Source organism: Caulobacter sp. DWP3-1-3b2 (genome assembly GCF_049896325.1).
Lineage (GTDB): Bacteria > Pseudomonadota > Alphaproteobacteria > Caulobacterales > Caulobacteraceae > Caulobacter.
On the sequence record NZ_JAFCUB010000016.1, the window covers coordinates 30,877 to 77,586 of the forward strand.

Below are 46,710 nucleotides of genomic sequence, written 5' to 3' on the forward strand. Positions count from 1 at the left end.
GGGGGGGCGGGGGGGGCCCTGGGGGGGGGGCGTGGCCAAATCAACGCCCCGGGGGGTTGGGGCCCCCCCCCCCCGCCCATGTCCCCAGCCTAGAACGGCCCGCCGAGGCGGCAGCGCTTGACCCACCAGTCGGGCCGCATCTGTTCGATGCGCTCGGCAAGGCCCTCGGCTTCGATGTCGCCAGCGCACAGCGCGAAACAGGTGGCGCCAGAACCGGACATCCTGGCCAGCAGGGTCTCGGGCTCGTCGGCCAACAGGTCCAGCACCTGGCCGATGCGCGGCTCCAGAGCGACGGCGGGCGCCTGCAGGTCGTTGCGGGTATAGCCGGCCAGCCAGGCGCTGACCTCCTCGACGCTCTCCAGCCTGTCGAGCAGCGGCGGCATGGCCTCGCCCTGCGCCGCCACGGCGGCGTCATAGGCGCGATAGACCGCCCCGGTCGGCGACGGGATCAAGGGATTGACCAGCACGGCGTTGAGCGCCGGCAGGACCGGCGCGGGCGACAGGCGCTCTCCCCGTCCCTGGGCGATGACCGGCGCGCCCCACAGGCAGGCCGCGCCGTCCGCGCCGAGACTTCCGGCGACCGCTTCGAGGTCAGCGTCGGAGAGGCCCGGTGCCAGGGCGTCGCGCAGTAGCCGCAGCGCGGCGCCCGCGTCGCTGGAGCCGCCACCCAGACCGGCGGCGATCGGCAACGCCTTGTCGAGCAGCAGGCGGAACGGGGGTGTGGGCCCGCCGAGCTTGGCGCGCAGCGCGGTGGCGGCGCGGACCACCAGGTTGCCATCGTCCACGGGAATGTCGCCGCCAAACCGGCCGGTGGTCTCAAAGCGCAGAGCGTCGGCCGGCTGCAGGCTGACCGTGTCGCCGACATCGGCGAACACCATCAGGCTGGAGATCGGATGATAGCCCGCTGCGTCGGGGCCGCCGACATGCAGGAACAGGTTGACCTTGGCCGGGGCAAAGGCGTCGAGGCGCATGGCGGGACCTTGAAGAGACTTTATCGTCGGAACCCGATGTATCCGCGTGGCCGAAGCAGCGCTACCGCGTCGAGGCGATCTTGGCCGGTGGACCGTTCAAGCCGTTCTTCAGCTTGGCCTCGGCGTCCAGCTTCTGCTTCTCGTCCGGCTCCAGGCTGAGCACGCGCTGCCACTGGTAACGGGCCTCGACCGTGCGTCCGATGCGCCAATAGGCGTCGCCCAGGTGGCCGTTGACGTCCGGATCGCCCGGCTCTAGCTCAACAGCCTGTTCCAGCTTGGCCACGGCGGTCTTGAAGTCGCCCTGGCGGTAATAGCCCCAACCCAGGGAGTCGAGCATCGCGCCCGATTGCGGCCGGGCCTCGACGGCCTTCTGGACCATGGCGATGGCCTCGGGCAGGCGTTCGCCGCGGTCGATCCACGAATAGCCGAGATAGTTCAGCAGGTCGGGCTCGTTGGGGCTGAGCGCCAGGGCCGCGCGCAGGTCGCGTTCGGAGTCGCTCCAGCGGTTGGCGCGCTCCAGGGCGATGCCGCGCATGTAGAGAAGCCGCCAATCGGGCTTGGCGGCCTCGGCGACGATCAGCGGGTCCAGCACCGCCACGGTTTCTGCCCAGCGTTCGTTGGCGCGCAGCACGTCGGCATAGCCGACCTGGGCGTCGCGATCGGTCGGGGCGGCGGCGGCGGCCTGCTGGGCCACGGCGATCGCCTTGGTCTTGTCACCTGCGGTCTGGTAGCTCCAGGCCAGCTTGGTCTGGGCGGCGACATAGCGGGTCGAGCCCGCCGGCACCTTGGCATAGGCCTCGCGCGCGCCGGTTTCGTCATCATCCTGGGCGAGCATCTCGCCGACCAGCAGCCAGGCGTCGTCGCGCTTGGGGTCCAGCCGCAAGGCCAGGCGCAGATAGGCCAGGCTGAACTGGCTCTGGTGCTCGCTGGCGAAGGTGGCCGCGCAGGCCACCAGCACGTGGGCGGCGCCCTGACGCACCGTGTCCATCGCCGGCGGGCCGCCGCGCGCCACGGCCCGCGCCCGGGCCCGGATCAGGCCCTGGTCGGTCGCGTCAATGGCGAGGCCCGAGTCGTACAGCATCACGGCGTCGGCGGCGCGCTTGCGCCGTTCCAGGAACTCGCCGTAGTCGAGCGTGAACAAGGCCCGCACGGGCTCCACCGCCATCAGGGCCTTGTAGTCGGTCTCGGCCTCGTCATAGCGCTTGGCCCGCTCATAGAGCTTGGCCTGGCTCAGCTGGCCGAAGAACTGCACGAAGCGATCACCCTGCAGTTCGGGGCGGGTCACCGCGCCGTCGGTATCGCCCGTCGCGGCCGCCAGCCAGGGCGCCAGCAGGACCACGGCGGGACGATGCGGAAAGCCGATGGTCTGGGCCTGCAACAGCGCCTTGGCGTCGCGCCCCTTGCCCTGGGCCAGCAGGTCGATCGCCTGGGTCAGGGCGCCCAGGCGCCGGGCGTTCTCGTTGGTGTCGGGTTCGTGGGGCGCGATCGTCGCGGCCCGTTGAACGTCGCCGGCCAGGAGGGCCGCGGTAAAGGCGCGTTCGCCGATCACCCCAGGGTCCTCGCCCAGTTGCAGGGCCTCGTCGAAATAGCTGGCGGCCTGACCGCTGGCCCCGCTTTGCAAGGCGGCTTGGCCGGCCAGGAACTGACCATAGGCCGAGCGCGACTCGCCCCAGCCGGCGCTGCTGGAGACCTTTCCACGCAGCGTGGGCGCGGGTGTTGTCGTGGCGCAGGCAGTCAGGGCGGAGACCGAGACCAAGGCGAGAAGCAGCTTCATACGTATCATGTCCGCACCCTCATCGCTTTCCCGCTTCGCCGCAAGAATGGCGCTAAGAAAAAGGCGCGGTCCGGGCGATCGGACCGCGCCTTGCGCTTACATGTTCGGATAGTTGGGCCCGCCGCCGCCTTCGGGCGTGGTCCAGACGATGTTCTGCGACGGATCCTTGATGTCGCAGGTTTTGCAGTGGACGCAGTTCTGGGCGTTGATCTGGAAGCGTGGATCGGTCCCCTGCTCGTTGTAGAGCACCTCATAGACGCCCGCCGGGCAGTAGAGCCGGGCCGGTTCGCCGTACTTGGGCAGGTTCACGGCGATCGGGATCGACGGGTCCTTCAGCTTCAGGTGGGCCGGCTGGTCTTCCTCGTGATTGGTGGCCGAGATGAACACCGAGCTCAGCTTGTCGAAGCTGATCACGCCGTCCGGCTTGGGATAGACCAGCGGCTTGTAGTCCTTGGCCAGGCCCGTCGACTCCGCGTCGGTCTTCTCGTGCTTCATCGTGCCGAAGAACGAGAAGCCGCCGGTCAGGTGGGTCACCCACATGTCGAACATGCTGACCGCGCCGCCGAGGGTCGTGCCTAGCTTGCCGATCAACGGCTTGGCGTTGCGGACGACCTTCAGTTCCTTGGCGACCCACGAGTTCTCATAGGCGGTCTGGTATGCGACCAACTCGTCGCTGGCCCGGCCCGCGCCCAGCGCCGCGAACGCGGCCTCGGCTGCCAACATGCCGGTCTTGATGGCGTTGTGGCTGCCCTTGATGCGCGGCACATTGACGAAGCCGGCCGAGCAGCCGATCAGCGCTCCGCCGGGGAAGGTCAGCTTGGGCACCGACTGATAACCGCCCTCGGTGATGGCCCGCGCGCCGTAGGCGATGCGCTTGCCGCCTTCCAGGTGCGGCTTGACCGAGGGATGGTGCTTGAAGCGCTGGAATTCGTCGAACGGCGACAGCCAGGGGTTCTTGTAGTTCAGGTGCACCACATAGCCGATGGACACGTAGTTATCGCCGAAATGGTACATGAAGCTGCCGCCGCCGGTCGTCTGGTCCAGGGGCCAGCCCGTGGTGTGCTCGGCCAGGCCCGGCTGGTGCTTCTCGGGCGGCACCTGCCACAGCTCCTTGATGCCCAGGCCAAACTTCTGCGGCGACTTGCCGGCCGCCAGGTCGAACTTGTTGATCAGCTGCTTGGCGAGCGAGCCGCGCACACCCTCGGCGATGAACACATATTTGCCGTGCAGCTCCATGCCCGGCTGATAGTCGCCCTTGTGGCGGCCGTCCTTGGCGATGCCCACCACGCCGACGATCACGCCCTTCAGCGAGCCGTCATCATTCCAGACCGTGTCGGAGGCCGCGAACCCCGGATAGATCTCGACGCCCAGTTCCTCGGCCTGGGTCGCCAGCCAGCGCGACAGGTTACCCAGGGAGGCGATGTAGCAGCCGTCATTGTGCATGAACGGCGGCAGGGCGAACATCGGCAGGGCGATGTCGCCTGACGGACCCAGCACACGGAAGACGTCCTTGGTGACCGGCGTTTCCAGCGGTGCGCCCAAGGCCTTCCAGTCGGGGAACAGCTCGGCCAGGCCCCTGGGGTCGATGACCGCGCCCGACAGAATGTGGGCGCCGACCTCGGAGCCCTTCTCCAGCACCGCCACCGAGACCTCGGTTCCGGCCGCAGCCGCCATTTGCTTCAGCTTGATGGCCGCCGACAGGCCGGCCGGACCACCGCCGACGATGACCACGTCATATTCCATCGACTCGCGTTCGAGCTCTGGGCTCAGCTCTTCGCTCATGGGGTCTCCCGTGCGGGCGCACGCTGCCCGCGTTCTTGCTGTTTGAGTCGAAGCTTATCGGGACGTGACGCCGGGGTGGTCAAGAATAAACGCGCGTCTATTGCTGCGATGCAGCGCGGCGTGACCGTGGCGACGTCCGAAAGTTCGTACTAAGATGAAGGCATGGACCTCGCCGTCGATCCGCGCGCCGTGGAAAGCCTGCTCGCCTTCTGGGCCGATGCGGGTGTCGAGGCCTCGTACGCCGACGAACCGATCGACCGCCTGGCCGAGGGCGCGGCGATGCTGCGGGCCCGTCGCGAGCCCGCGCCCCCCGTCGCCGTCGCGCCCATCGCCGCGCCAGCCTTCGGACGCGGGCCGGACCTCGACACGGTCGTCACCCAGGCCAAGGCCCTGGCTGGCGCCTGCAACGACCTGCCCGCCCTGGCCGCTGCCATCGCCGCGTTTGACGGCTGCCCGCTGAAAACCCAAGGCGCGCGCCAGGCCGTGGTATCGCGCGGTCCCGTTGACGCCCCCCTGATGATCATTGGCGAAGCGCCTGGCGCCGACGAGGATGCCCAAGGCGCGCCGTTCGTCGGCAAGGCGGGCCAGCTATTGGACCGCATGCTGAAGGCTGCGGGCCTGTTGGACCGCGCCTTCGTCACCAACACCGTGTTCTGGCGGCCGCCGGGAAACCGCACGCCGACCCCCCAAGAACAGGCCGCCTGCGCGCCGTTCCTCGAAAGGGCCATCGAATTGGTGCAGCCGAAGATGCTGCTGCTGGTCGGCGGAGCCTCGGCCAAGAGCATCCTCAGTCGCGACGAGGGCATTTTGTCGCTGCGCGGTCGGTGGTTCGAATGGACCTCCAGCGACGGCCGAACCGAGCTTCCGGCCTTGCCCACCTTGCATCCGGCGTTCCTGTTGCGGCAGCCGGCCGCCAAGAAAAAGGCCTGGATCGACATGCTTATGCTCAGTGAGAGGCTTGATCGCCCGCACCGTCCCAACTAGAGACTCAGGGGGCCAGTTGGACACGGCCAGCTTTTGGAGACGCGTGGGGGGCCTCTTCGGAGGTCAGGCGCGGAAACGCTTTGCAGCTTCTAGCTCGCCCTCTGGCCGTTTTGTCGGCCTTCGTGATTGGTGTCGTGGCGGCGTTCGGCGCGCACGCGTCGTCGCTTGAGCCGCTGTCCGAAAGCGACGCCCGCCACTACCGCGCCGCCTTCGCCGCCTCCGACCACGGCGACTTCGACGCCGCCGAGGCCGCCCTGGCCAACACCCGCGACAAGAGCCTGACCGGCCGCCTCGAATTTTCCAAGGTCATGCACCCGCGCGCCTATGCCGCCAGCTACGATGAGTTGACCGGTTGGCTCGACGCCTATGGCGATCAGGCCGGGGCCGACCGGGTCTATGCCCTCGCGGTCAAGCGCAAGCCGGTCAAGGTCGCCGCGCCTCGGGCGCCCGCCCTGTTCGTGGCCAGCGCCAAGGGCCCCGCCCCGGCCGACAAGTCCCGTGCAGCGCGTGACGCCTACTATTCCGGCGACGTGAAGAGTGCCCTCAGCCTGGCCCAGGGCGCGGGCGAACCCTGGATCGCCGGCCTGGCCGCCTTCCGCCTGCAGGCCTATGCCCAGGCCCGCACCTATTTCGAGCGGGTCGCCAATGACGACAAGCAGGACGAGTGGCTGCGCTCGGCCGCCTCGTTCTGGGCGGCGCGCTCGGCGGCCTCCAACGGCCAGGCCAATGATGTCGAGGATCTGCTGAGCGCGGCGGCCCGCGCGCCTCAGACCTTCTACGGCATGATCGCCGCCCGCCAGCTGTCGATGGCCGGCCAGCAGTTGGCCCAGGACGACCCGATCGCCGCGCTGCTGACGAAAGTGTCCTACGACGGCCCGGACGTCGCCTCTCTGGGCCGATTGCTGACCGCCGATCCCCGCGCCCGCCGCGCCGCCGCCTTGGCCCAGATCGGCCGCTGGAGCGAAGCCGGCCAGGAACTGCGCGCCGGCCTTTCCCTGGCCAGCGACAAGGCGCGGGGCGATTGGACCGCCCTGACCCTGGCGCTCAACGAGAAAGCCCCGCTCAATGCGGGTCGCCCCGCCGGCCGGGTCGGCGGCGAGGACTATCCCCTGCCCCTGCTGGAGCCCAAGGGCGGCTTCACCATCGACAAGGCCATGGTCTACGCCCTGGTGCGCCAGGAGAGCCGCTTTGACCCCTATGCCGTGTCGGGCTCCGGCGCCGTGGGCCTGATGCAGCTGATGCCGATCGCCGCGGCCCGCGCGGCCGGCGACGACAAGCTGCTGGCCGACAACAGCCCGCTGCTCGACCCCGGCTTCAACCTGCGGGTCGGCCAGGACTATTTCACCTGGCTGATGGACCGGGGCCTGCAGAGCCCCGACCTGTTTCGCGCCGTGGCGGCCTATAATGGCGGTCCGGGCGCCCTGCTCAAGGCCCAAGGCCAGCTGGGCGGAGCCGACTGTGACCCGCTGATGTTGATCGAGAGCCTGCCGGCCCTGGAAACCCGCAACTATGTCGAGAAGGTCATGGCCTCGTACTGGACCTATCGCAAGCTGATGGGGGCCGAGACGAGGACCCTGGACGCGGCGGCCAGCGGGGCGCGGGTCATTGATTTCCGGCTGGATCAGTAGGGCTGCGTGGCGGCCCAAGAATCCCTCTCTCTTTGAGAGAGGGAGGGGCCCGCCGCGAAGCGGTGGGAGGGTGAGAGGTTTCACCGTTAGCCGGGAAATCCCGATTTCTACCGTTGAGTCTGCAATTGAGGGGTCGCTCCTTTATGGAGCGATCTGCAACACAGCGGGAGCCCTCCCAACGGTGCTCCGATCGGCGAGTGTGTAACCTCTCACCCCCCCACCGCCTCCGGCGGCGGGCCCCTCCCTCTCTCGAAGAGAGAGGGATTCGCGGCCGCCTCTACACCCGGAGTCGTACGGCCTTAGGCTTCAGCCGCCTCAGTAAGGCCTTCAGGGGATTACCACCCGGCTTGAACCCGCCAGCCGCCTCGACGGCCTCCAGCTTGACCAGCACCGCCAGCGGCCGTCCCGGCAGGCCCAGAGGCCCCGGCGCGGCGACGAACGCGGGCTTGCCGCCGCCGCCGGCCAGATGCGCCTCGACGGGCACGCGCCAGGCTTCCGGTAGGGTCAGGTCCTCCCCCAGGGCCAGGATCCAGGCGCTCATGGCCGCCGCGCAGCCGGCCGCCAGCCGTGTCCCGGCGTCGCCCTGCACCGTGACCACCCGCGCGCCGCTGTCCTCGGCGATGTCGAGGGTGGCGTCGGTGGAGCCGGCGTCGGCGAAGATCACGGTCTTGACCAAGCCATCGACCGCGGCGGGCACCAGCAGGGTCAGGACCTGGATCAGGCGGGCGGCGCTGTTGTGGGTGGGCAGGACGACGGAGATCATGGGGCTGGTTCAGGCGATTGCGGGGCGTAGGTCAAGGGGCGCCGTGCGTCCTTCGAGGCCCGCTGCGCGGGCGCCTCAGGATGAGGAACTCAAAAGCAACCTACTTATCTCATCCTGAGGTGCGAGCCGCAGGCGAGCCTCGAAGGACGCAAAACCTCAAAACAGCGACAACTGATCCCCTGCCTTGGTCGGCACGGCGAACTGGGTCAGGTCCATCGGTCCCAACCGCCCCGTCAAGCCGAAACGCTTCTTCGCCAGCTCGAACCGCTGGCCCATCACCTCGGCGACCGGCCCCTCGCCCGTCATCCGCTTGCCCCATTCCGAACTATAGGCCGCCCCACCGCGCATCTGGCGGACCAGCGACATCACCCGCTTGGCGCGGTCGGGATGCTCGGCGGCCAGCCATTCCTCGAACAGATCCTTGATCTCCAGCGGCAGGCGCAGGGCCACGTAGCCAGCGGAGGTGGCGCCGGCGCCGGCGGCGGCCTCCAGCACCCCCTCCATCTCGTGATCGTTCAGCGACGGGATCGACGGCGCGAACATCACCGTGACCGGCACGCCCGCCGCCGTTAGCTGCCGCACGGCGTCGATCCGGCGCTTGGGCGTGGCGGCGCGCGGCTCCATGCTGCGTGACAGCCGGTGGTCCAGGCTGGTGATCGACACCGCCGCCCGCACCAGACCCGCCTGGCCCAGCGGTCCCAGCAAATCCAGGTCGCGGGTAATCAGCGCCGACTTGGTGATGATCGAGAACGGGTGGCGAAACCGGCCCAGGGTCTCGATTACCGCCCGGGTCACGCGAAGCTGCTTCTCGTCGGGCTGGTAGGGATCGGTGTCGCCGCCGATATGGATGATCTTCGGCGCGTAGCCCTTCTTGGACAGCTCGCGCTCCAGCAGCTTGCCGGCCTCGGGCTTGAAATAGATCTTGGTCTCGAAATCCAGGCCTGGCGAGTGGCCGAGATAGGCGTGGGCGGGGCGTGCATAGCAATAGATGCAGCCATGACTGCAGCCACGATAGGGATTGATCGAGGCTTCGAAACCGATGTCGGGACTGTCGTTGCGGGCGATGATGCTTCGCGACTTCATCGGCTGCAGCGTGGTGGCGATCTGGGCCGGCTCCTCCTCTGCGGCCCAACCGTCGTCGAAGGTTTCACTAACCTGGCTCTCGAAACGACCGGTGCGGTTGGACTTGGCCCCACGGCCGCGCGCGAGGACGGGAGGATGACCTGGGAGATTGGCGGGGGCGACCATGGCCAGATCATGGATCATCAGCGAGAACAATTCAAGAACACGCTGTGTCGCGGCCCTGATGGCCCTGCTTGGACATCGGGCGTCGCGCCGAAGTCGCCGCTCAAATCCGCCCCGATGGCCGACAGCGAACCTTGACCGTTGCAATCTCCACCATCAGGCCCGCCGGGTTACCGTCGCCCGGCCGCTCGTACCGGGACGCTCTCCATGACCACCACGCCAGAAGACAGTGCCGCCACCGAGGTCGAAGCTCCGCACTCCGCCAAGGTCGGCGTCGTCGACACCAGTCACAACGTCACTACCGCCTTCAACGAGCCGATCAACGGCCCGATCGCCGACCTCGCCGACGGCGACGCCTGAAGTCCACGACCGCCGGCGGCGCGCCTGCCCCTTGGCGACGTCTCGTGCGTTTGCTGCGGGCCATGAAGATCGCCACCTTCAACATCAACAATATCAACAGGCGGCTCGACAACATGGTCGCCTGGCTGGCCGAGGCCGAGCCCGACGTCGTCTGCCTGCAGGAGCTGAAGGCCGAGCAAGGCTCGTTTCCTGCCGACGTCCTGGCCCAGCTCGGCTATGGCGCGGTCTGGCGCGGCCAGCGCCTCTGGAACGGCGTCGCCATCCTGGCGCGCGGCGCGCAGCCGGTGCTGACCCGCACCGCCCTGCCCGGCGCGCCAGAGGACCTCCAGGCCCGCTATATCGAGGCGGCGGTGGATGGCGTGCTGATCGCCTCGCTGTACCTGCCCAACGGCAATCCCCGACCCGGACCGAAGTTCGACTACAAGCTAGCCTGGTTCGCCCGCCTGATCGCCCACGCCGCCGCGCTGAAAGCCACCGGCGCGCCGGTGGTCTTGGCCGGCGACTATAATGTCGTGCCAACCGAAGCCGACCTCTATCAGCCGCATTCGTGGAAAGACGACGCGCTGCTGCGGCCCGAGGTCCGCGCGGCCTACCAGGCGTTGCTCGCCCAGGGTTGGACCGACGCCCTGCGCGCCGCCCATCCCGAGGGCCCGCTCTGGACCTTCTGGAGCTATCTTCGCCACCGCTGGCCGGCCGACAAGGGCCTGCGGCTCGACCATCTTCTGCTGACCCCCGACCTGGCCGAGCGCTTGGTCGAGGCCGGGGTCGATCGCTGGACGCGTGGCGAGGAGGACGCCAGCGATCACGCGCCGGCCTGGGTCGTGCTGGATCGCTAAAAGGCGGAAAAGGTTGGAGGCCCGGCCCGGAATCGAACCGGGGTGCACGGATTTGCAAGCCCCGACTGGGTGAGCGATTCCAATAACTTGGCTGCAAACCGGGGTGTTTTCGGCCCCAACGAGATCAATGGGTTAGGTACCGGCTGCAAACCGAAATCGCCCCATCGCCCAAAGAAAAACCCCGCGACCGCTGGAACGGCACGCGGGGCACATCAAGGCTTCAGCAACGCAGAATTCTATACCCGACTTCGCTCGGTTTTCAACGATGATGGCCACTTCACCGGCCTCGAGGTGGCGAGATGAACGCCGCCCTCGCCTGGCAGGACGTGGTCTCGCGCACCGGCGGCAACCATGGCGCTTTTGACGGGCCTTGCCCGGTCTGTGGCCCCGACCGCCCGACGGCGATCCGCCGAGAGCGCAAAGTGCTCCGGCTCTGGCGCGAGGCCGATGACTTCGCCCGCTATGCCTGCGCCCGCTGCGACGCCAAGGGCGTGGTGTTCCGGGGCGAGCTGCACAAGCCCGCCGGCGGCGCCATTGCCCAGGCATTGCGGGAGCCCCGCAACCCTCAAGCCGAGGAACGCCAGCGCGCCGAACGTGCGGCCCAGGCCGATCGCAAGACGCTGGAAAATATCGGCCACGCCGAGTTCGTGTTCTTCAGCGCCTCGCCGATCGGCGGGACCATTGCAGAGACCTACCTGGCCAGCCGTGGCCTGAAGCCGGGGGCGGACCTTCGTTTCGGCTCCAGCGTCCCCTGGGGCTACGGCGAGGGTAAGTCTGATCCCGCTATGGTTTCGGCCGTGCGGGACGGCTCGGGAGTGCTCACGGGCCTGCAGGCGACCTATTTGACACCGGACGGCCGAAAGGTTGATCGGCGATCGTTCGGCCGACTGTCTGGTGGCGCGGTGCACCTTGCCGAGATCGGCCCTGACGGCGTGCTTGGCGTCGCCGAGGGCACGGAGTCGGCGCTCTCGTTCACCGCCCTCTACGGCGTCCCTACGTGGTCAACCTTGGGGACGGGCGGCCTCCGTCGCTTCGATCCGCCGGCCGGCCTTCAGCGCCTGGTCATAGCCGCAGACAATGGGGCCGAAGGCCTCGACGCCGCCAACGCCCTCGCCAAGCGCGCATGCACCGTCTGCGAAGTCGTTATTTCGGCGCCGGCGGACGTGAGCGACTGGAATGACGTGATCCGAGGAGCCGCAGTATGAACGCGCCCCTTTATCCGGTTCTCGCTTCCTTCCCCGGCCCGGCGCCCAAGCGTGGCATGTTCTCAGCCGCCGACTTCGCCAGACGCTCGATTCAACCCCGCCCCTGGCTTGTCCCTGACATGATCCCAGGCCGGCAGGTCTCGACGATCGACGGCGACGGCGGCGCGGGCAAATCGACCCTTGCCCAGCAACTCCTGGTCTCAGCGGTCACCGGCCGCAACTGGCTTGGCCAGCGCGTGGCGCAAGGCCCGGTGATCTACCTGTCAGCCGAGGACGACGGCGACGAGATCCACCGCCGCCTAGCCAGCATCTGCACCGACTACCGTGTCGGCTTTGAAGACCTCGCCGACCTGCACGTCTGGCCTCTCGCCGACACTGATCCGGCGCTGGTCACCGGGGGCCAGGGCGACGCGCTGGAGCCCACCGAACGCTGGCGCGAGCTGCTGGACGCCGTGGCCCGCATCAAGCCCGTGGCCCTGGTTCTCGACAGCCGGGCCGATGTGTTCGGCGGGAACGAGATCAGCAGAGCCCAGGCGCGGGGTTTCATCGCTCTCCTGCGCAACCTGGCTGTGACGAACAACCTCGCCGTCATCCTGCTAGCCCATCCGAGCGTCGCCGGCATGGCCTCAGGCACGGGTAACAGCGGCTCCACGCACTGGCGCAACGCCGTGCGCAGCGCCCTCTACCTGACGCGCCCCAATGACCAAGACACCCCCGATCCAGACGCCCGAGTCCTCTCGGTCATGAAGAGCAACTATGGTCCTGGTGGCCTATCCCTGAAGCTGCGTTGGTCTGCTGGCGCGTTCGTGGTGGACGGTGACGAGGAGGCGGCGCGACCGACTGACAAAGCCACCGCAACGGCCCGCGTTGACGCAACGTTCCTGCGACTCCTGACAACCTTCACCGCTCAGGGCCGGGCTGTCAGCCATAAGACCGGGCACGCCTACGCCCCCGCCCTCTTCGCCAAGGATGAAGCTGCAGGCGGGGCGACCAAGGCCGGTCTAGCTGCCGCGATGAACCGTCTTTTCAACACTGCTGAGATCGTGGTGGAGACGTACGGCCCTCCTTCGAGGGGCCTTTCGCGCATCGCTCGGCAGACTGTCGGAGCGCCCTCATGACCCTACTCTCGGGCTACTCTCGGGCTACTTTCGGGGGTACTCTCGCCCTCCTGTCGGGCTACTCTCGGCTACTGACGGCCTACTCTCGGGCTACTCTCACACCCCCATACCCCCATGGGCCGCGCGCCCCCTTGAGGGAGGCCGCGCCCTACCAAGAAAGCGCCGGTTTTTGGCTTGGTGAGGGTAGCCCCCCGCAAAGTCTGGCGACCTCATCGAGGGAAACCGACGCCACCCACACTTCGCGCACCTGCAATTCGACGGACGGCTCCCAGGGGGGCAGCGAAGTCTGTGAACCTCCGCCTTCTGAACCGGCTCCCAAGTCGTACACGCGACGCCGCGTTTCTGGGGACCCTCGCCTGCGCGCGCGAGCCCTCTCAGAAACGCGGGTTCACGCTTTGCGGGGCTGTCGTCGGTGTCCTCATCGCAGCCCCGCAGCTTTTCGACCACCGGGGGGCGAAAAGTCTGAGCTCGCCGTCAGGAACGGACCGGCGCCACTGTCACGCAGAGACTTTTTCCGGCCTGACCGATTTGAGGCGTGCGCACCTCCGCCGCACACCGCCGCGCTAGGCCTGGTTGCGCATCGGCCCGCCGAAAAGTGCGCACTGCGTACCTCGGGGCGAGCTCATGGCTGACCTCTTCATCTGCCGCCGCTGTCGCCAGACCTTCGAGCGTCACAACGCCCGAGGCCGCGCGCCTAAGTTCTGCCGGACGTGCAAGCCGGCGCCCATCCCACGGAAACCCAAGGTGGACCCTGTGACCCAAGATCAAACCCAAGCCTCTAACTTCGTGGCCGACCTGGCCGAGCGCTACGCCGCCCTGGTGATCTCCAAGTGGGCGGCGCGGGGCCTGCCGGTGGCGGCTCTGGCTGCGGAGCTGCTGGTCAGCGGCTTGCGGGAGACCACACGCCACGAGCGGCCTGGTAACGTTGCCGAGAGCCTGGAGCGCATGGCCGACGCGATCCGGGACGGGAGCCAAGGCTGGCGGGAGACGGTCAATTGAGCGCCTGGAAAACACCGCCGGCCGATGGCAATGCCTTGCGCCAAGCTTGCCCAGCGATCGCGGCCCTGACGACAGGCCCCACCGTCCGCGACATTGAGTTCGAGCTGATCCGCCACATGAGCCGAACGCAGGCCCGAATCCTGATCAGTCGCGCCAAGGAGGAGGCGGCGTTGACTAAAACGGCGAAGCAGGGCAGCGTCGGTCTTGGTCGTGAGAGTACGCCTGGCGCTGCTCGAACTGCCTCGCGCGCGTGATGCAGCGAGGGCCAGCCCAGCCCAAAAGGCGCGGCGAAAGCCTAACCAAACGAACGGCAAGCGTCGCGCGGCCGGTCGATTGGCAGACACTCCTCATCACCTCATCGCTAGGACTCTGACCATGACCATGACCATGCGCAAGCTGGCTCTGGCGACATCCGCTCCCCGCGCGCTGCGCGGCCCGGTGCGCGCCCAGGGCAACCCCGCCGACATTCTCGGCCAACTCAATGCCGCCTTTGGCGACTTCAAGACCCGCCACGAAGGCGAGATCCGCAACATCAACGCGGCGCTCGATGACATGGCGATCCGCAACGCCGCCCTAGGGATCAACGGTGGCGGTAGCCATCGCCCCGAGGACCCTGAATACACGACCACCTTCGCGGACTACTTCCGCAAGGGCGGCCACGGCTCCGAGGACGCAGTCAAGCAGGCCAACGCCCAGGGCCACCGCGCCCAGGTGCAGGCCGCCATGAGCGTCGGCAGCGCGAGCGATGGCGGCTACCTGGCCCCGACCGAGTGGGACCGTCGCATCAACAAGGCCATGACGGCCAAAAGCCCCATGCGTCGTCTCGCCCAGATTCAGCCCACCGACGTCAACGCCTATTCGACCATCTGGAATAACGCCGCCTGGGGCTCTGGCTGGGTCGGTGAGACCGCCGCTCGGCCTGAGACCACGACGGCCACGCTGTCGCCCCTGACGTTCGCCTCGGGCGAGATCTACGCCATGCCGGCCGCGACCCAGCGCCTGCTGGACGACGCCGGCGTCAACGTCGAAGACTGGCTGGCCGGCGAGGTCGAGCAGGAGTTCAACAAGCAAGAGGGGATCGCCTTCATCAGCGGCAACGGCGTCAACAAGCCTTTCGGCCTGCTAACCTACGTCACTGGTGGCGCGGCCGCTGCGCAGCACCCCGGCGGCGTCCTGGACGTGGTCAACAGCGGCCACGCCACCACGATCCCGAACACCGACATCCTGATCGACTTCACTTACGGCCTGGCGGCCCCCTATCGTCAGAACGCGAGCTGGCTGATGAACAGCCTGACCGCCTCGGCCATCTCCAAGATGAAGGACGGCCAGGGCAACTACATCTGGCGTGAAAGCCTGATTGTAGGCCAGCCGTCCGTCCTGCTGGGACGCCCCGTCGAGATCGACGAGAACATGCCCAATATCGGGGCCGGGGCTTTGGCTGTGGCGTTCGGCGACTTCCGCGCCGGTTACCTGATCAATGACCGCATGGGGACGCGTATCTTGCGCGATCCATATTCGGCCAAGCCCTTTGTCTTGTTCTACACGACCAAGCGCGTCGGCGCCGGCGTGCAGGATCCTCGCGCGGTCCGTCTGCTGAAGATCAGCGCCTAACTTAACTGGCCCGCGTCGCAGGCGCGGGCCTTGTCGCCCCTTGAACCATGGGTCGACCGGACAAGTCGTGAGTGTCCGCAACAACCGCGACAGCCGGTGGCTCCTTGGATGGTTGGGGCGTGGCCGGCCCTTCCCCCAACCGGAGACCCGTCATGGGATCGTCAGTGATCGGCGCGCTTCGCGTCAACCTGGGCATGGATACCGCTCAGTTTGAGCAGGGCGCGGCCAAGGCGCAGAAGACCACCAAGGGCCTGCAGGGCGCGCTCGGCGGGTTTACGTCCAGCTTCGCCTCTGTGGCCTCTGGCGCCGCCATAGGCACCGCTGCCGTTGCGGCGTTCACGTTCGCAATGGATCAGGCCGGACAGGCGGCGCAGAACGCCGATGACTTGTCGGCGGCAGCAACCAAGATCGGCGTCACAGCCGAGGCGTTGCAAGGTCTGCGTTTTGCAGCCCAAGACGCCGACATTCCGCTCGACCAGCTGGACAACGGTCTGGCGTCGCTCAATGCCACGCTGGGCGCCCTAAAGTCGGGGATCGGGGATGGCCGCGTCAAAGAGGCCTTCGCGGCCCTTGGGATCACCGATAGCCAACTGGCCTCGATGCACGACGCCAGCGACCTTCTGCCGATCTTGGCCGATCGTATCAGCCAGGTCGGCACACAGGCCGAACAGGTGCAGATCGCCAAGAAGTTGGGTGCTGAGGAACTGCTGCCGCTGATGCAGCGGGGGTCGGAAGGTATCCAAGCGCTGGTCGAGGAGTTTCGCCGTCTTGGCCTCATGCTTGACGAAGGGGTCGTCACTCAGCTCGCAGACATGTCGCGAGAGATGGAAAAGGCCGATGCACGGTCAAAGCTCGCAGGCATGTCGATCGCCTCTGTGTTTGTCCCGGCCATGGTCAAACTTAAGGAGGCCACGGCTAACGCTCTTGTGGCCCTCAACAACTATGTCCATTCCCAAGCTTTTCGGGACTGGGTGCAGCTCACCACTCACGGCGGCATCGTTCTGAAGGCCCCTCCGACGGCCGGAGCTCCCGTAGCCGCCACGCCGAAGGCGTCGCCACCGCGCACCACCGCCCCCATACTGACCGCTTCACGATCGACCGCGAGCAGGTCCGGCCCGGCACGCGGCCCGCGAGAAGAGACCCAAGCCGAGTCGTTCGCGAAAATCAAAATGGACCACGCCCGCACCAATCAGGAGCAGGCGGATGCGGCCTTCAAAAAAGCTTTCGATAAGACCGTCATCAACCCCGACGATCTGCAGGTGCCAATCACCGAGGGAGTCCAAGCTGGCGTTGGCGAAGGGATGGCCCGCTCGCGAGAAGACATTCGCGAGGGCTACCGCAGCGCCATCGCCGGCGGCTTGGACGCGGCGATCTACGGCGGCGGCAAGGGTCTGATGTCCTATCTCGCCGACCAGTTCAAACGCAGCTTCGTCGACAGCCTGGCTGACGGCCTTTCGAAGGTGCTGGGGGACGTGGTTGGTGGAAGCAAGGGCTCGACCTGGGCGTCGATCGCCAAAGGCGTCGGGTCGTTCCTCGGCGCGGGACACAACGCTCTAGGGACAAGCAATTGGCGCGGCGGCCCTACATGGGTCGGTGAGCGCGGCCCCGAACTTCTCAACTTGCCACGAGGCTCGCAGATCACGCCGAACAACAAGCTGGGCGGCGGCATGCAGGTGGTGAAGGTGATCACCGAAGCCTCACCCTACTTTGACACGCGGGTCGTTAGAACCACCCAGCCGATGGTCGAGCAATACAGTCTGGCCGCCGCCGAGGGCGGCGCCACCTTGGCGGAGACAAGCATGGCCAGTCGCAGGCGCACCACCCTGGGATCGGGCCGGCGTTAGCGCTTCTACTGCTTCTCGACCTCTGCTTGGCAGATCGGCACAAAACGATAGTAATCGTTCGTAGCAGCCTTGTCCTGAAACTGCCGCTGGATCTCTGTTGGATCGTCGCTGAACGTCATTATCTGTGTACGCTTCAAGAATACCGGATCGCGCCACCGTCTACCATCAACCGTTTGGAACCACACGATATAAGTATCCGATGGCATGAATTTACCGCTGAAATCCTTGGTGCGAAATGTACCGCAAACAATATGCGCGTGCTCTACTTCGAAAGCTCCCTGATCTTGCAATCCCGGCAAGATAGCTGAACCTGATTTCCATAAGAGCGCTTTTGCATCGCGGATTGGTCGCTGTTCAACGTACGCTTGATACCGTGAGAAACCATAGATCGTTGCAGGCAGCGCAACCAAGCACGCTGCGATCAGAAGCGCGCGCTTGAGCGTTTGCAGGTCGCCCCCGCTCACAGGCCCAGGCCCAGGTCAGCCAACCGCCGCACGGCCTCAGGCCGCGAGGGCTTGGGATCAGCCTGGACGGAAATCCATGCGTCGATGCGGGCGAGTTGATCCGGCTGAACGCGAACCATCAGGGGGGCGCCTTTTCCCGTCGCCGGGCGGCCCTTGGATTTTATGGTATCAGCACTTGACGACATGCTTAACGTGATACCATAAAGGCGGGCCGAAGCAAGGACTGGCATCCGAGCTACGGCCCTAACCGCAACCGATCGTGAAGGATCAGGTCATGGCTGAGCACGCGTCTAGCACAAACGTCGTCCAACTGCCCAGAAGACCCCGGCCCGCCCCGCCGGAGATCGAGAGATCGCCAGAACTGGCGCTCATCCTGGCTATGTACGGGGCCATGACCAAGGCGCAGCGCCTCAAGGTCAACCGGTCCCTGCTCGACTGGTCCAGCCGCGCCCCTGACGATCAGAACATCCGCGCCGCTCTTCGCTTCGCCGATCGCATGTACGGAGCGGTCTCGTGAGAGCCGCGACCACCCGCCGCGCCCTGTTCGGGGCAGGCCTGGCAGTCGCCGCCATGTCCGCGCCGGCGTTCCCGTTCGCGAGCCCAACTCAGTCGGCCGATGTCGTCCAGTTCATCGAGGCCATGCGCTTCGTTCACCGGAACGGCGAAAAGACCGCCCGCCACGCGCTCGCCGCCGGCATGAAACCCGCTGACCTTTGGATGGTGATGCTCGGAGGCGTTTCCGACGCTCAAGATCCCGACACATGGCCCCGACTGATGTTCAACGGCGAGGGCGGTAAAGGCAGTCGATCCTTCGGCCCTCATGGGGAAATGCTCTAATGGCCGCCGCGAGAAGAGCACACGCCCCCGACCTTCGCGAGCGCATGGAGGTCGCCGTGGAGCGCCTCCTAGCCGCGCTGGACGCCATGGATGGCGATACCGACCTGGAGGATTCGCACGACCAAGAACAGGTCTGCGAGGACGAAGGAGCCGTCACGGGCGACCTTGAGCCGGACGCCAGCGACATGTGCCACTGGCAGGACGAGGGCGATCAGACCGTGCTTCGGCAGATGCCGGTCATCTCGGCGAGGCGGCGTCCGCATCAACGATCGCAGCACGAGAACGTCGCGGGTTATTTGGCTGTGAGGGTCCTATGAGAGCGACAATCGGCGGGCTGAGGTAATGCGTCGATCGCTCCACGGACGCTTGACGCGAGTCAGTATCCGTGGAATGGTCCACTCATGACCTGGCACCGTATCAATACCACTTTCACCGCCTCGGAAGCCGAGCGCATCACCGGCGTCAGCGCCGCTCGCCAACGCGATTGGCGCCGCCAGGGTTTCCTGCCGGCGCTAGAGAGCGGCAAGGCCGGCTTTGAGGCTGGGATGCTGGCGGGCATGATCGCCGCCAAGAGCCTGGCGGACGCAGGCGTCCCCCCGTCCGCCGCATGGCAACTGGCCAAGTCGTGCTCCGAGATCATGCTGGCCCGCGCCCTCAATTCGGGCCTCGGCGTGCATGATCCGCGCTCGCTCCGCAATGAGCCGCTCATCCACCTCTCGCCCGTTTACCTGACGGCCGACGCCAAGCTCCCCCGCTACGCCATCACCACGGATGGCCGTTCGTGGGGTTGGGCGACGACTCCGGCGGAAGTGGCGGACCATCTCAACCTCGTTTCGGTCGTGCTCGATCTTGAGCGCGCCGTTGATCAACTGGTCAGCCGCGCTCGCAAGCCGCTGGTGGCCATCGTTGAGGGCCAGGAGGCCTAGACCATGACCCGCTCCGCGACCATCACCCAGGCAAAGATCAAGACGGCGATCCTCGGGGCCAAGGCTGCGGGCATCCACTCGCCATGCCTTCGCTTGCTGGCCAACGGCGACATTCTGATTTCGCACGGCCCCATGACGCAGACCTCCGACGGCACGCCTCAAGACGTCCTCGACGAATTGGAGGGCCTCGCGCGTGAAGCGTAACAAATCCCGGCCCAAAGGCGTCAACTGCGTCCCCAAGCGCCTCGCGAGCGGCAAGACCGTCAGCTACTGTTATTTCGGTCGGATGAAGGGCGCGCCGGCTCTGGGGATCGAGGGTTCGGCCGAGTATCACGCTCGCCTCGCCCAGATCCTGAGCCGGGAACCGGAACCTGGGAAAGTCGCGACGCTGCTGCACCTCTACAAGGCTTCGCCAGAGTTCGCCAAGCTGCGCCCCCGCACCCAAGCCGACTACCGTCGTCATCTCGACGTGATCAGTGCGAAGTTCGGCAAAGTGAGCATCGCCGCGATGGCCGCGCCGGAGGTGGCCGGAATCATTTACGCATGGCGGGACAAGCTCGCGCTGAAGTCGCCACGCCAAGCCGACTATTCCGTCAGCGTTCTAGTCGCGATGCTCAACAGGAGCGTAAAGCGCGGCCTTATCTCCCACAACCGCGCTGCTGGCATCGAAGACGTCTACAAGGCCGACAGGCGGCAAAGCACGTGGAGTCCAGAGCAACAGGCCGCCTTCCTCGACAAGGCTACGCAGCCCCTCCGCACGGCCTTCCTGCTGGCGGTCGAGACCGGACTGTCTCAGGAAGATCTGCTTGTCCTGCCGTGGTCCGCGATCGCCGACGGAGTGGTGCAGAGCCGACGCCTCAAGAACGGCGTGCCTGTCGCCATTCCGGTCTCCCCTGCCCTCCAGGCTGCTCTCGACGCCATTCCGCGCGGTAACTCGCTTGTGGTCCTCAACAAGGCCAACGGCATGCCCTGGGATCGCAAGGGCAACGGGCTTCGCGCCGCGTTCCGTGAGGCCACTAAAGACGCGGGGATCGAGGGTCGCACCTTCCACGATCTTCGAGGGACCTTCATCACGCGCCGCCGCGTCGATGCCTGGACAGCCGAGGAGGTCGCCCTCTGCAGCGGCCACAAAATCAGCGGCGAGCTAGGCGCTCAGGGCGCCTACGTCGATCGCGCCCAGGTCGCCCTGGCCAGCGCCAAGCGACTCGCGGCCCGCCTCTACGGATCGAACAGCGAACGAAATTTGCAAACTGCTCTGCAAACCGCAGACAACGCACAGGAGCTAAGTGCTTGAAAAGTAATGGAGGCCCGGCCCGGAATCGAACCGGGGTGCACGGATTTGCAATCCGCTGCGTAACCACTCCGCCACCGGGCCATCCGGCGTCAACGCAAGGTGCGTCGGCGAAGAGGTCGGTTCGATACAGGAGCCCGCCGGACTAGGCAATGGCCATGATGCGGTGGCTCAGGCGGGCTTTTCCAGCAGCAAGGCCTTGGTGAGGAAGGCTTGGTCCTGATCAATCAGACGCAGGCCCGCGCCGCTGAACAGGGCCGGCAGATCGGTCTCGGCATAGGTCGAATAATAGGGCTCGTGGAAATAGGCCGGGAACGCTTCCAGCAGGCGCGACAGGTTCGGCTCGTCGGCCGGCTGCACCGAATCGGCGAAGGCCAGCACGCCGCCGGGCTTCAGCACCCGGGCGATCTCGGCGGCCACCACGGGGCGAACGCGCGGCGGCAGTTCGTGGAACAGGTAGACGCAGGTCACCGCGTCCAGGCTGGCGTCGGCGAAGGGCAAATGTTCGGCATTGGCCTGCACCCCGCCGCGCTTGGAGCGACTGCGGGCGGCGGCCAGATAGGCTCTCGACAGGTCCAGCCCGCCAATCGCGGCGCGGGGGAAGGCGCCGTCCAAGTCACAGAGAAACGAGCCTGAGCCGCAGGCCAGGTCGATCAGTTTCAGGCCGCGCTGGTCCTGACCGCGCCAATGCTTGGCGAGCAGCGACAAGGCTCGCCGGCGCATGGCCCCAGCCGCACCGGAAAACAGCGCCTCGACCTGGGCCTCGTAGCGCTGGGCGCTGGCGTCGGTGAACCAGCCGCCGGACTGGTAATGGAAGTTCTGGCGATAATAGGTTGGATAGCCCTGGCTTTCCGGCTCGTCCCGCACCTCGACCCCGTCGCCCCGGCGACGGCGTTGGTCGACGGCCTTGGCGTCGGCGATGACGTCCAGCGCTCGGCGGAAAGCCTGGGCCGGATTGCGCGGCCCGTCTTCCATCGGCGGATAAAGACCGGCGGCGACATCGGCGGTATCCTTGTCGAAGGCGGCCAGATAGGCCCTGCGAAGTCGAGCAGCGGAAACCGGCGGCCCCTGGGGTTCGAACTTGGTCTTGGCCTCGCCGCGTGTCGGATTGGCCAGGGCGCGGGTCACGCTGCCCGCGGCGCCCCACCAGGCGGCCTTGACTGCCGCCTTGGCCCGTTGGCTGGCGCCGTCCAGGGCGAAGGCGCTTCTGCCGCTGCCGCGTTGCTCGTCCATCACCATCTCCCGGACGGCCCCGCCTTCAAGGCGTTGGCCGACCTAGCGCGAAAACACCCCGACCAGCTCAATATGGGGTGACCATAGGAACTGGTCCACCGGCAAGACTCGCTCCAGGCGGAAACCGGCCTGGATCAGCACCTTGGCGTCGCGGGCGAAGGTGGCGGGATTGCACGAGACGCCCACCACGCGGGCGACCTTGGAATTGGCGATCTCGACATGCTGCTCGAACGCCCCGGCGCGGGGTGGGTCGAGCACGGCCACGTCGACCTTCTTCAGCTCCATCGACAGCATCGGCCGGCGCGCCAGGTCGCGGGCCTCGGCGGTGATGGCCTTCAGGCCGGTGGCGGTGCCAACGGCGCCCTTCAGGGCGGCGATGGCCAGGGCCGAGCTGTCGGCGGCGTGGACCCCGCCCACCTGCGCCAGGCGGAAGGTGAAGGTGCCCACCCCGCTGTAGAGATCGACGATCCGCGAGGCCCCCTGGGCGGCCTCGACCGCGAACTCGACCATGGCCTGCTCGGCCTGTGGCACGGCCTGCAGGAAGGCGCCGGCCGGCAGGGCGACGATGGCCGGACCCAGTTTCACGATCGGCTGGCGGGCCATGTAGATCATCTCGCCGGCCAGGGTGACGCGGGCGAAGTCCGACTCACCAGCGATCATCGCCGCCCGAACCCGGGCGTCGGACGACAGCCCGCCGCTCTTGGCCTCGACGCCGGTGATGTCGATGTCCAGGCCCGTGGCTGTGATGGTGACGTGCAGGGTTGGGGCCGACTTCGGGTGTTCCATGAACGGACCGGCCAGGCGTCGAAGGGCCGGCAGGGCGGCGACCAGCTTGGGGTTGGACACCGGACAGACCTCGATCTGCACCAGGTTCCACGAGCGACGCTCCTTGAAGCCCAGGCGCACCCCGCCCTTGCCGCCGCGAGCATGCAGCGCCACCCGGCGACGCGAGTTCGGGGGCGAGGCGAAGGTCGGCAGGATCTCGGTCTCCAGGCCCTCGAAGGCCAGCTGGATGCGGATTTGCTCGCGCTTCCAGTCGAGATAGGGCTGGGCGTCCCAGTGCTGCAGGGCGCAACCGCCGCAGACACCGAAATGTGGGCAAGGCGGCGCCACGCGGTCGGCGCTGACCTCCAGCACGTCGAGCAACTCACCGCGCGCGCCGCTCATCTCGGCCGTCACCAACTCGCCGGGCAGGGTCAGGGGGATGAACGCCCCCGCCGACAAGCCGTCGCCCTGGGCGCCGACCGCCTCGATCCTCAGTTCACGCATGGCAGATCGTCCGTCCGTCCGGCGAAACCTTGACCGGTTCCGCGCATTTCAACAGGCGCGTGAGCGCCGCCACGTCTACGCCACGATCGACGCCGACAAGCTTTCGAGACGTCCCATAGCGCATTCGCGCCCTCCGAGGGTGAAATGAAGGCGCGTGAGGAGGCTGAAGATGAACGGGTCGCTCAACAGCCGTTCATCAAGAGCTTGGCAATTTGCGGTGAAAGGTCGGGTCTTCTGGATCGGCGGACCCGTTCGAGGGAGCTATTCTATGATGTTCAAGACCGTTTTCGGCCTCGTCAGCGCCGCCGCCCTGGCCAGCGCCATGGCCCCGACTCTGGCCTCGGCCCAAGCCTATGGCGCCTATGGTAATTCCGGGGCCTATGCCGGCAACCGCAGCAACTATGACAGCAACGGCTCTTACTACGATCCCTGCCGCCGCAGCACGACGCAGCGCGGCACGGGCGGAGGTCTGATCGGGGCTGGCATCGGCGCGGCGATTGGCAGTGGCGTGTCGGGCCACGGCGCCCGCACCGAGGGCACGGTGCTCGGCGGCCTGGTCGGCGCGATCGCTGGTTCGGCGATCGGTCGCAACTCTGCCGCCTGCAGCCCCGGCGCGGCTCCGCCGCCTCCGGCAGCTTACAACCAGGGGGCCTATAGCCAGGGCGCCTATAGCAGCCAACCCTATGATGACCGCTATGACCGCGACCGTCAGGACGACCAGGCCCGTTATGAGGATAGCCGTTACGGCGACCGTCGCGGCGGCTACAGCTACCAGTCCGAGCGCTCCTACACGGTGACTGACAGCAGCAAGGCCGACGTCAACGGCTGCACCCTGGCCGAAAGCCCGATCTACCTGCCCGATGGCCGCGTTCAGAAGCGCTTCGTCCGCGTCTGCCCCGACGCCCAAGGGCGTTATCAGGTCGTCGATTAGGGTTTTCCCCTTTCCCAAAGGGAGAGGTTGGGGCCCGCGCGAAGCGTGGGAGGGTGAGGGGTCTGGACGTCAGTCGGCGTGCCCGCCGAGCGTTCGTGGAAAACGGTGAGGGTGTAACCCCTGACCGTCCCATGCTTCTTCGAGCGCGGGTCCCTCCCTCTCCCGCTGGGAGAGGGTTTCGAATTCTAGCCCTTCACCGCCCACAGCAGGTGTTCTTCCTGCCCGTCGCCGCCGGTGATCGGGCTGACGGTTACGCCCTTAATTGTCCAGCCCTGGGCCTCGACGAAGGCCGAGACCGAGGCGATGCATTCGGCGATGATCGCCGGGTTCCTGACCATGCCGTTCTTGCCCACCCGTCCAAAGCCGGCCTCGAACTGCGGCTTGATCAGGCAGACGAGATCAGCGCCCTCGGCGGCCAGGTCCAGCGCCACCGGCAGCGCCTTCTCCACCGAGATGAAACTGACATCGCTGACCACCAGGCCGGGCGTCTCGTCCAGATAGCCCTCGTCGAGGATGCGGGCGTCGACGCCTGACAGATCGACCACCCGGCCGTGGTTGGCCAGGCGCGGATTGAGCTGGTCGCGGCCGACGTCGCAGGCAAAAACCTTCTCAGCGCCGCGTTCCAGCAGGACCTCGGTAAAGCCGCCGGTCGAGGCGCCGACGTCCAGCGCCACCTTGCCCATCACATCGATCGGCCACATGTCCAGGGCATGGACCAGTTTGAGGGCGCCGCGCCCCACCCAGGGATGGGGTGGGCGGCCGTCCAGCTTGGCGCTGGTCTCAAGCAACTCGGCGGGCTTCTTGACCACATGGCCGTCGGCGGTGATCAGTCCGGCCTCGATGGCGGCGCGAGCCTTGGCGCGGGTCTCGAACAGGCCGGTCTCGACCAGCAGGATATCGGCGCGCTTATAGGTGGGGGGGGAGGTCATGGCCGCCGTTTAGCACAGTCCTCCCCCACGGGGGGAGGACCTTCAGGCCCGCGCCTACCCCTCGACGAACACCTTCTTCAGCTCGTTCTTCATGATCTTGCCGTTGGCGTTGCGCGGCAGGGTCTCGTGCCAGAAAACGATCTTCACCGGCACCTTGAAGGCGGCCAGGCGGTCGGCGACGAAGGCGCGAAGCTCGGCCTCGCTAGCCTCCGCGCCCGGCTTCAGGGTCACGACGGCGGCCGGCTCCTCGCCCAGGGTCTTGTGCTCGATGCCGACCAGGGCGGCGTCCATGACTGCGGGGTGCTCATAAAGGAGGTTCTCGACCTCGATGCAGTAGATGTTCTCGCCGCCCCGGATCAGCATGTCCTTGGCCCGATCGACGATGTAGCAGAAGCCTTCCTCGTCGAGCCGCGCCAGGTCGCCGGTCTTGACCCAGCCCTCCACGAAGGTCTGGGCGGTGGCTTCCGGCTTGTTCCAATAGCCCTTCACCACCTGGGGGCCCTTGCACCACAGCTCGCCGACCTCGCCGACCGGCAGTTCGCGATGCGGCGCCTCGACGGTCATGATCTTCAGGTCGGTGACCGGCACGGCCGGGCCGCAGCTGTCTGGACGGTTTTCGTAGTCCTCGCTCGAATTGCTGGTGGCTGTGGCCGAGGTCTCGGTCATGCCCCAGCCATTGCCGGGCGAGGATTTCGGCCAGATTTCCTTGATCTTCCGCACCAGTTCCGGGGCCGAGGGCGCGCCGCCATAGGCCACCGTCTCTAGCGAGGACAGGTCGTACTCGCCGCGACGCGGATGCTCGATGATCTGCCAGGCGATGGTCGGCACGCCGCCCATCTGGGTTAGTTTCTCGTCCTGGATCAGCTGCATGGCCTTGTCGGGATCCCACTTGCGGATCATAGCCAGCTTGGCGCCGGCGAACAGCGAGGGGTTCATCACCGCGAAACAGCCGGTCGCGTGGAAGAACGGCACCGAGATCAGCGACCCCTTCTGCGGCAGGCTGGGATCAGGCTGGGGCGGGGCCTCGCCGCGACGCAGGAAGCTGCGGGCTCCGGCGGCGGCTGCTGCGAAAATATTGCTGTTGACGTTGCGGTGGGTGCCCAGGGCGCCCTTCGGTTTTCCGGTCGTGCCCGAGGTGTAAAAGATCGTCGCGTCGTCTTCGGGACCGAGCGACACGGTCGACAGCGGCTTTTCGTCCAGCGTGATCCAGTCGTTGGGGGCGCCGATCACCTTCTCCATCCGCTTGACGTAGGGATGGGCGATTTCTTCCTTCGAGCGGCTGACATAGACCAGCGTCAAGGCGGGGCAATTGTGCAGGTGCTCGGTCAGGCGCTCGAAGCGCTCGACGTCCATCACCGCCACCGAGGCGCCGCTGTCGATCAGACCGTATTCCAGCTCCTGCCCGGTCCACCAGGCGTTCAGCGGCGTCATGATCGCGCCGAGGCTTAGGCCGGCATAGAAGGCCACCGGCCATTCGGGCAGGTTGCGCATGATCAGGGCGATCCTGTCGCCCTTCTTGACGCCCGAGGCTTCCAGCTCGGCGGCGAACACCGTCACGGCCCGATAGAAGGCCTCGAAACTGACCCGCTCGTCCTCGTGAACCAGGAAGATCTTCTCGCCGTGCGTGCGGCCCGCCAGCAGGGTGTCGCGCAGGGTCGGCGGGCAGTTCTTCCAGACCCGGGTCATCACACCCCGGATGTCGATCTCCTCCATCTCACCGGCCGTGCCCGGCGCGGTGATCATGGCATAGGCCTGCTTGACCGACATGGCGGGCCAGGGGATGGCGGCGGGGGTGGGCGCGGGCGCGGCCTGGGTCATGTTTACTCTCCCGGTGTGTGGTCGCGCCTCGTTGGACGAGCGCGTTTCTCTCGCGAGAAAGCACAGGCCGAGGCCCGATGCAAACGTCTGTTCGAACGTAAGGGAACAATGGTTAGTTAGGCAAAGTGACGGAGGGGGAGCCGCCAGGTCCTCCCCCTGTGAGGGAGGTGGTCGCGCAGCGATCGGTGGGGGGAGTTGTAGAACATCTGATCGTAGGTCGCCGGCTTCGCCGACACATCCCCCATAGGGGGAGGACTTAGGACATCTCGGTTAGGAGAGAACGTTCAGGTGAGCCATCGCCAGCGTTCCGGCCGACAGGGCGTCAATCCGCGCCTCCAAAATCCGCAGACGGCCCACGGCCAAAGCCCCGATCGCCAGCGCGCCGATGGCCGTCGCGCCGAGCGGGAAGGCGCCGATGGCGAGCGCTCCCAAGGCCTGGTCCGCGACGGCCACCGTTTTGGTGTGTGCGTCATTCGTCAGGCCCCTTACCCCACCGCCACCAACCGCGCCAGGGCCGCTTCCAGCTTGGCCTTGGCGGCTTCCGCGTCAGCCAGGCGCTCGCGGTTCTCGGCCACCACCTCTTCCTTGGCCCGCGCCAGGAAGTCGGGATTGCCCAGCTTCCTGGCCGTCTTCTCGATCTCGCCGACATGGCCGGCGATCTCCTTGGCCAGGCGAGCCTTCTCGGCGGTCAGGTCGATAAACTCGGCGATGGCCAGGGCCCCCGTCGCCTCACCCAGCACGAAGGGTACGGCGCCGGCGGGCGGCGCTTCGGCTTCGCGGGCGCTGTCCAGGCGGGCCAGGGTCAGCAACAGATCGCGGTGCCGGACCAAACGAGCCTTGGTCTCGGCATTGGCGCCGATCACCGTCAGCGGCGGCTTGGCGCCGGCCGGCAAATTGACCTCCTTGCGCAGGGATCGAATCTCGCCGACCGCATCGACCAGCCAGCCGATCTCAGCCTCGGCGTCGGCGTCGATCCAGCTGTCCGGCAGCTCCGGCCATTTCTCGACAATCAGCATGCCCGTGCGGGGCGCGCCGAATTCGGCGGTCTTGTCCCACAGCTCCTCGGTGATGAACGGCATCACGGGGTGCAGGAGCTTGAGGATCACATCCAGCGCCCAGGCGGCAGTGGCGCGCGTCTCCGCCTTGGCCTCGGCGTCGTCGCCATTGAGGATCGGCTTGGCCAGCTCGACATACCAGTCGCAGAACACGTTCCAGATGAACTTGTAGAGCGCGTCGGCCGCGTCGCTGAAGGCCGGCGCCTCCAGGGCCCGCGTCACCTCGGTGACGGTCTTGACCGTCTCGCCGCGAATCCACTTGTTGATCGGTTGCTTCACCGTGGACGGGTCGAAACCCTCCACGCGGACGCACTCGTTCATCTGGGCGAAGCGTGAGGCGTTCCACAGCTTGGTGCCGAAGTTGCGATAGCCCTCGATGCGCTGCTTGCTGAGCTTGATATCGCGCGCCTGGCCCGACATCGCCGTCATGGTGAAGCGCACCGCGTCGCAGCCCAGCTCGTCGATCAGGATCAGCGGATCCATCACATTGCCCTTGGACTTGCTCATCTTGGCGCCCTTTTCGTCGCGGACGAGGGCGTTGATGAACACCTGCTTGAACGGGACTTCGCCCATGAAGTGCAGACCCATCATCATCATCCGGGCCACCCAGAAGAAGATGATGTCGAAGCCGGTGACCAGGGTGTTGGTCGGATAGAACTTGGCGAGGTCGGCGGTCTTGTCCGGCCAGCCCAGGGTCGAGAACGGCCACAGCGCAGAGCTGAACCAGGTGTCAAGGACGTCTTCGTCTTGCTTCAAGACAACTATATTTCCGCCAGACTCAGAACTTCCCAAGCCAGATTCTGGGATGCTTACTCTCTCATCGCCATAGTAGTCTCGTGCCTCTGCGAGAGCCTCTTCGGCAGTCTCAGCCACGAACATATGAGGCGTGAGATGCTCCAACTTCATAGTGGTTTCAGTTCGTTCGACAACGCGCGGCCCATACCAAACTGGGATGCGGTGCCCCCACCATAGCTGCCTGCTGACGCACCAAGGTTCGATGTTTCGCAGCCACTCGAAGTAGGTCTTTTCCCAATTCTTCGGCTCGAAGACCGTTGCGCCCTCTTCCACCGCCTTGATCGCCGGCTGCGCAAGCGTGTGCGCATCGACGTACCATTGATCCGTCAGGCGAGGCTCGACCACCACTCCGGAACGGTCGCCATGTGGCACCGCATGGCGGATTTTTTCAATCTCCCGCAGCCAACCTTCATTTTCAGAGATCGCAACTATCGCTTTCCTAGCGTTGAAACGATCGAGGTTTCGCAGTTCAGCCGGCAGCTCATGCAGGGGTGCGCTGGGCTCAAACTTTCCATTTTCAACTACCCACCGCTTCGGGCGGGCGAGCGTTGATCCACGCTCATCGAAAACGTCGATGAAAGCCAAGCCGTGGCGCTTGCCGACCTGGAAGTCGTTGAAGTCGTGGGCGGGCGTGATCTTGACCGCGCCCGAGCCCTTGGTCGGGTCGGCATAGTCGTCGGCGACGATCGGGATGCGGCGGCCGATGATCGGCAGGACCACGTCCTTACCGACCAGGTCCTTGTAGCGTTCGTCCGAGGGATGGACGGCCACGGCGGTGTCGCCCAGCATCGTCTCGGGACGCGTTGTGGCCACGACGATGAAGTCGCGGGTCTCGAATTCCGTGGACTTGCCGTCCTCGTCGAAGGCGACCGGGTGCTGGTAGGTGACGCCGTCGGCCAGCCGATAGGCGAAGTGCCAATAGGCGCCGTCGACCTCCTTCTGTTCGACCTCAAGGTCGGAGATGGCGGTCTGGAACTGCGGGTCCCAGTTGACCAGGCGCTTGTCGCGATACAGCAGATTCTGCTTGTAGAGCTGGACGAACACCTTGCGGACGGCGGCCGACAGACCCTCGTCCAAGGTGAAGCGTTCGCGCGACCAGTCGCAGCTGGCGCCCAGGCGGCGCAGCTGGTTGACGATCTCGCCGCCGCTCTCGGCCTTCCATTCCCAGATCTTCTCGACGAAGGCCTCGCGGCCCATCTCGCGCCGGCCGACATTGCCGGCGGCGGCCAGTTGGCGCTCGACGACCATCTGGGTGGCGATGCCCGCATGGTCGGTGCCCGGCAGCCACAGGGCCGATTTGCCGCGCATCCGGTGGAAGCGCGTCAGCACGTCCTGCAGCGTGTTGTTCAGCGCGTGGCCGATGTGCAGCGAGCCCGTGACGTTGGGCGGCGGGATGACGATGGTGAACGACTCGGCGTTCGGGTCCTCGCTCGGCTTGAAGGCGCCGGAGGCCTCCCAGGCGGCGTACAGGCGGGGCTCGATGGATTTGGGATCGAAGGTCTTTTCAAGCATGGCGCTGCGGGTATGCCATCTGCGGCCGCTCGGCGAAACCGTGGGCCTTGGTTCAACAGGGATTTTGGGACGGAAAAAGGCGGTCGCCGGAGCGACCGCCTTCCAAATTCCGGGCCGTCACCGCCGCGCGAGCGACGGATGACGGCGGATTATACGCCGCGACCGCGAGCGATGCGGTGGACTTCTTCTTCCACCTTGGTCTCGACGATGCGCGGCAGGTTCTGGTCCAGCCATTCCTTCAGCAGCGGCTTCATCAACTCGCGGACCACGTCCTCGAGGGTGCGGCCGTCCTTGGGCATCAGCAGGGCCGAGGTCAGGCTGCCGAAGGCGCTGGCGGCCAGGTTCGAGGCGTGGTCGCCGACCAGGTTCTCGGCGACTTCGTCGCGCGAGAATCCCGACGGAAAGCTGGTTTCCGGAGCCGGCGGCGGCGGCGGCGCGGGTTCAGGCGCGGGTTCCGGCGAATAGACGTCGATATCGCCCACCGACTCCAGCGGCACGGACGGATCGATCGGATCGGTCAGGTCGAGCACGTCGTCTTCAGGCTCGATCTCGGCCAGCGGCGCGGGTTCAGGCGCGGGCGGGGCGGCGGCGGCCTCGGGCTCCGCCGGCGCGTCATCTTCCGAGATGATGCGCCGGATGGAGGCGAGGATCTCCTCCATCGTCGGTTCTTGAGAGGTCTGGTCAGACATGTGCGGGCCGTCTCGAAGGGGTACGAATCCTGTGAGCGCCCAGGCAGGCGCTCGCAGCGATGGTGCAGACTTGCGCGGCTTAAGCAAGCTCAAGGATTGGGGCCGCGCCAATTCGTCCTACTTGGACGCGGTCTTGGGCTGGGCCTTGACGGCGGTCGAGGGCGCGCCAACGTGATCGATGGCCTGGATCACTGGCTCCCACGGCACCCAACCGAAGGCATGGTTGACCTTGTCGTAGGACTTGACCGGGTCGTAGCGCTCGACGGCCGGCGCCAGGTTGGCGAGATTCAGCACGCCCATGGCCTGCAGGACGCTGGCGCTCGCGACATATTCGTCGCGTCGGGCGACGACTAGGGAGACCTCGGCATTGGCCAGTTCCAGCTGGGCGTTCAGCACGTCCAGCGTGGTGCGCAGGCCGACCTGCTGCTCCTGGCGCACGCCCTCGAAAGCGATCCGCGTGGCGCGCACCTGCTCCTCGTTGGAGACCAGATTGGACCGCGAGGCCAGCAGGTTGTTCCAGGCGGTGGAGACCTGTTGCAGGGCCGAGCGCTTTGCGCCCTCCACGGCGATGCGGGCGGCGTTCTCGCGCTCGGTGGCGGCGCGCACGTGCGAGCCGTTCAGACCGCCGGTGAACAGCGGCACCGATGCAGTAATAGAGCCGGTCAGGGCGCGGCCATAGTCGCCGAACTGGCTCCCCGCGCCATTGAGGTTTTGGGCGTCCCAGCCCAGGCCGGCGCGGGCCGAGACGGTCGGGCGATAGGCGGACCTGGCGACGGCGACCCGGGCGGCGGCGGCTTGTTCGGCGTAGCGGGCTGCCTGGACTTGCGGGTTGAACTGGTCGATCGAGTCGAAGGCCTGCTCGACGGACGTCGGCAGGAGGGCGGCCAGCGACGGCTCGGGCGCCAGGTCGGTCGGGTTCTGGCCGACCACGGCGGCGTAGGCCGCGCGGCTGGCGGCCAGGATCGCCTGGGCCGAGGACTGGCTGGCGCGAGCGGCGGCCAGGCGGGCTTGCGACTGGGCGACGTCGGTCCGGGTGATCTCGCCGACCTCGAAACGGGCGTCGGACTCCTCGAGCTGGCGGCTCAGGACCGCGACGTTCTCGTTGGCGATGCGCAGGCGTTCCTGATCACGACGAACATCGACATAGCTCTGGATGACATTGCCCAGCACCGATTGCTCGACACTGCGCAGATCTTCGCGGCCGGCCAGGACGTCGGCCTGGGCGGCGGTCAGGTTGGCGGTGGCTCGGCCGCCGCTATAAAGCGGTTGGGCCAGTGAAAGGCCAGCGCTGCTGGTATTGATCGTGCGGTTGTCACGATTGGGGACGTTGACCATCGCGCCATTGACGAAGGTGGCCGTCGTGCCCGGATTGGCCAGTTCGGTGCGTTGGCCGCTGACATCGGCCGAGGCGCTGAGCGCGGGACGGAAAGCCGTCTTGGCCTGGACCACGCCTTCGTCGGCGGCGCGCTGGTTGGCGCGCTGAGCCTGAAGCGTGGGGTTGGTCTGATAGGCCAGGGCCAGGGCGTCGGTCAGGGTCTCGGCCATGACTGTCGACGGGAAAGCGACCGAGACGAGGCCCGTCACCAGCCCTATGCTGCAAGCGGCGGCCAACAAAACGGCCCGACGGCTATTCGACATCAAGTTCATCCCCAGACACACGGCGCGACCGCACCCTATATGATCGGCTGTAAGACGCGACGCCAGCGGCCGCTAGTTAAGCTTTTTTCACGCAGACGTTGCGCGGATGTCTCTTGGGCGTGTTGCTAGAAGGCGAAACCGGGTTCCACCGCGAAGCCGGCCAGCATCGGCGGGGTGGAATCGAACACCGCCCGGCGACCGACGCCATCCTCGGCATGAACATAGATCATCGCCCGACCCACCGGCCCGTCGCGCTCGACCACGCCTAGACGGCCGCCGACCGCCAGGGCCTGGGTCCAGCTGGCTGGCGCGCGCGGCACTGCGCCTTCGCAGATGATCAGGTCATAGCCGGCGCCGGGCACGGCGGTCAGGTCGTCGCCGTCGAGTCGGGTGACGGTCAGGCCCATCTTTTCCAGCACGGCGGCCGCATAGGGCGCGGCGATGCACAGGGCCTTGTCGCCTTCACGGGGACGCAGGTTCTGCAACAGCTTGCCGAGGTCACGCGGGCGCAGCAGCCAGCGGCCGGGAGCGTACTCAACATCGGCGTCGGCATAGGCCAGATGGCCCTTGCCGGCCGGCACGCAGGCCTCGCGCGCCACGACGCGCAGGGCGTCCTGCAGCGGCAGATCGGTGACATCGGCCACGCGGATCTGGCTTTCGACCATGTTGAGGCGCGCGGCGGCGAAATCGGAGCTCATGGAATCCCTCAAAGGGCTGGATTTTCAAGCCCGCTTATAGGTCCCCCGCTCGGGTCTAGGCAATCGGGGCTTTTCCCGAAGGAAGCGCCGAGATCTACCAGCGCCGATAGCCCACCACGCGGGCCGCGAAGGCCTCGGCGTCCTCGTGATCGCTCCAGTCGGCGATGGCCGGGACCAGGGAGGCGATTTCCAGCATCTGATGCTGGGCGTCCTTGTAGCGGGCGACGCGGGCGTAGCGGGCGGTATCAAGAATCAGGGCGCGCAGCAGCAAGGTGGCGGCCAGGGGGTGGCGGCCCTCGATGGCGCGGGCGGCTGGTTCCAGCAATTCGGGCCGATCGCCGTCCAGCTCCGAGGCGCGGCGCAGCACCAGGCGCGCGGCGCGATCCCAGGCCGGCCAACGGATCAGGAAATCGAGCGCCGCGTGCAGGTCGTGAAAGTCTTCCGCATGGGCCAGGGCCTTGTCCTCGGCCTCGACGTCGTCGAAATCGGGCAGGCGCTTGAGATAGTCTCGCAGCCGCTCGACCGACAGGCCGCGCTCGAAGCCGGCCCAGCGCATGTCCTGAGCCAGGTCGCCCTGCCCGCGCGCCTCCAGCACGTCGATATAGGTCTCTTCCCATTCGAGCGCCCCGGGTCCAGGCAGGCTGGGTCGTCCCAACACCGTGCCGATCAGTTGGGCGAACGAGCCGGGCGTCGCGCGGTCGAGCGCCGCGATCGCCTCGTCCAGCCGCCCCGCCGCCATCAGCCGGCGGGCGATCTGGGCCCCGATGGGCGGCAGCACGGCCTGGGAGTCGGTGAATTGGGCGATGTAGCCATCGACGTCGCCCAAGGCGTCGGACAGGACCTGAACCGCAGCCTTGAATGTGCCGCTGACCCGCTTCTGCGAGGCCATGGCCGTCTGGATCCGGGCCCGCAGAATGGCGATGGCGTCCTGGCCCATGGCCGGCAGGGCGTTCTTCAGCACGCGCGGCGCCAGGCCGGCGCGGCCCGAGACCAACAGATCATAGAGCTGGTCGGTCAGCAGGCGCGGATCTGGCATGGCCACGGCAGAGATGCTCGCCACATCCTCGACGGCCAGATCAAACACCGCATCGACCTCGCCCTTGGCGTCGGCGGTGCGTTGGAACACCCAGTCGGCCAGGTCCAGGAAGCGCAGCATCATCGACAAGGCCAGGGCGGCGTCGAGTTCGGTCAACCGACCGGCAATCATCGCCCGCACCATGTCCAGCTCGCGGACGAACTCCTTGTGCTTGCGCCAGTGGATGCGGGCGCGGCTATCGGCGACGGACTCGATGCGCTTGGCCAGCTCTGCCGCCAGGTCCCCTGCCCCCACCTCGCCCGCCAGCTCCAGACGAAGCCGGCGCTTGATCTGGGCATGACCTTCGGCGACATCGATCAGCAGATCGGCCAGCCGCTCGGCGCCCAAGGCGGCCAGATTGGCCGTCGTCAGGGTCTTCTTCGAGCCCGTACGCTTCACCGTCGCCAGCGGAGTTCTCCCGTCACGCGTCCATGGTCCGAGCCAGGCGACTCGCCAGGTTCGGAAGCACAGTCTCTAACACGACGGCATAGGCGGAGGCTGCATGGGGCGCGTCGAGGCCGTGCGCGCGCTTAAAGGCGTCCTCGACGACCATGGCCTGCTGCTCGAGGTTCAGGGCCGTGAAGACCGGTTCGCCGGTCAGGTCGTAGGCGTAGGCGGCCGGCCCGTCCCCGGCCCGCAGCTTGGCGATCAGCAGGTTGAGACCGTGCTGCGCCTGCCAGACATGCACCAGCTCATGGACGAAAAGCGCCTGGTCGCGGACGGAGACGTCGGAAGCGGTGAAATCCGGCCGCGCGCCTCGCGCCGGCCAAGCCATCAACCGGCCGCTGGCGGCGAAGGCGCGGCTCCACAGCGGCATCGCCCAGAGCCGCACGCGCGTGCTGTCCAGCGCGCGACCAAACACCTGGGCGCTTAGCGCCCGTTCGCCGTCCGTGAGCCGACGCAGGCGACCGGGCCTCATGCATGTGTGGCCGATGGGCATCACTCGCCAACGTCCGCTTTCTTGAGGGGATCCGCCGGGAACAGGTGAGCGGTGGCCGTGTTGAACTAACCCATTGGAAAATCCTAACATGGCCAAGGGCTGGGTAGTACTGGGTGGAACGGCGCTGGCGAGCGTGGCGCTGATGATCGCCGCCCCCGCCATGGCCCAGACCTGCCGTGGCCCCACGCCGTCTGTCGGCCAGACGGTCACTGGCCCGGTGATGCATGTTCTCGACGGCCGTACCCTGTGCGTCGCCCAGGGCCCGACGCCCGACCAGTGGATCCCGCTGCGGATTTCGTCGTCCATCGCGCTGATGACCGACGATCGCGAAAAGCTGATGTCGGCCGCCTTCGCTCAATCCCTGCGTTGCGATGTCACCGGCGGCCGCGGCGTAACACGCACGGCCAGTTGCACCCTGGCGGGTCGGCCGCTCGACACCCTGCTGGCCGACCCCGCGGTAGTCACCCAGGCCAAGGCCTGGCGGTAAACCTGGTCTTCTCCGCCCGCGCAACAAAAGGGTCAGGCCGACCGCCTGAACGGCTCGGCCGGGCAGTGCTGGCTCAGGAAGTCCTGGTGGCTGGGCAGCGTGGCGACGAACTCGGCCAACATGGGCGCTGACTTGTCCATCAGGTTCATGATCACGCCCAGCGGAATGCGATCGACCAACTGCTGGTAGCGTTGGGGCCGGATGCCCATGCCCTCCATCACCGACTGCCAGCTGGGGGCGCGGAACATGTCGTCAACCCCGTCGCGCAGCGCGGCGCTGGCCTTGAACAGGGCGATCCGCGTCTTCAGGCTTTCAGGCAGTTCGACCGCCTGGCAGGCGCGCCAGAACGGCGTGTCATCGCGGGCGGTCACCGAATAGTGCAGCACGACGAAGTCGCGGATCTCCTCGTAGTCGGCGGTGATCCGGCGATTGTACTCGGCCGCCAGGATGGGGTCGGCGTCCATGTCCGGCATGAACCGCAGCAGATAGTCCATGCCCTTGTAGATCAAATGCAGGGCGGTGGATTCCAGCGGCTCGATGAAGCCGGCGGCCAGGCCGATGGCGACGCAGTTCTTGACCCAGGGCCTCTGGCGCATGCCGGTCTTGAACGGGATGACATTGGGGCCGAGCACCACCTCGCCTTGGACCTGGCTCATCAACACGGCGGTGGCTTCGTCGTCGCTGAGATATTTGCTGCAGAACACGTAGCCGTTGCCTGAGCGATGCTGCAGCGGAATGCGCCAGCGCCAGCCGAAGTCCTGGGCCTGGGCCAGGGTGTAGGGATGGGGCGCGCCGACATTCTCGGTCTGCAACGCAATCGCGCGGTCGCACAGCAGCAGGTCGGACCAGTCGCGGAAAGGCTCGTCCAGGGTCTTGCCGACCAGCAAGGAGCGGAAGCCCGAGCAATCGATGAAGAAGTCGCCCGCCACCTCGCGGCCGTCCTTCAGGATCACTTTCTCGATGCCACCGTCGGCGCGGGTGGCCACATTGGTGACGATGCCTTCCGTCCGCTTGACGCCGCGCGTCTCGGCGAAGTCGCGCAGATACTGGGCCACCAACTTGGCGTCGATGTGCAGGGCGTAGTTGGCGTTGGCGATCATCGTGCGCTGGGCCTTGGCCGGCAGCATGAACTTTCCCGTGTCGGCCATCACCGTGGCGGGCGCGAAGTCCTGCAGCGCCGACGGATGGCCGTTCTGCTTGGCGCGAAGCCAGCACTGGTAGAACTCATTGACCTCCAGCGGTCCGCCGATCTGGCCGAACGGGTGGTAGTAGGTTTCGCCCTTCTGGCGCCAGTTCTCGAAGCGGATGGCCAGCTTGAAGGCGGCTTGGGTCTTCTGGATGAAGTCCTGCTCGTCGATGCCCAAGGTTCGGATCAGCTGCAGGAACGGCGGGATGGTCGATTCGCCCACCCCGATCGTGCCGATCTCCTCGGATTCGATCAGCTCGACTTCGGTGGGGCCGTTCTGGAAATAGTGGCTGAGCATGGCCGCGCAGATCCACCCAGCCGAACCGCCGCCGACGATCACGATCTTGTTCAGATGAGCCATCAGGTCGTTTCCTTACTCGGCCGCGACGGCCTGAGGCCGGGCATACTGTTCGATGAAATCGCCGTGAGTCGGTGAAGCGTCGACGGTCTCGCGCACCGATTTTCGCATCTCGGTCAGGGCGGCCGACAGCTGCCGCACGTCCAGCCCATCGACGCTGACGTCGTAGGTTTCCGGCAGCATTTCGAACCCATCATAGATCGCCAGCCAGCTGGGTTGCGAGAACATCTCCCAGCGATAGCGGATGAAGTGTCCCTGGGCGCGCCACAGGTCGATCTTCTTCTGGAGCGTGTCGGGCACGCTCATCTCGCGGCAGTGTCGCCAGAATCCGGTCGGGTCGTCCGTCCTCTGGTTGGCCTTGTAGTGCAGGATGATGAAGTCGCGGACGCGCTCCATCTCCAGCCGCGACATCGCGTTGAACTCGTCGATCACCAGCGGGTTGAAGTCGCGGTTGGGGAACAACTGCTTGATCTTCTCGATGCCCGTCTCGATCAGGGCGATGCTGGTGCTCTCGAGAGGCTCGAGAAAGCCCGATGCCAGGCCCAGGGCGATGCAGTTCTTGTTCCAGGCCTTCAGCCTGCGGCCGGGATGGAAGCCGATCTTGCGAGGCTCGTGTAACAGGCGCTCGTCGAGGGAGCCCACCAGCACGGCCTTGGCATCCTCGTCGCTCGTATGGCGGCTGGAATAGACATAGCCATTGCCGTAGCGATGCTGCAGCGGAATGCGCCATTGCCAGCCGGCCGGGCGGGCAGTGACGTCGGTGTAGGGCGGCGGAGCGCCCTTCCCTTCGCTCTGCACGGCCAGGGCGGAGTCGCACATTAGCCACTCGCTCCAGTCCTCATAACCAGTGTGCAGCGCCTCCTCGATCAGCAGGCCGCGGAAGCCCGAGCAGTCGATGAACAGGTCGCCCGCGACGCGCCCGCCGCTGTCGAGCGTAACGGACTCGATGAAGCCGTCCTCGCCGCGCAGGTTGACGTCGGTGATCCTGGCGTCGAGGCGGCGCACACCGGCCCGCTCGGCGACCTGGCGCATCAGCTTGGCGAACAGGCTGGCGTCGAAATGCAGCGCCCAGTCGAAGACCGACAGCGACGAGGGCGGGTTGCGCGACGGGGTGACAAACTTGCCGCCCGCCGCCAGGCTGGCGCCCAGCGAATAGTCGGCCAGAGGAACATCCTCACCATTGGCCCGCAGCCGCATCCAGTAGTGGTGAAAGGCGACGCCCTTGAGGTCTTGGCCGTACAGGCCAAAGGGGTGGATGAAGCATGAGCCGGGCCGCAGCCAGTCGTTGAAGCGGATTCCCAGCTTGCAGGTGCCGCCGGTGGCGCGGAGCACGTCGATGTCGGACAGGCCCAGCGCCTGGTAGAAGCGGCGGATGGTCGGGATCGTGGCCTCGCCCACGCCGATCGTGCCGATCTGCGAGGACTCGATCAGGGTGATGTTGATCGGCGCGTTTCCGAAGTGATGCTTCAAACTGGCGGCCGCCATCCAGCCGGCCGTACCGCCGCCAACGATGACGATCTCGCGGATACGGTCATGCGCCATGCTCAGTCCCCAAACGCTCGAAGCACTTCGGCTTCCGTGTCGCGGGCGTCGAGCGCGCCCGTCTTGTGGTCCATGCTATCGCCCCCGCGCGAAAAAAGAAGCCGCCGTGACAGGGGTCACGGCGGCCCGCAGGGAGGGGTGGAGGCGCTAGAACTTCGCGCGCACGCCGAGGGTGTATCGGGCTTCGAACTCGTTCTGGCTGAAGTACTGAGTCTTACCTTCCGCGAACTTCACGTAGTAGTTCTCAATCTCTCCGGTCACGTTTGAGCCGTTGGCGTAGACCACGACATTGTCACGAACATTGTAACTGACATTGACGTCGACATAGCCCGTGGCCTTCTGGAAGATCGGCAGGTTGTCGCCGGAGCTTCCAGCCACTGTGGACAACCGGTCAGTACGATAGTTGTAGGCCACGCGGGCCTGGAACTTGTCGTCCTGGTACCAGCCGATCAGGTTGTACTGCTGTTTTGAGTTATCGGTGAACGGCAGTTTCTTGCCATCGAGACCAAGCCGTGATTCCGAGCTGGGCGAGTAGGTGTAGTTAGCGTCGACGCCGAAGTTGGAGAAGAAGCCGCCGCCGGCCAGCAGGTCGCTCAACGCCAGCTTGGTGCCGACTTCGACGCCCTTCACCGAGCCGCCGTCGCCCTGGATGGGCTGGCTGACATTGACGGTGCGCGGGGTGCCGTCCTCGTCCTTGAAGGTGCCGGTGGTGGTGCCGCCGGTTACGAAGCTGTCGATCTTCAGCTTGAAGGCCGACAGGTTCACCATCGAGGCGCTGCCGAAATAGTACTCGACCGCGCCGTCGAAGTTGGTCGAGCGCCACGGATCCAGGTTCGGGTTGCCCGAGGAGCTGGCGCCGGTCACGCAACGGCCGGGCTTGGTGCCGCAGTCGGCGGTGGAGATGCTGAGACCGCCGCCGTAATTGCCCAGATCCAGCGGTTGCATGGTCTTGCTGTAGGCGAAGCGGAACTTCAGGTGGTCGTCGAAGTCATAGACGGCGTTCAGCGACGGCAGCCAGTCGGTATATTTGCGGGTGGAGACCGTGTCGCCGACGTCCAGATTGGTGTCGCCGTAGTTCTGGGTGGCGCCCGTCAGGTTCTGCTTCACCAGGAAGTGCGTCTGGATGACATGCAGGCCAAGGTTACCCGACAGCTTGCCGGCCGCGAAGTTCATCACGCCGTAGGCGCTCTGCTCCTTCAGGGTCACGTCATAGGTCGCGCCGGGGATTTGATAGCGGACCGCCGCGCCGAACACCTTCTTCTGGAACGAAGCCACATCGTCGAAGTCATGCGGATCGACGACCCAGAAACCCGGCATGCCCTGGGTGACGCCACCCAGGTCGGTGAGGAAGATGACGTTGTTGTGGGCGTCGATCTTGGTCGGCCGGTTGACCGTATAGCCCTGGAAGCAGGTTGGGGTGTTCTTGCGATCGTTGGCGCCAGGGCCCGGGGGCGCGGTGCAGTTTGAAGGCCCGGTCCCGAGCGGCAGGGTCGAATTGTAGGCGGGGTTGGAGACGACTTCCCCCGCCTGGCACTGGTCCTGGCTCATGACGACGTCGATAGCCTTCCACTGGGCGAAACAGCCGGCGGCCGGAACCGGTTGGCCGTTCAGTTGCACCGCGCCCGGCGAGCCGCCGTAGAACGGCGAGAACAGGTGGAACGACTCGACGTTAACGGACCGGTCGCTCTGGCGAACCCCGGCGTCGATCTTGGTGATGAAGCCCAGGAAGTTATTATCGAACTTGTAGTGACCCTCGGCGCGGAACACGTTCATGTCCGAGTCGACTTCGTTATTGCCTTCCGAGGAGAACGCCGCGATCGCGTAGCTGTCCTTGTTGGCCATGTAGTCCTTGAGCGTCTTTCCGGCGCCCAGACCGCCGACCAGCGGCTTGTCGAAGCCGCTCCAGATCGCCTTGTCGCCGCTGATATTGTAGTGCAGCTGCGGATTGGCGCCGTAACCTTGCGGGTTGGGGTTCAGATAACAGCCGCCGGCACTGCCGACGACCGCGTTGCTGCGCTGCGAAGCCGGATACTGCGAACAGATCGACGACGGATAGAACGGACCTCGGGTGCGGTCGGCGGGGTCGCGGAACAGGTTGAAGCGGCCCGGCGCGTACTGCCAGTTGCTCAGGTCGCCCTGGGCCTGGCCGTTCATGCTGAGGCGGTTGCCGTTGGCGCGGATGGCCCGCACCTCGCTCGTGAACTTGCCGCCGTTGTCGTATTTCAGTTCGAGGTTGTAGTTCTTGGTCGTCGACTTGGTGGTGCGGTTGACCGAAAAGGTGTTCACCCACCAGGCGTCGATGTCGTACTCATCGACAGCCACCCACGGGCGGCCATTGCCGGTGCTCTTCTGGCCGGTGGCCTCCGAGACCGTGGGCTGGGTCCAGACGCCGAAGGCTCCGCCGTCCCAACGGTTGGAGATGTTGATGCCCGCAGCGCGGTTGTATTCGTCGAGCTTGGCGTAGAAGCCCTCGGCCACCAGGGTGAAGCCTTCGCCCAAGTCGGCCTCGAACGAGACATTGACGCCCAGGCGCTTGCGCTCGTTCACGCGGTTGAAGCTTTCGAAGCCGTGCGGCGAGACGAAGTTGTTGGCCGCGCCGCCACCCCAGTCGTTGTTGCCGGACATGCCGACAACACCGGAATAGTTGTTGCCCAGGTTCGACTCGCTGCCGGCCACCGAGGCCAGGATGCCGACGCGGTCGTTGCGCCAGCTGACCAGGGCATTGGCGACGTAGTCGTTTTCCTTGGTGCGTTCGCCGGTCTGGCCTTCGAGGCCGCCGGCGATCTGGAAGCCTTCCTGCATCTGGAACGGACGACGGGTGCGCAGGTCGATGGTGCCGGTGATGCCCGACAGGGCGTTCTTCGGATCGGTCGACTTGTAGACCAGCACCTGGTTCATCAGTTGCGAGGGCACGTCGAGCAGGTTTGGCTGGGCCGAGCCCATGTTGCCGGCGCTGAGATACTGTTCGCCGTTCAGCAGGGTGATGACCTGGGCCAGACCGCGGATGTTGACCGTGGCGCCTTCGCCTGCGTCGCGTCTGATCTGGATGCCCGGGATCCGCTGCAGCGAGTCGGCGATGGTGACGTCTGGCAGCTTGCCGATGTCTTCCGATGAGATGGCGTCGACGATCGAGGCTTCGCGCCGCTTGACATCGACCGAGCGCATCTGCGAGCCGCGGATGCCGGTGACGACGATTTCCTCGACCTGGCCGGACGCGTCCGGCGCCGCCTGGGCCCAGGCGCTGGTGGCCAGCGCCATGGTCGATGCGCCCGCCAGCAGCGTCAGGGTCATGCCCCGCGCCAAGACGGACTTGTGGGTTGGATTGGACAAGATCTTCGCTCCCCAAACGTTTTTATGGCCGTTCTTGACCCCCGCCGGTTTCGACGAGGGCTGCAATCAATTCGCCTGGTGCTCAGGACATCCGGCCTGCCCGGAAGGTCCTGCGTTCAGGCGAAATCTGTAGGCGACCCCTGCGTCTCGAGACGCACACGCTGGCTCACGCCCTCCCCAGCCGCAGAGCAAGATCGGCAAATGTCCGCTCCGTGTCAACTGGAATGTCAACGTTGTCATTTTGTGAGGAAGAGCGTGGAAACGTGCGATGCAATGGTATTTACTGGCCGCCCGACGCAAACCTCACCCCCAGATACAGCCCACAAACCTCTGATTATACTTATTAATTCACCCTGATAGGGATGGACCGACCTTATACCGCGAAGGCTTGAGAGTCGGCGTTTGGCAGGCCACCAAGCCATGCCCGGCCCCGACCATGTGGTTGCTTTCCCCCGCTGCGCGAGAAATCGCCGTTATGAAATGTCTCGCAGTGTCCATAAATGTCTAACTGAATGTCTATTACAGACAAATAATGTCCTCAGGCATGACATCGTTGTCGGGTTGGGCTATGGGTTCCTTGCTGGCAAGCGGTAGCGGTTCCAGTCATCAGGCGCGACGCCGAGAAATTTGAACCCTAGGTGCGACGACGTAATGGCGACGATCCACGATGTGGCGCTTCAGGCGGGAGTGTCGCCCAAGACGGTCTCGCGGGTCATGAACGACCACGAGAGCGTCACCACAAAGACTCGCGAACGAGTCCGCAACGCCATGCAAGCCTTGAATTATCAGCCGAACGCCGTGGCGCGCACGCTGCGCTCGCAGACCGCTCCGGCGGTCGGCATCCTGATGGGCGACCCCAGCGGCGGCTATCAGACCCGCGTCCATCACGCCCTGATGGTCGCCTGCCTCGAGAACGGCCGCCACCTGACGGCCGAGTTGGTCGAGGGCGACATGGCGCGCTGGGAAGACCGGATTCGCGCCTTCGTCACCGAAGGCGGCATTCGAGAGATGGTTCTGCTGCCGCCGGAATGCGATTTCGCGCCGCTCAAGACCCTGCTGCGCGAGCACGACGTGCGCTGCGTGCTGATCTCGCCAACCAGCCCCGATTCGCAGTCGCCCGGCATCGTCATGGACGATCGCGCTGCGGCCCGCGAGGTGGTCGAGCATCTGTTCAGCCTGGGCCACACGCGGATTGGCCACATCGCCGGCCACCCGGACCACGCCGCCAGCACCCTGCGCCGCAACGGCTTCAACGAAGCCTACGCCGCCGCCGGCAAGCCGCGACCCGACCCCGCGCTGATCGTGCCTGGCGATTTCACCTTCAAAGGCGGTCTGATCGGGGCCCAGGCCCTGTTAGACATGGCCGATCCGCCTACCGCCATCTTCGCGGCCAATGACGACATGGCCGCAGCGACCTGCATGGAAGCCCAGCGTCGCGGTCTGAAACTGCCCGACGAACTGTCGGTGGTCGGCTTCGATGATGCGCCAATCGCCGCGGCCATCTGGCCGTCCCTGACGACCATTCGCCAACCCTTCGACCAGATGACTCGCCGGGCCATCACCGCCTTCTCGTCCTGGAACGCCAACGAGGCGCTGGGCAAATCGGCGGCGACAATCCTGACCCAGCATAGTCTGGTCATCCGCGAATCCACCGGCCCCGCTCGGGCCGGCTAGAGCCAAACGCCAGAATGCGTCGGCGAGCGTTCGCCGACGCCAAGAATGATGTGGGAGGTACTATGAACCGACAATCCGTGCAGGGCCTGGCCCTGGCCTTGATGCTAGGCGTGTCCATCGCCGCCGTGTCGCAAGCCGCGCAGGCTCAGACCGCCGCCGCCTACCCGGCCACGCAGCCGTGGTTGGATGCGAGCCTCGACCCCGACGCCCGCGCCGACCTGGCGTTGAAGGCCATGACCCAAGACGAGAAGATGACCATCATCTTCGGATTCTTCGGCTCGGAAATGGCGCCCAAATACACCCGCGTGCCCCAAGCCCTGCCTGGCTCGGCCGGCTATGTGCCGGGGATCGCGCGTCTTGGCGTTCCGGCCCAGTTCCAGACCGACGCCGGCGTCGGCGTGGCCACCCAGGGCGGCGAGCCCAAGAAGCGCGAACGCACAGCCCTGCCATCCGGCATGGCCACCACCGCCACCTGGAACCCCGACCTGGCCTTCAAGGGCGGCGCGATGATCGGCTCGGAAGCGCGGGATTCCGGCTTCAACGTCATGCTGGCCGGCGGGGTCAACCTGGTTCGCGAGCCGCGCAACGGCCGCAATTTCGAATATGGCGGCGAGGACCCGTTATTGGCCGGCCGCATGGTCGGGGCCCAGATCAAGGGCATCCAGTCCAACGCCATCGTCTCGACGATCAAGCACTACGCCGTGAATGGCCAAGAAACCGGACGCTTCGTGTTGGACTCCAAGATCGGCGAGGCCGACGCCCGGACCTCCGACCTGCTGGCCTTCCAGTTCGCCATCGAGGACGCCGACCCACATTCGGTGATGTGCTCGTACAACCGCCTCAACGGCGACTACGCCTGCGAGAATGATTTCCTACTCAACAAGGTGCTCAAGCAAGACTGGGGCTTCAAGAACTACGTGATGTCCGACTGGGGCGCGGTGCATTCCAGCGCCAAGGCGATCAACGCCGGCCTCGACCAGGAATCCGCCGGCCAGGCCTTCGACAAGCAGAACTTCTTCCAGGGCCCGCTGAAAGACGCCTTGACCAAGGGCGAGGTCTCCCAGGCCCGCCTCGACGACATGGCCCGTCGTATCCTGCGCGGCCTGTTCGCCAGCGGCGTGGTCGAAAAGCCGGTCAAGATCGCCGCCATCGACTACGCGGCGCACGCCAAGGTTACCCAGGCCGACGCCGAGGAAGGCATCGTCCTGCTGAAGAACGACAAGGGCCTGCTGCCGCTCGCGGCTTCGGCCAAGAAGATCGCGGTGATCGGCGGCCACGCCGATGTGGGTGTCCTATCGGGCGGTGGCTCGTCGCAGGTCTATCCGATCGGCGGCCGCGCGGTGACGGGCGAAGGTCCAGCCAGTTGGCCCGGCCCGATGATCTATTTCCCCTCCTCGCCCCTCAAGGGCCTGAAGGCGCGCTTGCCCGGCGCCGAGATCCGCTATGCCGACGGCAAGGATCTGGCCGCCGCCGCGAAGCTGGCGGCCGACAGCGACGTCGTCCTGGTGTTCGCCACCCAATGGAACGGCGAGTCGTTCGACAGCCCGCTGACCCTGGAGAACAATCAGGACGCCCTGATCGACGCGGTGGCCTCGGCCAACACCAGGACCGTGGTGGTGCTGGAGACCGGCGGCCCGGTCCTGATGCCGTGGCTGCCCAAGGTGGGCGGCGTGGTCGAGGCTTGGTATCCCGGCTCGGCGGGCGGCGAGGCCATCGCCCGCGTCCTGACCGGCGAAGTGGACGCTTCGGGCCGGCTGCCCGTCACCTTCCCAGCGGCGCTGGCGCAATTGCCGCGCCCCGTGCTGGACGGTGATCCCAAGAAGCCCGACGACAGCTTCCCGGTCGACTACACGATCGAGGGCGCGGCGGTCGGCTACAAATGGTTCGACAAGCAGGGCCACCAGCCGCTGTTCGCCTTCGGCCACGGCCTGTCCTACACCAGCTTCGCCTATGACAACCTCAAGGCCACCAGCAAGGACGGCGTCGTGACCGTCAGCTTCGACGTCAAGAACACCGGCCCCCGGGCGGGCAAGGCCGTGCCGCAGGTTTATGTCTCGCCCAAGGCGGGAGGCTGGGAAGCGCCGCAGCGCCTGGCCGCCTTCAGCAAGGTCGATCTGGCTCCTGGCGCCACAACAAGCGTCACCCTTGCGGTCGATCCGCGCCTGCTGGCGACCTGGGACTCCAAGGCCCACGGCTGGTCCGTGGCGGCCGGTAACTACACCTTTACCCTGGGCGCCTCATCGCGCGACACGGCCGCCAAGGTCGATGTCGCGGTGGCGGCCAAGGCCATCCCGGTCGGCCTGATGAAGCCCCGGTAAAGCCTTTTGGTCGCGGGTCAAATTAAGGTCTGATTAACCATAAAAGCCCAATTTCGGCTGGTCTTCCTTGAAGACACCCCACCATCACTGACTTTCAACAGCTCGACGCAAGTCGGGCTGTTTTTTTGTCCGAATGCGCTTGCACCGAGTTAAACGGGCGGCTATCACCCGGCCTCTTCCTGAGGCGACCTGTTCCGCGGTAGCTCAGTGGTAGAGCAGCCGGCTGTTAACCGGCTGGTCGTAGGTTCGAATCCTACCCGCGGAGCCACCTCTGGCTACAGAGCAAAATCCGGCCTAGCAGCCGGATTTTTCGCATCTGCGCTAGCGTCCGCTTCCACCGACCGATTAGGGTTAAAAGTCGGACGAAACCCGCCGCCGCAGGGAACGGCGAACGATATTTGGCAGCACGCTGCGCCACAAATTCGAGATTTCTCACACTTCAGACTCCGTGAAGCGGTGAAGGTTGCTTCAACTCAGCGCCAAAGTACTAACCCGCTAGCGCGGGATGGGTGTTCGTTCGGGGAAGATGAGCAGCAGGGTTCTCCTGTCTGAAGAGGAGCGTGGGTCGGCCACGTCCTCCTCAAGACAGGAGACG

The 46,710-nt window shown here is 66.3% G+C and carries 41 protein-coding genes, 3 tRNA genes and 1 pseudogene; 21 read left to right on the plus strand and 24 right to left on the minus strand.

Going from position 1 to position 46,710, the window contains the following annotated elements; all coding sequences use genetic code 11:
- Positions 1–89: 89 nt before the first annotated feature.
- The 3 genes from ACP7AG_RS12025 to ACP7AG_RS12035 form a co-directional block, all read right to left on the minus strand.
- A complete protein-coding gene (locus tag ACP7AG_RS12025; RefSeq protein WP_426031011.1) occupies positions 90–971 on the minus strand; it encodes a 4-(cytidine 5'-diphospho)-2-C-methyl-D-erythritol kinase in 882 nt (293 codons plus the stop codon).
- Positions 972–1,032: 61 nt separating this feature from the next.
- A complete protein-coding gene (locus tag ACP7AG_RS12030; protein WP_426031013.1) occupies positions 1,033–2,754 on the minus strand; it encodes a tetratricopeptide repeat protein in 1,722 nt (573 codons plus the stop codon).
- 87 nt (positions 2,755–2,841) lie between these two features.
- Positions 2,842–4,515: an electron transfer flavoprotein-ubiquinone oxidoreductase gene (locus tag ACP7AG_RS12035; protein WP_426011831.1), complete on the minus strand. Its 1,674-nt coding sequence runs from the start codon at positions 4,513–4,515 to the stop codon at positions 2,842–2,844.
- Between the two features lie 174 nt (positions 4,516–4,689).
- Here ACP7AG_RS12035 and ACP7AG_RS12040 point away from each other — a divergent pair, with 174 nt between their 5' ends.
- Together ACP7AG_RS12040 and ACP7AG_RS12045 are read left to right on the plus strand one after the other, a co-directional pair.
- Positions 4,690–5,511: a uracil-DNA glycosylase gene (locus tag ACP7AG_RS12040; RefSeq protein ID WP_426031015.1), complete on the plus strand. Its 822-nt coding sequence runs from the start codon at positions 4,690–4,692 to the stop codon at positions 5,509–5,511.
- Between the two features lie 80 nt (positions 5,512–5,591).
- A complete protein-coding gene (locus ACP7AG_RS12045; RefSeq protein ID WP_426031017.1) occupies positions 5,592–7,139 on the plus strand; it encodes a lytic transglycosylase domain-containing protein in 1,548 nt (515 codons plus the stop codon).
- A 277-nt stretch (positions 7,140–7,416) separates the two neighbouring features.
- Here the strand turns inward: ACP7AG_RS12045 and ACP7AG_RS12050 are convergent, their stop codons facing one another.
- The 3 genes and pseudogenes from ACP7AG_RS12050 to ACP7AG_RS12060 all read right to left on the minus strand — a co-directional run bounded on the left by ACP7AG_RS12050 (position 7,417) and on the right by ACP7AG_RS12060 (position 9,150).
- Complete coding sequence (locus ACP7AG_RS12050; protein ID WP_426031019.1) at positions 7,417–7,902, minus strand: glycosyltransferase; 486 nt, start codon at positions 7,900–7,902, stop codon at positions 7,417–7,419.
- A pseudogene (locus ACP7AG_RS12055) lies at positions 7,899–8,034 on the minus strand (hypothetical protein). Before ACP7AG_RS12055 ends, ACP7AG_RS12050 begins: the two are co-directional and overlap by 4 nt.
- A 24-nt stretch (positions 8,035–8,058) precedes the next feature.
- Entirely contained in the window at positions 8,059–9,150 is a 1,092-nt protein-coding gene (locus ACP7AG_RS12060; protein ID WP_426031073.1) for a PA0069 family radical SAM protein, read from the minus strand.
- Positions 9,151–9,354: 204 nt separating this feature from the next.
- Here ACP7AG_RS12060 and ACP7AG_RS12065 point away from each other — a divergent pair, with 204 nt between their 5' ends.
- Together ACP7AG_RS12065 and ACP7AG_RS12070 are read left to right on the plus strand one after the other, a co-directional pair.
- Positions 9,355–9,507: a hypothetical protein gene (locus ACP7AG_RS12065; protein ID WP_426011601.1), complete on the plus strand. Its 153-nt coding sequence runs from the start codon at positions 9,355–9,357 to the stop codon at positions 9,505–9,507.
- 44 nt (positions 9,508–9,551) lie between these two features.
- Positions 9,552–10,343 (plus strand): exodeoxyribonuclease III, encoded by a 792-nt coding sequence (locus ACP7AG_RS12070; RefSeq protein ID WP_426011602.1) that lies wholly within the window; start codon positions 9,552–9,554, stop codon positions 10,341–10,343.
- 14 nt (positions 10,344–10,357) lie between these two features.
- Here the strand turns inward: ACP7AG_RS12070 and ACP7AG_RS12075 are convergent.
- A tRNA-Ala gene (locus tag ACP7AG_RS12075) sits at positions 10,358–10,436 on the minus strand.
- A gap of 206 nt (positions 10,437–10,642) precedes the next feature.
- Between ACP7AG_RS12075 and ACP7AG_RS12080 the strand changes: the two genes are divergently transcribed.
- The 6 genes from ACP7AG_RS12080 (at position 10,643) to ACP7AG_RS12105 (ending at position 17,120) form a co-directional block, all read left to right on the plus strand.
- Positions 10,643–11,548 carry a DUF7146 domain-containing protein gene (locus tag ACP7AG_RS12080; RefSeq protein ID WP_426031021.1) on the plus strand — a complete coding sequence of 302 codons (906 nt, stop codon included), beginning with the start codon at positions 10,643–10,645 and terminating at the stop codon, positions 11,546–11,548.
- Entirely contained in the window at positions 11,545–12,666 is a 1,122-nt protein-coding gene (locus ACP7AG_RS12085) for an AAA family ATPase (RefSeq protein WP_426031023.1), read from the plus strand. The genes ACP7AG_RS12080 and ACP7AG_RS12085 overlap by 4 nt, the downstream gene beginning before the upstream one ends.
- A gap of 753 nt (positions 12,667–13,419) precedes the next feature.
- Positions 13,420–13,665, plus strand: a complete 246-nt coding sequence (locus ACP7AG_RS12090; protein WP_426031025.1) for a hypothetical protein — start codon at positions 13,420–13,422, stop codon at positions 13,663–13,665.
- Complete coding sequence (locus ACP7AG_RS12095; RefSeq protein WP_426031027.1) at positions 13,662–13,919, plus strand: hypothetical protein; 258 nt, start codon at positions 13,662–13,664, stop codon at positions 13,917–13,919. The genes ACP7AG_RS12090 and ACP7AG_RS12095 overlap by 4 nt, the downstream gene beginning before the upstream one ends.
- Before the next feature lie 121 nt (positions 13,920–14,040).
- Entirely contained in the window at positions 14,041–15,276 is a 1,236-nt protein-coding gene (locus tag ACP7AG_RS12100; protein ID WP_426031029.1) for a phage major capsid protein, read from the plus strand.
- Between the two features lie 152 nt (positions 15,277–15,428).
- Positions 15,429–17,120 (plus strand): hypothetical protein, encoded by a 1,692-nt coding sequence (locus ACP7AG_RS12105; protein WP_426031031.1) that lies wholly within the window; start codon positions 15,429–15,431, stop codon positions 17,118–17,120.
- 5 nt (positions 17,121–17,125) lie between these two features.
- Here ACP7AG_RS12105 and ACP7AG_RS12110 read toward each other — a convergent pair whose 3' ends face one another.
- Both ACP7AG_RS12110 and ACP7AG_RS12115 read right to left on the minus strand, forming a co-directional pair.
- A complete protein-coding gene (locus ACP7AG_RS12110) occupies positions 17,126–17,584 on the minus strand; it encodes a hypothetical protein (RefSeq protein ID WP_426031033.1) in 459 nt (152 codons plus the stop codon).
- Positions 17,581–17,703 carry a hypothetical protein gene (locus ACP7AG_RS12115; protein ID WP_426031035.1) on the minus strand — a complete coding sequence of 41 codons (123 nt, stop codon included), beginning with the start codon at positions 17,701–17,703 and terminating at the stop codon, positions 17,581–17,583. Before ACP7AG_RS12115 ends, ACP7AG_RS12110 begins: the two co-directional genes overlap by 4 nt.
- A 155-nt stretch (positions 17,704–17,858) precedes the next feature.
- On the opposite strand from ACP7AG_RS12115, the gene ACP7AG_RS12120 reads away from it, so the two are divergent.
- The 6 genes from ACP7AG_RS12120 (at position 17,859) to ACP7AG_RS12145 (ending at position 20,641) form a co-directional block, all read left to right on the plus strand.
- Entirely contained in the window at positions 17,859–18,101 is a 243-nt protein-coding gene (locus tag ACP7AG_RS12120; protein WP_426031037.1) for a hypothetical protein, read from the plus strand.
- 53 nt (positions 18,102–18,154) lie between these two features.
- Positions 18,155–18,421, plus strand: coding sequence for a hypothetical protein (locus tag ACP7AG_RS12125; protein ID WP_426031039.1), 267 nt, complete (start codon positions 18,155–18,157; stop codon positions 18,419–18,421).
- A gap of 56 nt (positions 18,422–18,477) precedes the next feature.
- Complete coding sequence (locus ACP7AG_RS12130) at positions 18,478–18,738, plus strand: hypothetical protein (RefSeq protein WP_426031041.1); 261 nt, start codon at positions 18,478–18,480, stop codon at positions 18,736–18,738.
- 84 nt (positions 18,739–18,822) lie between these two features.
- Positions 18,823–19,347, plus strand: coding sequence for a hypothetical protein (locus tag ACP7AG_RS12135; RefSeq protein WP_426031043.1), 525 nt, complete (start codon positions 18,823–18,825; stop codon positions 19,345–19,347).
- Between the two features lie 3 nt (positions 19,348–19,350).
- Entirely contained in the window at positions 19,351–19,551 is a 201-nt protein-coding gene (locus ACP7AG_RS12140; RefSeq protein WP_426031045.1) for a hypothetical protein, read from the plus strand.
- A complete protein-coding gene (locus ACP7AG_RS12145; RefSeq protein ID WP_426031047.1) occupies positions 19,541–20,641 on the plus strand; it encodes a tyrosine-type recombinase/integrase in 1,101 nt (366 codons plus the stop codon). The genes ACP7AG_RS12140 and ACP7AG_RS12145 overlap by 11 nt, the downstream gene beginning before the upstream one ends.
- A gap of 7 nt (positions 20,642–20,648) precedes the next feature.
- Here the strand turns inward: ACP7AG_RS12145 and ACP7AG_RS12150 are convergent.
- The 3 genes from ACP7AG_RS12150 to ACP7AG_RS12160 form a co-directional block, all read right to left on the minus strand.
- Positions 20,649–20,722, minus strand: a tRNA-Cys gene (locus ACP7AG_RS12150).
- An 87-nt stretch (positions 20,723–20,809) separates the two neighbouring features.
- Positions 20,810–21,871 (minus strand): class I SAM-dependent methyltransferase, encoded by a 1,062-nt coding sequence (locus ACP7AG_RS12155; protein WP_426011603.1) that lies wholly within the window; start codon positions 21,869–21,871, stop codon positions 20,810–20,812.
- 42 nt (positions 21,872–21,913) lie between these two features.
- Positions 21,914–23,140: a class I SAM-dependent RNA methyltransferase gene (locus tag ACP7AG_RS12160; protein WP_426011604.1), complete on the minus strand. Its 1,227-nt coding sequence runs from the start codon at positions 23,138–23,140 to the stop codon at positions 21,914–21,916.
- A 268-nt stretch (positions 23,141–23,408) separates the two neighbouring features.
- Between ACP7AG_RS12160 and ACP7AG_RS12165 the strand changes: the two genes are divergently transcribed.
- Entirely contained in the window at positions 23,409–24,071 is a 663-nt protein-coding gene (locus tag ACP7AG_RS12165; protein ID WP_426031049.1) for a hypothetical protein, read from the plus strand.
- A 185-nt stretch (positions 24,072–24,256) separates the two neighbouring features.
- Here ACP7AG_RS12165 and ACP7AG_RS12170 read toward each other — a convergent pair whose 3' ends face one another.
- From ACP7AG_RS12170 to ACP7AG_RS12210, 9 genes are all read right to left on the minus strand, one after another.
- Complete coding sequence (locus ACP7AG_RS12170) at positions 24,257–25,000, minus strand: TlyA family RNA methyltransferase (protein WP_426011606.1); 744 nt, start codon at positions 24,998–25,000, stop codon at positions 24,257–24,259.
- A gap of 54 nt (positions 25,001–25,054) precedes the next feature.
- A complete protein-coding gene (locus tag ACP7AG_RS12175) occupies positions 25,055–26,818 on the minus strand; it encodes a class I adenylate-forming enzyme family protein (RefSeq protein ID WP_426011607.1) in 1,764 nt (587 codons plus the stop codon).
- Positions 26,819–27,088: 270 nt separating this feature from the next.
- Entirely contained in the window at positions 27,089–27,250 is a 162-nt protein-coding gene (locus ACP7AG_RS12180) for a hypothetical protein (protein ID WP_426031051.1), read from the minus strand.
- Positions 27,251–27,303: 53 nt separating this feature from the next.
- On the minus strand, positions 27,304–30,180 hold the full coding sequence (locus ACP7AG_RS12185; RefSeq protein ID WP_426031053.1) for a valine--tRNA ligase: 2,877 nt from the start codon (positions 30,178–30,180) through the stop codon (positions 27,304–27,306).
- Between the two features lie 149 nt (positions 30,181–30,329).
- A complete protein-coding gene (locus tag ACP7AG_RS12190) occupies positions 30,330–30,869 on the minus strand; it encodes a DUF2497 domain-containing protein (RefSeq protein WP_426011611.1) in 540 nt (179 codons plus the stop codon).
- Positions 30,870–30,986: 117 nt separating this feature from the next.
- Positions 30,987–32,507: a TolC family outer membrane protein gene (locus ACP7AG_RS12195; protein WP_426031055.1), complete on the minus strand. Its 1,521-nt coding sequence runs from the start codon at positions 32,505–32,507 to the stop codon at positions 30,987–30,989.
- A gap of 125 nt (positions 32,508–32,632) precedes the next feature.
- A complete protein-coding gene (locus ACP7AG_RS12200; RefSeq protein ID WP_426031057.1) occupies positions 32,633–33,205 on the minus strand; it encodes a protein-L-isoaspartate O-methyltransferase family protein in 573 nt (190 codons plus the stop codon).
- A 94-nt stretch (positions 33,206–33,299) separates the two neighbouring features.
- Positions 33,300–34,679, minus strand: coding sequence for a DUF6880 family protein (locus ACP7AG_RS12205; protein WP_426031059.1), 1,380 nt, complete (start codon positions 34,677–34,679; stop codon positions 33,300–33,302).
- A gap of 22 nt (positions 34,680–34,701) precedes the next feature.
- Positions 34,702–35,199 (minus strand): hypothetical protein, encoded by a 498-nt coding sequence (locus ACP7AG_RS12210; protein WP_426011615.1) that lies wholly within the window; start codon positions 35,197–35,199, stop codon positions 34,702–34,704.
- A 109-nt stretch (positions 35,200–35,308) separates the two neighbouring features.
- On the opposite strand from ACP7AG_RS12210, the gene ACP7AG_RS12215 reads away from it, so the two are divergent.
- Positions 35,309–35,707 carry a hypothetical protein gene (locus tag ACP7AG_RS12215; protein WP_426031061.1) on the plus strand — a complete coding sequence of 133 codons (399 nt, stop codon included), beginning with the start codon at positions 35,309–35,311 and terminating at the stop codon, positions 35,705–35,707.
- 32 nt (positions 35,708–35,739) lie between these two features.
- Here the strand turns inward: ACP7AG_RS12215 and ACP7AG_RS12220 are convergent, their stop codons facing one another.
- The 3 genes from ACP7AG_RS12220 to ACP7AG_RS12230 all read right to left on the minus strand — a co-directional run bounded on the left by ACP7AG_RS12220 (position 35,740) and on the right by ACP7AG_RS12230 (position 42,084).
- Positions 35,740–37,254 (minus strand): tryptophan halogenase family protein, encoded by a 1,515-nt coding sequence (locus tag ACP7AG_RS12220; RefSeq protein WP_426031063.1) that lies wholly within the window; start codon positions 37,252–37,254, stop codon positions 35,740–35,742.
- A 12-nt stretch (positions 37,255–37,266) separates the two neighbouring features.
- Positions 37,267–38,793, minus strand: coding sequence for a tryptophan halogenase family protein (locus ACP7AG_RS12225; protein WP_426031065.1), 1,527 nt, complete (start codon positions 38,791–38,793; stop codon positions 37,267–37,269).
- Between the two features lie 147 nt (positions 38,794–38,940).
- Positions 38,941–42,084, minus strand: a complete 3,144-nt coding sequence (locus tag ACP7AG_RS12230; RefSeq protein WP_426031075.1) for a TonB-dependent receptor — start codon at positions 42,082–42,084, stop codon at positions 38,941–38,943.
- 690 nt (positions 42,085–42,774) lie between these two features.
- Here ACP7AG_RS12230 and ACP7AG_RS12235 point away from each other — a divergent pair.
- The 3 genes from ACP7AG_RS12235 (at position 42,775) to ACP7AG_RS12245 (ending at position 46,383) form a co-directional block, all read left to right on the plus strand.
- Positions 42,775–43,797 carry a LacI family DNA-binding transcriptional regulator gene (locus tag ACP7AG_RS12235; protein ID WP_426031067.1) on the plus strand — a complete coding sequence of 341 codons (1,023 nt, stop codon included), beginning with the start codon at positions 42,775–42,777 and terminating at the stop codon, positions 43,795–43,797.
- 62 nt (positions 43,798–43,859) lie between these two features.
- Positions 43,860–46,115, plus strand: a complete 2,256-nt coding sequence (locus tag ACP7AG_RS12240; RefSeq protein ID WP_426031069.1) for a glycoside hydrolase family 3 C-terminal domain-containing protein — start codon at positions 43,860–43,862, stop codon at positions 46,113–46,115.
- Between the two features lie 193 nt (positions 46,116–46,308).
- A tRNA-Asn gene (locus ACP7AG_RS12245) sits at positions 46,309–46,383 on the plus strand.
- The last annotated feature ends 327 nt before the right edge of the window (positions 46,384–46,710 follow it).

Bases quoted from the DNA above. Each gene is read 5' to 3' on its own strand.
- ACP7AG_RS12025 (WP_426031011.1), bottom strand. From the start codon at position 971: ATGCGCCTCGACGCCTTTGCCCCGGCCAAGGTCAACCTGTTCCTGCAT.
- ACP7AG_RS12030 (WP_426031013.1), bottom strand. From the start codon at position 2,754: ATGATACGTATGAAGCTGCTTCTCGCCTTGGTCTCGGTCTCCGCCCTG.
- ACP7AG_RS12040 (WP_426031015.1), top strand. From the start codon at position 4,690: ATGGACCTCGCCGTCGATCCGCGCGCCGTGGAAAGCCTGCTCGCCTTC.
- ACP7AG_RS12050 (WP_426031019.1), bottom strand. From the start codon at position 7,902: ATGATCTCCGTCGTCCTGCCCACCCACAACAGCGCCGCCCGCCTGATC.
- ACP7AG_RS12060 (WP_426031073.1), bottom strand. From the start codon at position 9,150: ATGGTCGCCCCCGCCAATCTCCCAGGTCATCCTCCCGTCCTCGCGCGC.
- ACP7AG_RS12065 (WP_426011601.1), top strand. From the start codon at position 9,355: ATGACCACCACGCCAGAAGACAGTGCCGCCACCGAGGTCGAAGCTCCG.
- ACP7AG_RS12080 (WP_426031021.1), top strand. From the start codon at position 10,643: ATGAACGCCGCCCTCGCCTGGCAGGACGTGGTCTCGCGCACCGGCGGC.
- ACP7AG_RS12085 (WP_426031023.1), top strand. From the start codon at position 11,545: ATGAACGCGCCCCTTTATCCGGTTCTCGCTTCCTTCCCCGGCCCGGCG.
- ACP7AG_RS12100 (WP_426031029.1), top strand. From the start codon at position 14,041: ATGACCATGACCATGCGCAAGCTGGCTCTGGCGACATCCGCTCCCCGC.
- ACP7AG_RS12105 (WP_426031031.1), top strand. From the start codon at position 15,429: ATGGGATCGTCAGTGATCGGCGCGCTTCGCGTCAACCTGGGCATGGAT.
- ACP7AG_RS12115 (WP_426031035.1), bottom strand. From the start codon at position 17,703: ATGGTTCGCGTTCAGCCGGATCAACTCGCCCGCATCGACGCATGGATT.
- ACP7AG_RS12120 (WP_426031037.1), top strand. From the start codon at position 17,859: ATGGCTGAGCACGCGTCTAGCACAAACGTCGTCCAACTGCCCAGAAGA.
- ACP7AG_RS12125 (WP_426031039.1), top strand. From the start codon at position 18,155: ATGTCCGCGCCGGCGTTCCCGTTCGCGAGCCCAACTCAGTCGGCCGAT.
- ACP7AG_RS12135 (WP_426031043.1), top strand. From the start codon at position 18,823: ATGACCTGGCACCGTATCAATACCACTTTCACCGCCTCGGAAGCCGAG.
- ACP7AG_RS12140 (WP_426031045.1), top strand. From the start codon at position 19,351: ATGACCCGCTCCGCGACCATCACCCAGGCAAAGATCAAGACGGCGATC.
- ACP7AG_RS12155 (WP_426011603.1), bottom strand. From the start codon at position 21,871: ATGGACGAGCAACGCGGCAGCGGCAGAAGCGCCTTCGCCCTGGACGGC.
- ACP7AG_RS12160 (WP_426011604.1), bottom strand. From the start codon at position 23,140: ATGCGTGAACTGAGGATCGAGGCGGTCGGCGCCCAGGGCGACGGCTTG.
- ACP7AG_RS12165 (WP_426031049.1), top strand. From the start codon at position 23,409: ATGATGTTCAAGACCGTTTTCGGCCTCGTCAGCGCCGCCGCCCTGGCC.
- ACP7AG_RS12170 (WP_426011606.1), bottom strand. From the start codon at position 25,000: ATGACCTCCCCCCCCACCTATAAGCGCGCCGATATCCTGCTGGTCGAG.
- ACP7AG_RS12175 (WP_426011607.1), bottom strand. From the start codon at position 26,818: ATGACCCAGGCCGCGCCCGCGCCCACCCCCGCCGCCATCCCCTGGCCC.
- ACP7AG_RS12185 (WP_426031053.1), bottom strand. From the start codon at position 30,180: ATGCTTGAAAAGACCTTCGATCCCAAATCCATCGAGCCCCGCCTGTAC.
- ACP7AG_RS12190 (WP_426011611.1), bottom strand. From the start codon at position 30,869: ATGTCTGACCAGACCTCTCAAGAACCGACGATGGAGGAGATCCTCGCC.
- ACP7AG_RS12195 (WP_426031055.1), bottom strand. From the start codon at position 32,507: ATGTCGAATAGCCGTCGGGCCGTTTTGTTGGCCGCCGCTTGCAGCATA.
- ACP7AG_RS12200 (WP_426031057.1), bottom strand. From the start codon at position 33,205: ATGAGCTCCGATTTCGCCGCCGCGCGCCTCAACATGGTCGAAAGCCAG.
- ACP7AG_RS12210 (WP_426011615.1), bottom strand. From the start codon at position 35,199: ATGAGGCCCGGTCGCCTGCGTCGGCTCACGGACGGCGAACGGGCGCTA.
- ACP7AG_RS12215 (WP_426031061.1), top strand. From the start codon at position 35,309: ATGGCCAAGGGCTGGGTAGTACTGGGTGGAACGGCGCTGGCGAGCGTG.
- ACP7AG_RS12220 (WP_426031063.1), bottom strand. From the start codon at position 37,254: ATGGCTCATCTGAACAAGATCGTGATCGTCGGCGGCGGTTCGGCTGGG.
- ACP7AG_RS12225 (WP_426031065.1), bottom strand. From the start codon at position 38,793: ATGGCGCATGACCGTATCCGCGAGATCGTCATCGTTGGCGGCGGTACG.
- ACP7AG_RS12230 (WP_426031075.1), bottom strand. From the start codon at position 42,084: ATGACCCTGACGCTGCTGGCGGGCGCATCGACCATGGCGCTGGCCACC.
- ACP7AG_RS12235 (WP_426031067.1), top strand. From the start codon at position 42,775: ATGGCGACGATCCACGATGTGGCGCTTCAGGCGGGAGTGTCGCCCAAG.
- ACP7AG_RS12240 (WP_426031069.1), top strand. From the start codon at position 43,860: ATGAACCGACAATCCGTGCAGGGCCTGGCCCTGGCCTTGATGCTAGGC.